The following is a 55,675-nucleotide window of genomic DNA, read 5'->3' on the forward strand; positions in this document are numbered from 1 at the left end:
TATTTATATACGGAGGAGAAACAGAGAGAGCTCGAATTAAGCTTTCTCACGTCGCTTCCCGTTCTCGGGGAAGACAGAGCCTGGTATCAGGTAGACACGCCGTTGGGGGCAAGGCTGCTGAGGAAAAAGGACGCCGGCACCCTATCCTGTGAAAAAGGCTCGGGAAAAGACATCGTTCAAACGGGAGAAGCTTTTTTGCACCTGCCTTATCTGTGGGGCGGAATGAGCGGATTTGGCTATGACTGTTCAGGTTTTGCGTTTTCGATGCTGAAGGCAAACGGCTGCTTTGCACCCCGGGATGCCGGTGATCAGGCAAAGGGCGGCAGAGAAGTTCCGTTTAGCCGGCCGGAGCCGGGAGATCTGTTGTTTTTTGCATATGCAGAAGGGCAAGGCCGGGTGCATCATGTCGGCATTTATTACGGAAACGGAAAGATGCTTCATTCTCCGAAGACGGGCAAAACGATCGAAATCATATCCATCGAAGACACGGTATATGAAAAGGAACTATGCGCGATTCGGCGCTATTTTTCACCAGAAACGGGGGGAACGGCATGAAACAGGATACATTGCTGAACGTCAGCCGTCTGAAAATGCATTTTGACGCCGGGAAAGGCAAAACGGTCAAAGCGGTCGACGGTATTTCATTTGAAATTAAAGAAGGGGAGACATTCGGGCTCGTCGGTGAATCAGGCTGCGGCAAATCGACGACGGGCAGGGTGCTGATGCGCCTTTACGAACCTACCGGAGGCGAGGTTCGATACCGGGGGAAAAACATCCATGCATTAGACGAATCCGAATCGTTTCAATACAACCGCAAAATCCAAATGATCTTTCAGGACCCATATGCTTCATTAAACCCGCGGCTGACGGTCAGAGACATTATGCTCGAGCCGATGGAAATTCACGGCCTGTACGAAGGGCGGAAAGGGCGACTTGAAAAAGCGGACGAGCTCCTGGAATCGGTCGGCCTGCACCGAGGCTTTGCCAACCGTTATCCCCACGAATTCAGCGGCGGCCAGAGACAGAGAATCGGGATTGCAAGGGCGCTCGCCCTGGAGCCGGAGTTCATCGTTGCGGACGAACCGATCTCCGCACTCGACGTTTCCGTACAGGCGCAGGTGGTCAATCTGCTGAAAAAACTGCAAAAAGAAAAAGGGCTGACCTACCTGTTCATCGCGCATGATCTCTCGATGGTCAAGCATATCAGCGACCGGATCGGCGTCATGTATCTCGGCCACATGGTTGAAATCACGGCAAGCGCCCGATTGTATAAAGAACCGCTTCATCCGTATACACAGGCGCTTTTGTCCGCCATTCCGATTCCCGACCCGGATATTGAAGACAAACGGAAGCGTATTATTTTAAAAGGCGAGCTTCCAAGCCCGATCGACCCCCCGACAGGGTGCGTATTCAGGACAAGGTGCCCCGCTGCGATGGACATTTGCGCCGCAGAAAAGCCCGTTTTGAAGGAAGCTGAGGAAGGGCACTTTGTCGCCTGCCATTTGTATGACGGGAATATGAAAAAGGAGGCTGATGGCGTGAAGGTGACGGTACAGACCAGTTAGGGATCAGTGTTTTCTAACAGCATAAATCATGTTCTCCGAAAGAATAATAAAATGAATATTTTTGAATAAGGAGACTTGATGATGCTCGAAGAAAGGAAAGGTAAACTCGGTTTGGCTCTTTCTGGCGGAGGATTTCGCGCCGCATTCTTTCATATCGGCGTTCTTACAAGAATGGCCGACATGGGACTGCTTCGCCATGTAGAAGTAATCTCTACCGTATCGGGAGGATCAATTATTGGTGCGCTATATTACCTTCGCCTCAAGAACATGCTCGAGGAAAAACAGGGCTCTGAAATTAAAGATGAAGACTATCAAGACATGATGGAAACGATTCAAAATGAGTTTCTCCTCGCAGTTCAACGCAACATACGGCTGCGTACTTTTCTCAATCCATTGAAAAATTTAAGAATGTGTTTACCCGATTATTCACGAAGCGATTATATCGGAGAGCTTCTTGAAAAATTTCTGTTTGGCCCGGTTAACAATTGCTTAAACATGAAACAGCTATCCATTAAGTCCGGTGTAAAAAATGCGAAAATCCCGATACTTATGATGAACGCCACCGTTTTAAATAGCGGTCATAAATGGGTATTTACCGTTTCGGGAATGGGGGAAACGAAGAGAGACAAAAGCATGCTGCTCGTAGACGGGAATTTCAAACTGGAAAAAGTAAAGTCTTATGAAGACCTATGCGAAGGATCACGCAGGTGCGAGTGCGACCCTAAACCGAAGCACGGTCCGTGCAGGCATAAGTTTTTTAGGCTGGGTCACGCTGTTGCCGCTTCTGCAAGTGTTCCGGGTGTCTTTGTGCCTCTTGCGATCAGCGGTCTTTATGACAAAGGAGTCCGTGTGCAGCTTGTCGATGGAGGAGTTCATGATAATCAAGGAATCGGCACATTGTTACAAGAAGAACCTGAATGTACTCACTTTATCATCAGCGATGCATCAAAACAATTGGAAAATCAAAAAGAGCCTCCCACGCATTTTCCCGGAGTGATGGGACGAAGCACCAGTATTCTTGCTGATCTTGTCCGCGAAAAACAACTCTCAAGCCATTTGAGCAAACACTACCGGACAACTGCATTGATGCATCTTAAAAGACGGCTGCCAATTGAATCAATCCCTATTCAGAAACAGGATAAACAGGATTGCCGCATTAAAGGACCTTATCAAGCGTACGGTGTCAATGAAGAAGTTCAAACGCTTCTTTCACGTATACGTACAGACCTTGACTCTTTTTCTGATGCAGAAGCCTATTCGCTCATGCTGGACGGCTATAAAATGAGCGGATACGAAATCAATCGCTCAAAGGTTAAAGATTTTGCAGCGAAGCACGCTATTCCAAAAAGAGACTACCGCTTTTTTGAAATTGAAGAATGGCTTACTTCACGGAACATTGACCCTTACTATAAACGGCTGTTAGAGGCTGCAAGCAAAACTTTGTTTAAAGCTTTTCGAATAAACATTTTTTTGAAAATTGCCGGTTTCGCAATTATGGCATTTTTAAGCATCATGTTTTTTATAAAGCTGCCTCCAAATGTTCACGTTCCAAAGGCGCTGCTGACTCTGGCCATCTTTTTCCTTTTTCTTTTAAAGGCAATGTATGCAGACTTACTGAGAGCACCTGCTGTAAGGATCATGTTGAAAATTGCACCTGCTGTATTCATAGCTTTTACAGGGGGTGTTTTAATCGGTCTTTATCTTATTACGATTGATAAGCTCTATTTATATTTGGGAAGCATGAAGAGGTTAAAAAGAAAGGCAGAAAAAAAGGAGCCGCTTTAATCGGCTTCCTTACGTACAGCTCCGCTCAAGCGGCATCGTACAACATCTGAAAGAACCGCCTGACTTGATAATCTCCGACAGATCGACTTCAATAACCGTATAACCGCGCGCCCTTAGCTGTCTGTTGACCGCCTGATTGTGCGGAAGGCTGATCACGGTTTGATTTCCGATGGAAAGCACGTTTGTTCCCAGTCTGAACTGTTCATGCTCAGGTATTTCGATCATATCGTAGCGCTCTTTAAGCACCTTGTATTCGCGCTTTCCTAGCGCTTTTGGATAGACGAGCGCTTCGTGCGGAGAAATAATGTTAAAGACGCAATCAAGATGAAGGAAGGTTTCTTCAAATGGAACGGGAATCACTTCGTGTGTTGGAAGCAGCCGTTTAAGCTCCTGAACGGCTGAAAGCGATGTCCGTTCGCTGATGCCGGCATACACGGTATGCTGATCGATGAGAATGTCGCCTCCCTCTATTTTGTAGCCTTTGTTTAACGAACGGTAAGCGATGTTTTCTTTTGAAAGCCATTCCTGAAGCACGTTTTCCTCACCCTGGCGGATATCGGCTGAAAGTCGGGAGGTAAAAACAGTCTCCCCGATCGTAAATCCGATATCTCTTGTGAAAACCTGCTCGGGAAATTGGCTTAAAGCAGGCAGCAGCACCACTTCGATGCCGCGTTTTTCCAGTTCCTTGACAAATGCTTCATGCTGGCGGACGGCAATCGTTATATCGATATTTTCTTCATGGAAGTGTTTTTGCGTTTCATTGATGACATCCTTAATCGTCATATATTCCGGCCGGCACAGCACAACTTTTTTCAAAATGTCGTATTCGCTGGTACAGTTTGCATTATCATTTTTTTTCGGCACTGCTGAATCCATGTGCTCTCCCCCGTCTCGTGATCATACTTCCATTATTCCCTTCCCGGCGCAGGAAATAAACGCTTTCGAAAGAAAACCTTACAAATCATCCGGATAAAAAACTTTAGACAAATGAATTCTAATAGTGTTTAATAAAGAAAATTCCACATCACAAACACATTTAAGACATCAAAGGAGTAATGGAACATGAATCGACCGGAGAAAAAATACTGCAAGGAATCGAAAGTTGTCAAAACGAGCCGGGTTTTTCCGCTTGATACGAACAACCACAACACGCTGTTCGGAGGGAAGCTGATGAGCTATATTGACGACATCGCCTCGATTTCTGCAGCAAGGCATTCCAGGTGCGGGACGGTGACCGCATCGATGGATTCTGTCGATTTTCTCGAACCGATCGGCCAGGAGGATTCGGTTTGTCTCGAATCTTACGTAACATGGGTGGGAAGAACGTCTATGGAGGTATTTGTCAAAGTGATTAAAGAGCATTTGCTCACAGGGGAACGCAAGCTTGCGGCCACCTCCTTTTTAACGTTTGTGGCGTTAGACAAGGACGGAAATCCCCAGCCCGTTCCGCAAGTCGTACCTGAGACTGAAGAAGAAATCATGCTCCACCAAACGGCCAAACAGCGGGCCGAAGAACGAAAAAGTCACAGGAAGCACAGCAAAGCGCTCGCCGAAGCCCTTGCGGTGGACAAGCCGTGGTAAGCCGGCCAACCCCGTCTCTGATCAAAAAGAGACGGGGTTTTTCTTTGTCATGCGGAAGAGCCGACACTTTTTTTGAATAAGAGATTTATAAAAACGAATTATTCTGAAAAAATAACTAGTCGATCCGGTTATCTTGATTTTCTATGTTTTTAGGAAGATTTTTCTCGGATTTCCCGGGAGAATTGTCATAAAAAGAATAAATATGAAAAACTGAAAAATAGGAGGAAAATCTGTTGTTGTTTGTATTCCTGTAAAATATATTAGTTTTTGTGAAGTTTTTGTGAAAAAATTTAGATGAGGTGTATGAGATGAAAAAAGGTTTTGGTTTAATCGCGCTTGCTATGCTGGCGCTCAGTTCTTCCCTGCCCGTTCAAGCGGCAGACCACGGGCGTGAAGTGCTCGGAGCGAGTGACGGCTGGGGAGCTTACGGCGAAGGTACGACCGGAGGTGCTGAGGCTTCCTCTGATCATGTATATACGGTGGAAAACCGGAAGGAGCTTGTGGATGCGTTAGGCGGAAAAAACAGTGCCAACGGCCTGAACGATACGCCGAAAATCATTTATATCAAGGGAACGATTGATCTGAATGTCGATGATGAAAATAAATCTTTAGGCTATGACGATTATCGGGACCCCGAATACAGCCTTGAGAAGTATTTAAAAGAGTATGATCCTGATAAGTGGGGGAAAAAGGAGCCGTCAGGAGAGCTTGAGGAAGCAAGAGTCCGCTCTGAAAAAAATCAAAAAGAGCGGGTCGTCCTCAATGTCGGATCCAATACGACGATCATCGGATTAGGGGATGACGCGAGAATCGTCGGCGGAGGTTTTCAAATCAAACAAGCGGAAAATGTCATCGTCCGCAATATCGAATTCCAAAATGCATATGATTATTTCCCGGGTTGGGATCCGACGGACGGAAGCGACGGAAATTGGAACTCTGAATTTGATAATCTTTTAATCGATCAATCCGAACATATTTGGGTGGACCATTGCTCTTTCAATGACGGAAACAAACCTGACGACCTGAATGGAACGTATTTCGGACGCGAATTTCAGCATCACGACGGACTGCTTGACATCAAAAAACAATCGGATTTCGTCACCGTGTCCTATAATGTATTCTCAGATCATGATAAAAACACGATTGTCGGATCTAGTGACAGCTATTCTGCCGACGACGGCCATTTGAGAGTGACATTCCATCATAACATGTATGAAAACATCAGGGAGCGCGCACCGCGCATCCGCTACGGAAAAGTGCACATTTACAATAACTATTTTAAAAACACGGATAATAACTACGATTACTTATGGGGCGTAGGATATTCTTCAAAAATTTACGCCGAGGACAACTACTTTGAGCTGCCTGAGGGAACGAAGCCTCAGAAGTTGATGAAAGCCTTTAAAGGGGATGCTTTATACGAAGAAGGTACGCTCTTAAATGACCAAGAAAGCGTCTCGAAAATCGATGTTGTCAGCACTTATAATAAGGCGAAAAGCGCATCGATCAAAGAATCGGTAGGCTGGAAGCCTGAGCTTTACGGGAAAATCGACGCTGCCAGTGACGTGCCTGAAATCGTCGAACAGCAGGCCGGCGCGGGAAAACTGGAGTAAGCTGAAAAAAGCGGACAACATGAATGTCCGCTTTTTTAAAAAGTTTACAATCTGAACGTCCGGGTGCTAAGATTTTCCCATGATAGCGCTTTTTGATAGAGGAGTGAAGGGGATGGGGTTTGTCAAAGATTTGCATACTGACGAAAAGATGGCACCGGCCGTGGGGGTTCTGTTTTCGGCCGTCAGCGAAAACGTCGGGCGGCTGAAATCGATCGTCTCCGGAATCAACCGGGAGCTTCTTGAGTATAAAGGAGAACACGGCGATCAAAACAGCATCGCCCAGCTGATCAGCCATTTAATCAATGTCGACACCCGCTGGGTGTACAGACTGAGGGAGGAGAACCTGCCGCGGGAATTGGAAGAAGCGATCGGTCCGATGACCGATGAAAACGGCCTTCTGCCTGAGGTGAAAGGCGTTCCGCTGTCCGTGTTATTGTCACGGTACGACAAAGTGCTTGAAGCGTTGAAAAACACCGCCGAACAACTGACGGAAGAAGATTTACTGAAGACGGTCCCGTACGAAGGAGGTCTTGCCACGATCCGCTGGGGGATCTGGCATATGTCGGATCATAACCGCTATCATCAGGCGCATATTCAAGCGTTGATTAAAGCGTTTCGCAAGCGCGAAGGTTGATTTTGTTCCAAAAGGCTGGTAGTCTATACGGTACATGAAGAATACAGCGTTAAAGTTTTCTAGGGTTCCGCACGTCTTTTGATGTGGTCTGGTCCGAGAGAAAACACATATGAAGCTTCATATGCACACGGAGGGATAAAAGCCCGGGAGTATCGTTTTCCATCGATAAACCCGGGTTTTTCTTTGCGCTGATAAACGAAATGGAGGGAATGAATATGAAATGGGGGAGCGTCGTACTGGCAGCCTTATTTGAAATTGTTTGGGTGACCGGACTGAAACACGCAGATACGGCCATTGAATGGATCGGCACGGCATTTGGCGTCGCCGCCAGCTTTTATCTATTGGTGAAAGCGGGGGAGAAGCTGCCGGTCGGAACCGTTTATGCCGTATTTACAGGTCTTGGCACAGCGGGCACTGTGCTGTGTGAGATCATCCTGTTTCACGAACCGGCCGACATCGTCAAGCTCGCCTTGATTGGCGTTTTGCTGTGCGGTGTGATCGGGCTGAAACTGGTGACACAAGAAGAGAAAGGGGAAGGGGCGTAATGGAATGGATCTATTTAATTGCCGCCGGATTGCTCGAAATGCTCGGCGTAACAATGATGAACCAATTTCATAAGGATAAGCGCATAAGATGGATTTTTCTGTTGATCATCGGTTTTGCCGCTTCGTTTTTCCTGCTTTCGCTCGCGATGAACGCATTGCCGATGGGCACGGCATACGCAGTTTGGACGGGAATCGGCACCGTAGGCGGAGCGCTCGTCGGCATTCTCTTTTACGATGAACCGAAGGATGCAAGACGCATCTTTTTCATCGCGCTTATTTTGGCATCTGCCGTCGGGTTGAAGCTTGTCAGCTGATCTTTGGCAAAATAGGCCTTCGTAAATTGATTTTTCAATAAACTCCAGTATAATGAAAAGATAGTTTATGATTACGAAAAAGAGGGTTCAACAAAACATGAAATCATATATGAAACAGCAGTTAAAGCAATATCAGGAAATCAATCGTGAAAAAGCGCGCCTGCTCGTAAGCTGTCCGGATCAGCCGGGAATCGTTGCGGCGGTTTCTTCGTTTTTATTTGAAAACGGCGCAAATATTATCGAATCCAGCCAATATACGACAGATCCCGAGGGCGGCCGCTTTTTCTTGAGAATCGAATTTGAAGCGCCGGGAATCCGCGAAAAGATCGGCCACATGAAAGACATGTTCGCTTCTGTGGCTGAGGCTTTTCAAATGACATGGAGCATCGCCCCGGCAAGCGAATTAAAGCGGGTCGTCATCTTTGTTTCAAAAGAGCTGCATTGTCTGAATGAGCTGTTGTGGGAGTGGCAGAGCGGCAATTTGATGGCGGAGATTGCTGCAGTCATCAGCAACCATGAGGATGCTAGGGAAACCGTTGAATCGCTCAACATTCCGTTTCTTTATATGAAAGCGAATAAAGACATCCGCAAAGAAGTCGAAGCGCAGCAGCTCAAATGGCTTGAAGAATACCGCGCGGACGTTATCGTCCTTGCCCGCTACATGCAGATTCTGACGCCGGACTTCGTCTCGGCGCATCCGAACAAAATCATCAATATCCATCATTCTTTCCTGCCCGCTTTTATCGGGGCCAATCCGTATAAACGCGCATACGAAAGAGGCGTCAAATTAATCGGTGCCACATCCCATTATGTGACAAACGAATTGGATGAAGGTCCGATCATTGAGCAGGATATAAAACGAGTCGATCACAGAGACAATGCGGAGGCGCTGAAAAACATCGGCCGCACGATTGAACGAAGCGTTCTCGCAAGAGCGGTCAAATGGCATTTGGAAGACCGGATCATCGTGCACGGCAATAAGACGATCGTCTTCAACTAAAAGTCTTGACAGCTTCCGTTTTCCTCGGCATAATAATAAAAAATCAGCGAGCGTTGAAGAGGACCAGTAAGCAGTTTTTTTCTGTGAAAGAGAGTGAAATGATATGCTGAAACATTTCACCACATGAAACCTGCCGAACCTGCCTCAAGAGCCCTGGAGGGAAAACCCAGGCGCATCCCGGCGTTAAAGGGGAAAGCGGAATGCCGTTTTGCGCATTCAATGAAGGTGGTACCGCGGAAAGCTCTTTTCGTCCTTTTTTACAGGATGAAAAGGGCTTTTTTTATTGGCTTTAAGCCTTGATCATTTCGGAGGGAAAAAACGTGAAAAAACAACGGATTGTCATTAAAATCGGAAGCAGTTCTTTAACGGATGCAAAGGGCGGGATTGACGAAGCAAAGGTCAGCGACCACGTCCGGGCGATCGCCGCTCTGAAAAAAGAAGGCCATGATGTGATTTTTATTTCTTCAGGCGCTGTAGCGGCCGGCTTTTCCCGGCTCGGGTATCCGGCAAGACCCGTCACTTTAAAGGGAAAGCAAGCCGCTGCTGCTGTCGGACAAAGCCTTTTGATGCAGCAATATATCCAGCACTTTGCCGAACACGGTTTGATGCCCGCGCAGATCTTATTGACGAGAAATGATTTTGCCAAGAGAGAGCGGTATCGAAACGCGTATGCGACCATCACGGAGCTGATCGAAAGAGGGCTTGTGCCCATCATTAATGAAAACGATTCGGTGTCTGTCGAAGAGCTGACATTTGGGGATAATGATATGCTGTCAGCGCTTGTGAGCGGATTGGTCCATGCTGACAAACTGATCATTCTGACGGATATCAACGGCCTCTATGACTCGAATCCGGCTGAAAACCCCGGCGCCAAGCGCTTCGATTTTATCGCCGGCATCACTGACGATCTATTAAGCTATGCCGGCTCGATCGGTTCAAAAGTCGGAACGGGCGGCATGAGGTCGAAGCTGTTGGCATCAAAAACAGCCCTTTCTCTCGGAGTCAATGTATTCATCGGCACGGGGACGGGAGAAGACAAATTGATTCAGATTTTAGAAGGGAGAGGGGACGGAACGTACATCGGGCAGTCTGATCTGTCTTCTGTGAACAATCACAGGCAGTGGATTGCGTTTCATTCTCCGGTATCAGGAAAAATCACCGTTGATGAAGGAGCCGAACTGGCCTTGACCGAAAACGGAAGCAGCCTGCTGCCGGCGGGTGTGACGGATGTATGCGGAGAATTTGCCAAAGGCGCGGTCGTCGAGGTCTATGGACCGAACGGCTTGGCGGGAAAAGGTCAGACGCTGTATTCGGCGGAAGAGCTTCTTCAAGTAAAGGGAAAACGAAGCGACGAATTCGAGCACGAAAAAGGGATAGAAGTCATCCATCGAGATGATTGGATTAGCATAAACGAATAGGGGGCTGATTTAGATGAGTGAAGTGATCGAAAAAGCGAAAAAAGCGAAAATCGCAAAAGACGAGCTTGTTCATCAGACGACGGAAAGCAAAAACGAAGCGCTTCGTCTAATTGCTGAAGCGCTTCGGATAAAACAGGACGACATTTTGGAGGCGAACGGAAAAGACATTGCCGCAGGCAAGGAAAAGGGGCTTTCACCTTCGCTGCTGGACCGTCTCGCTTTAAGTCCGAAACGGCTGAACGATATCGCGGATGCCGTCCTTCTTCTTGCAGATCTTGATGATCCCGTAGGGGAAAGCCTTGAAACCATTAAGAAAGAAAACGGGCTTCTTATCGAGAAAGTCCGGGTCCCGCTCGGCGTTGTCGGCATGATCTATGAAGCCCGTCCGAATGTGACGGTTGACGCGGCGACCCTTTGCTTGAAAACGGGAAACGCCTGCATACTCCGCGGCAGTTCGTCAGCGATCAACAGCAACAAGGCGCTTGTCGGCGTCATACAGGAAGCGCTCGGCGCATCGAAGCTTCCAAAGGATGCCGTCCAGCTGATCGAAGATACGAGCAAAGAAACCGCAAAACAGCTGTTTACGTTAAATGGTTACTTGGATGTATTGATTCCAAGGGGCGGAAAAAATCTCATCGACATGGTCGTGCGCGAATCGACGGTTCCAGTGCTTGAGACCGGGGCGGGAAACTGCCATATGTTCATTGACGAATCGGCAGAGAGCGAGATGGCTGAGCAAGTTGTCATCAATGCCAAAACGCAAAGGCCTTCGGTCTGCAATGCGATCGAAACGGTGCTGATCCATGAAAACTGGCCGAAGCGTTACGCAAAAGAACTGCTTCAAAAGCTCGAAAAAGAAGGCGTCCAAATCAAGGGAGACGAGGCGGTTTGCGAGCTGCTTCCTTCGGCGGTTCCGGCCGAAGAGCCCGATTGGGAGACGGAATTTTTAGCGCCGGTCGTCAGCGTCAAAAACGTCCGTGATCTGGATGAAGCGATCCGCCATATTCACAAGTACGGAACGCGGCATTCAGAAGCAATTTTGACCGAAAATGAAGGAAACGCCCGCTTTTTCCTAACGTCAGTAGATGCAGCGGCGGTTTATCACAATGCTTCAACCCGCTTTACCGACGGGTTTGAATTCGGATACGGCGCAGAAATCGGCATCAGTACGCAGAAGCTTCACGCAAGAGGTCCGATGGGTCTTAAAGCGCTGACTTCTTCTAAATATATCATTAAAGGAAACGGACAAATTCGTATATAACAGACTCACATTCTGCCTGAAACTTAGGCAGAATGTTTTTTTATTGCATCTCCAATTTATATGTTGTAAAATTCAATTGTGCACAATATAAAATAAAGGAGAAGTATCATGACAAAACCATTATTTACATCCCGAGCCACTGCTAAAGGAGGAAGAGACGGAAAAGTCACCTCTTCTGACGGAGTGCTCGCGTTGGAGCTTGCCATGCCGGGAACACCTAAAGCAAAGGAGAGGGGAGACGCCACCAATCCTGAACAGCTGTTTGCCGCAGGATATGCGGCTTGCTTTGACAGCGCATTGCAGCTTACCGCCGGAAAAGCGCGGATGCAGATTGAGACTGAAGTGACCGCCGATGTCAGCCTGCTCAAGGATGAAGCGGACGGGGGATATAAGCTTGGCGTCAAACTGCAAGTGAAAGGAACAAATATTGAACCGGCAGAGCTTGAAAGCCTTGTTCATCAAGCACACAAAGTCTGTCCGTATTCAAAAGCGATTTCTGAACATGTCGACGTCATACTTGAAATTCTGGAATAAAAAGGGGCGCCTTCCAATTGAAGGCGCCTTTACTTTCTGTTTTTTTTCGTCATTGAAGCAAGAAGCGAACCGAGCACGTGTGTTAACCGCTCGAGCTCTTCAGCGGGCAGGTTCGTCTGCGCCAGCATAGTTTGCGGGATGCAGCTTGCTCTTTCTTTCATCTCTGCACCGGAGGAAGTCAGCTTGACGATCACAGACCGTTCATCTTCAGGCGACCGTTCTCTCGTGATCAACCCGCGCTGCTCCATTCTTTTCAGCATCGGTGTCAGAGTCCCTGAGTCCAAGTAAAGAAGCTCCCCCATCTTTTTCACACTCAAGATTTCATGCTCCCACAATAAAAGAAGCGCCAAGTATTGCGGATAGGTAATGTTCAGTTCATCGAGAAGCGGCTTGTACAGCTTCGTCATCTCGCGCGAACTGGCATAAAGCAGAAAACACAGCTGCCTGTCAAGCTTCATATGTTCAAATTCGTTTGTCATCGATTCACCAACTTTTATTTTGTTCCATTTTTATTGTATAAGATTTTTCGTCTTTTTCCTATTCTTTCACAAGTATCATGTTTAAAAAGCGCGTTTTGTGAAATATAAGAAGTAAGGACAAAAACTTTAGGGGAGGAAGTTGAGATGACTGCATTATTCACAGCAAAAGCAACGGCAAAAGGCGGAAGATCCGGACACGTCACTTCAGATGACGGAATCCTGGATTACGATCTTGTCATGCCGAATGAAAAAAAGGAAGGCGAGACAGGGACAAATCCTGAACAGCTGTTTGCCGCAGGGTATGCAGCATGCTTCGGCGGCGCATTGGAACTCGTCGCCAAAAAGCAGGGCATTGATCTTGAATCTGAGGTAGAAGGCCGCGTGAGTTTAATAAAGGATGAAAGTGACGGCGGATTTAAGATAGGCGTTCAGCTCGTTGTCTCCGCAAGCGGATTGGAAAAAGAAAAGGCGGAGGAGCTTGTGAAGGCCGCGCACGAATTTTGCCCTTACTCGAAGGCGACGAGGGGAAACATCGATGTTGATCTGCAGGTAAAATAGCCTTTTAAGCGAGAAAGCAAACAGGAGGTTGTTTGCTTTCTTTTTTAGAATCCATCACTCGAAAGGAGCACCACATGAAGTATATGAAATGGACGATAATGATGACCGTTCTTCTTGTGTTCGCCATGTTTGCAGGCTGTACCGGCGGCGCGCAGGAAAACGACCGACAGCAGCCGGCTGATCAAGCCGCCCGGAAAAAAAGCGATTTAAGAAAATACTCTCATGATAAAGACAAGCAAACAGAAGACGACTTTGATCTTATCGGGAAGTATGTACAAGCTGAGGACGACCAGATGACGATCAAGATTAAGGATCGGGATGTTATTATCCCAAAAAGCAAACGCTTTAAGAACAATGAAGATTATGTAGACCTTATGGGAAAGCTTGTAAAAGTGGAGGTTGACGGAAAAAGCCAGGAAGCAGAAGAGATTGAGCTGATGCCGCAGTCGAAAGCCGATGAAAACGGCGTATATGAACAGGAAAAGGACGGAAGCCGAAAAATCGTCGCAACGCTTGTTGATGAAACCGATAAACGGATCACAGTAAAGACAAAAGCCGGAAACAAAACGTATCAGAAAACGGCTGATTTTGAGCGGGATATAGCCGAAAGTCCGGATAAGCTGAAGGGGAAAACGGTAAGGCTCAGCATTCAGAAGGACGGTAAAGCGGAAAGCCTGGACTTTGAAGCGGAAGATCAGCACCTTGACTGGTATAAACAATAGGGAGCCTTCAAGGCTCCCTAATATTCTATTTTATCGCCCGTATGCTTCCATGTGAGGAAAGGTTCGAGCTTATCCCGAAGCTCGATATGATAAAAAGGAATCGTTCGTTCGCTCTGTTTTTTTCTGAATTCCTCATAAATAAACGAGTCGTCAAAACCGGCTGATGCGGCATCGGAATCCTTTGCCGCAAAGTACACTTCCTTTGGCCTCGCCCAGTAAATCGCCCCCAGGCACATCGGACAAGGCTCACAGCTTGTATAAATAATGCAGTCGTTCAGCTGAAAATCGCCAAGTTCTTCACAGGCAAGCCGAATGGCCGTTACTTCGGCATGTGCGGTCGGATCATTGCTCGTCGTTACATTGTTTTTCCCTTCGGCAATGATCCGGCCGTCTTTGACAATCACGCAGCCGAATGGGCCGCCTGTCCCGTCCTTTACGCTTTCGACCGCAAGTTCGATCGCACGCTGCAAAAATGCTTCATGATTCATCTTTTGTATCCTCCTTGGTTGTCCTCATGATGATTATAGCTGATCGACAAAGAAAAATGAATTTCGTTCAGAATATTCTTTATTTTTGATTTCATATTTGGCATCACATAAAATAGACGTACATAGAAATGGACGGGAGAGGATTTTTTGCTTACTTTGTATATTGCCAGACACGGACAGACCGAATGGAATATTGAAAAGAGAATGCAAGGCTGGGAGGATTCAAAATTAACGACTTTAGGTTTGGCAAACGCCGAAGCGCTCGGCGAAAAGCTGAGGGACATCCCATTTCAGGCTGCATATGTCAGCACAAGCGGCCGTGCCGTAGACTCCGCTATGGCGATCCTCAAAAATCGTTCGATACCTATCATCAAAGACGATATATTTAAAGAAATTTCTCTGGGTTCTTGGGAAGGCAAGACGTTTGACGACATCAAACGAAACGATCCTGAGATGCTTGACGCTTACTTTCAGGCGCCTGAACGGTATATTCCGAATGAAGGGGGGGAAAGCTTTCGCCAATTTGAAGAGCGGGTCAGACGGGCGCTCGGACAAATCGCCCGAAAGCACCGGGAAGGAAACATTCTGCTTGTTACCCATTCCGTCTTCATCCTTATGCTGCTGAATATTTTCAAAAAACGGCCGATTGATGACTTATGGAATTCGAGTTATGTCCATGATACGGCGCTGGCTGTTGCCGCAATCAAGGAAAACGGAGACGCAGTCATTTTAAAGGAAGGGGATGGAGAGCACCGGATGAAACAGGCCGGTGCCGCATGGTAACGATTAAAAAAGAAGCCTTTAAGGCTTCTTTTTTATCAGATCACCAATCGCGTTCGCTTTCTCGCTCGGGACCGCCAAGTTTCGCGGCGGAGTCGGGATGGCGAACCGTTTTGATATCGGATATGCCAGCTTTCGTTTTGACGTTTGCGAATGTGAAAACCGTGCGGGAAAGGGGGGATCCGGCAATTTGTCCGTATGCGATAAGGCACAGATTCCCCGTAACTTTCCGGCTTAGCAGGCGTCGCACAGACCAAAGCTGTTTTTTTCCTTGTTCATCAAACTGAAAATATGGAGTGCTGCGGTCTTTGAAGAACAGGCCGGACAGGCCGTTTTCTTTCAATTGCTTCATCAAAACAAGCGGCTCTGATAAAAGCGACGCTGTCAGTCTGAAGCTTCCGGACGGGCGCACTGATGCCAATAAGCTTATAATGGGCGGATAGCCGGTTAAGTGTCCGCCGCTTTGAAATAGCCGCGCCGCAAGCATTTGATCCGTTTTGATCATCCGGGCTTCAGTGTGTGAAAGCAAATGCTCCAGGTCATCGAGCGTATGCAGGTATCCTTTGATTTCATGTTCCATGTCGGTTTGCGCCTGATCGATGGCGCTTGTTTTTGCCGCTGTCACGCTTGACAGCAGAACCTGCAGATGGCGGTTCAAACAGTGCATCAGGTCGCTGATCTGTTGATGGGAATGACGAAATTGGCGGGCTAGGGCGTGTAAATCATGTACATTCAGGCGAATGGTCATTTAAAGCTCCCCGGCTTCCAGCTGAAGCCTTTCAATCTCCTCGGCGACACGCTGTTTCACGGTTCTCAGTCTGTCATACACGCGAAATTCCACGCGGTCGAGATCATCCAAAAGGGCGTCATACATTTCCCGCGCCTGGCCCCGCCATCCGTTCATATGCATTTGATGAGCCTTTAAAATGCACGAACTTTCATGTCTCAGCTCCGTTATAACAGAATTCAAATCTTTTACATAAAGTTTGAGAGAGTGAATGTCTTCATCATACGCTTTTCTGTTTAATTCTCTTTCTAAGGATTTTCCATCGTCTATCACTACATATTTTCCTTCCCTTCCATCATCTACTATCAATATGTTAAAAGAAAAGAATCTGGAAAGAAATCGTACGAATGAATCAAAAGTCATAATAAAAATTTGCCAATTAGACCATTATCGTTAGTTCTTTTGGGCTATAACAAAAAAGAACCATCCGTACGGACGGTTCTTTTTGATATCAAACGGTTTGAGCGAGTTGGTCTCTCGCTTGTTTTGCAGCTTCAACCATATTTTTCAACGCGGCGATCGTTTCTTCAGGCTGTCTCGTTTTTAAGCCGCAGTCCGGATTGACCCAAAAGCGGTCGGCAGGACAAACGTTCAGGGCATCCTGAATGATCGAGAGCATTTCTTCTGTCGGAGGGACGCGCGGGCTGTGAATGTCGTACACCCCAAGGCCGAGCCCCTTTAAATACGGATGCTTTGCAAGATAATCGAGGAATCCGCCGTGGCTTCTGCTGTGTTCGATCGTGATGACGTCTGCGTCAAGGTCCTCAATCGTGTCAACGATGTCCTCAAAGTTGCTGTAGCACATGTGCGTATGGATTTGCGTCGTATCCTTGACAGATGATGTGGACAATCTGAAAGCTTCAGCCGCCCATGAGAGGTACTCATCCCAGTCGCGTTCTTTCAGCGGAAGTCCTTCTCTTAAGGCCGGTTCGTCAACCTGTATGATTTGAATTCCGGCTTTTTCAAGCGCTTCGACCTCTTTTCTGAGGGCGTGCGCGATTTGAAATGCGATTTCTTTTCTCGGAAGATCGTAGCGGGCGAACGACCAGTTTAAAATCGTGACAGGCCCTGTCAGCATTCCTTTTACATGTTTAGAGGTCAGGGATTGGGCGTACACCGTTTCTTTGACCGTCATCGGCTCTTTGAATTCGACATCCCCGTAGATCACCGGCGGACGGACGCAGCGGGAGCCGTACGACTGCACCCAGGCATACTTGGTAAATGCGAACCCGCCCAGTTTTTCGCCGAAATATTCGACCATGTCCGTCCGTTCGAATTCTCCGTGAACGAGAACGTCAAGTCCGATCTCTTCCTGAATATCAATCCATTTTTTCGTCTCGGTTTTAATAAATGACTCGTACTGCTCATCTGACCATTCTTTTTTCCGCCATTTTTGCCGTGCGCTGCGCACTTCGGCGGTTTGCGGGAAGCTTCCGATCGTTGTCGTCGGCAAAATCGGCAGGCCGAGCGATTCGTTTTGAATGCGGAGCCGCTCTTCAAAAGGTGTCACCCGCTTAAAGTCTTCTTCAGTCAGCCTGTTTCTTTCTTCTGCGAACGCCGTGTTCGCGGCGGTTCCAAATTGTTTAAGGGCCTCCAGATGCCCGTTTGCTGCATCGATTTGCTCCTTGACGGCCGCTTTCCCGGATACCAATCCTTCCTTCAGCAGGCTGAGTTCTGAAAGCTTTTCTTTTGCAAAAGACAGGCCGTTCAGCAAATCGCCGGCCAGCTGTTCATCAGGGTGCTTGGCGACAGGAACGTGAAGCAGGCTGTTTGAAGGCTGAATCCACACCTCTCTCACACCGAGTTCGCCGATCAGCTCCGTAATCCAGTCGAGCCGTTCTCCAAGGTTGGCTTTCCAAATGTTTCGCCCGTCGAGAATTCCGGCGGCAAGCACTTTATCTTTAGGGAAGCCGTGCGCTTTTACCTGTTCGAGGTTTTTTCCTTTGTCATGGACGAAGTCCAGGCCGATTCCTTCAACCGGAAAGGAGATCAGCTCCTCGTAAGCATCAACTGAATCAAAATACGTTTGCAGGAGGATATTCAGCCCGGATACTTCGGCTGTAATCGCCTGGTAGATATCTTTCGCGGCGGCGACTTCGCCAGGGGAAGCCGTGACAAGCGCAGGTTCGTCAATTTGCACCCATTTTACGCCTTCTTCTTCAAGTTCCTTCAGAAGCTGGATGTAAAGAGGGATCAAGCTTTCGTATATGCCTTTGATGTCCTGTTTTTCGTAGCCCTTGGCCAGCGCTACAAACGTGTAAAGGCCGAGGATCACGGGTTTCGTTTCGATGCCCAATGCCTCTTTCGCCCGGCGGTAATCTTCAAGCGGCTTATTTTTTGTGAGGCGGTATTGTGCGTTCTTTTCATATTCAGGAACGATATAGTGGTAGTTTGTGTTAAACCATTTTGTCATTTCGCAAGATACGGCTTCTTTCGTGCCTCTCGCCATTGCAAAATAAGTGTCCAAAGGATCGTTAATATGTTTGAACCTCTCCGGGATCCAGTTGAACATCACCGCCGCGTCCAGAACGTGGTCATAGAACGTAAAGTCGGAAACCGGTACGATGTCGATTTGCTGGTCAACCTGCGTTTTAAGAGCTGCAACGAATTGTTTGTCCATTTCGTTCAGGAATGTCTCACGTTCCTTGTTTCCTTTCCAATAGGCCTCAAGCGATTTTTTCCATTCCCTGTTCAAGCCGATTCTTGGAAATCCCAAGCTGCTTGTTTTCACATTTGTCATGCTAGGTCTCCTCCTTTTAATGTTCAATAAAAAAAGACACTCACTCTCCGGATAGGTTGAAGGTGAATGCCTGATTCAGCATTTTTGTGAACGAGAAATAAACGTAGCCTTTTGTTACGTCAACTCGAACACCTCCTATCGACCGTAGGTATATGGTGTGTCAGAACAGGCAGGTCTCCTGGCTCATGAATCAGCGGTTATTTCACCCTTCCCATATCGAAACAGTGGGTTTTCTCTGAAATAACCTTCTCAATTACAGTGGCGGGACCGCGTTGGATTTTCACCAATCTTCCCTTTTAAAATCTAACGTCACGCTAGATTACCGTGCTCCCGGTATGAAATTGTTTAGTAGATTATATACCGTGACGATCTTTTAGTCAAAATAATTTTTGAATTCTTACAATTAAAAAGATTCTGCGTCATAAAAAGGCTGCCGACAATGTCGGCAGCCCCCGGTTTCTTTTACAAGGAAAGAAGTTTTTTCTCGCCGGCCCTTTCAGCCAATATTTCAGGTGCGGATAAATATAAAAAGCCGTTTCCGATCAGCGCTTTTGAGTAATCGAGAGGAAGGGTTCTGCGGATTAATTGGGCGTATAGTTCAGGCTCCGTCAGCTCCCGCTTGAATGCGTCTTCTTCGAAGGATTTGATCAAGGCGAGCGCGCCGCTTACGTGCGGAGTAGCCATAGACGTTCCGGTCAGCTTGCCGTATTGCCCATCCGGCAACGTCGACAAAATTTCTTCGCCGGGCGCAACCAGATCAATCTCTTTGTTGGCGTTTGAAAATTCCGACGATTCTCTCGCCAAAGACACAGATCCGACAGCGATCACTTCGTTGTATGCAGCAGGGTATGAATATTCCTCTGTTCGGTCGTTTCCATCGCCCTCGTTTCCGGCGGCGCAGACGACAAGAACTCCGCTTTTGACGGCGTTTTCGATCGCTTCTTTTAATTCCGGTTCATCAGACGGACCGCCGAGCGACATTGAAATGATATCCGCTTTTTGCTCGACCGCGTAGTTGATCCCGTTGATGATCCATTCGTACTGGCCACTTCCGTCTTCACCGCCGAGAACCTTTACGATTAAAAGGTTTGCCTCTGGCGCAACTCCGGAAATACCGCCGTTTTTATCATTGGCGGCAATCGTGCCCGCCACATGTGTGCCATGTCCATTATAGTCGCTGATTTGATCTTCTTGTCCATCGTCATCGTCGGTGAAGTTTTTGCCTCCGATGATTCTGTCCGCTAAATCGGGATGATTGACGTCACAGCCCGTATCAAGCACCGCGACGGTGACATCTTTTCCTTTAAAACCTTGTGACCACAGCTCCGGCGCCTTAATCGCATCGATTCCTTCCGGCAGTTCATTAACGTCCATAAACTTTTCGTCCGTCACATAAGGAATTAATCGCATTTGCATTTAAAAGCCCTCCCTGTTTTGTGCTACTTAAGATGGGTTACAAGGTTGCATGATACTATTGTAAAACATATATTTTGTTAAAAAAAGGTTCATTTGTATGAATTTTATGAAAAATCAAAAAATATAGATAAAAGAGAAAAGAAGTCGAATAATTGGGGAGTTTGCTGATTCCATGAACGAAAAGACCTATCTCGTCTCATATTAAGGCGGGCAAAAGGACATCCTATAATGAAAAAAGGGGGTGTTTTATATGAAGGAAAAAGCAGACCGCGAGCGGAATGTGCTGTCGATCAACGAAGCCGAATTTGTGCCGCATCCAAAGTTTGACGGGGAATATACGCTTTTGCTGCACGAAAACTATCATTTTCTTTCACAGGAAGATATTCCGGACGGCAGTGGAAAATAGCGGGCTTGGACGGCACACCTAACGATATTTTTGGCGAAAAAGGGAACTAACACATATAGATAAGAGATAAAGCCGTTTTAGTTATTGACAGGCACTCTTTTTTTCTGTAATCTCATTGTGTCCGGTAAATACAGCTCTTCGTTAGGTGAGGCTCCTGTATGGAGATACGCTGCTGCCCAAAAATGTCCAAAGACGCCAATGGGTCAACAAGAATCATCGACATAAGGTGATTTTTAACGCAGCTGGCATGTTTGCCTATGCCATACAGTGCTAAAGCTCTACGATTGAAGGCGTTAGGGTTTTATTATGTATGGCTTTTAACACCTTCATGCTCATGAAATAGGTGTTTTTTTATTTTTTGAGGAAAGTAAAGAGCGTATTTTCCAATACAAAACCAACAGGAGGTGTGAGTATGGATTCTCCCCATTCGAGGCGGTCTAAACATACGAGAAACATCATCAATCACAAATCACTGATTCAATTTGAGGAGATCCTGATACCGCCGCACCTTCCGCTATGGCGATTACGGATCTCCTAAGAAGGAGGTACAGATTGCCATGGTACAGAACATGACATATGATGAACTGATTTTACGAATTATCATTTTGCTGAGAGACGGGAAACGCAAAGAGTTTCAAAACGTGTTAGAAGAACTCCAGCCTTACGATATGGCGATTTTATTTAAAGAAATGCCTGAAAAGCACCGCGGACGGTATCTGTCTTTTTTAACGGTTGAAGACATTACCGATCTGATGGGCGAGCTCGAAAAAGAAGAACAGCTCATAGTGTTGAACAAAGTCGGTAAAGAAAAAGCGGCCCATGTCATGAACAAAATGGACAATGACGACCTCGCCGCGCTCCTGGAGGAAATGGAGCCGAAGCTTAAAGAACAGCTTCTGTTAAGCATGGAAGAAGAGGAGTCTGAAGCGGTCAAGGTGCTGATGAACTATCCGCCTGAAACAGCGGGAAGAATCATGACGAACCGCTTTGTATGGATTCCGCAGCACTATACGGTGCAAGAAGCCGTCGTAAAGCTGAAAAGCTTTGCGGAGATCGCAGAATCGATCAACTATTTATACGTCATTAATGAAGCAAAGCAGCTCGTCGGTGTATTATCGTACCGCGACCTGATTTTGGCCGAACCGGGTGAAAAGGTTCAGGATTTGATGTTTACGAGGGTCATCTCTGCCGAAGCCCTTCAAGATCAGGAAGAGGTTGCAAGGCTGATTGAACGCTACGACTTCCTTGCGATACCGGTTGTGGAAAAGGATCAGAAGCTCGTCGGGATCGTGACGGTCGACGACATTATCGACATCGTCATCCAGGAAGCGAATGAAGACTACGAAAAATTCGCCGCTTCGGGTAAAGCGATCACGTTTGATACGAAATCGTACGTCGCGGCATACCGCCGCTTGCCGTGGCTGATTCTGCTCTTGTTCATCGGTTTGATCTCCGGAAGCATTATGAGCTATTTTGAAGATACGCTTCAGCGGGTGGTCGCATTGGCATTTTTCATGCCGATGATCGCCGGGATGACCGGAAATACGGGCACTCAGTCATTGGCTGTTGTCATCAGAGGCCTTTCTAAAGAAGAACTCAACAAGAAAACGATTTTCCGCTTAATTTTTCGCGAGCTGAGAACCGGGATCATCATCGGTTTAGTGTGCGCCGTTTTCATTACGGGAATCGCGATTGTCTGGCAAGGCAATTTGCTGCTCGGATTTGTCGTAGGAACATCGCTGTTTGCAACGCTTATCATCGGAACGATGGCGGGAACGGTCGTGCCGATCATTCTGCACAAATGCAAAGTCGACCCTGCGATCGCATCAGGTCCGCTGATCACAACGCTGAATGACATTTTGTCACTTTTGATTTACTTTGGCATTGCCACTGCTTTTATTCATGCTTTATAACCTGTAAGCCCTCCTTTAAAGGAGGGTTTTTTGCTTGCCAGGCGTTAAGAACATTTTATATATTTAGGCTTAGAGAAGGGGGATTGGGGCATGCAAAAAATCGTCGCGGTTATGTTGTTCATGGCTTTTGCCATCATCTCCGGCTGCCAGGGTCAGAATGAAGATGAGGGGAAAGACCGGCGGCTTGCCGCCGCTGAAGACATGCTTGAGGCCATCATAGAAGACGATCTGCCGAAAATGAAACAGCTTTATGTCGAAGGTGCGGTTCCTTCGCCTGAAGAAGTTCTTAAAGCAAAAAGGAATTGGGGAATTTCCGGGCTTGATAAGGATGACTTTCAAATGTCTGAAGCAAGCATCCATGTGTTTCACGCTTCATATAAGGCGACAAACGGAGAGCCCGGAAAAATCGCGTTTCGCATCCGCAATGATCCAGACAAGGGCGTCATGATAGACTACGTCGGGCATATAGCCGGCGAGCAGTAAGGACGAATCGTGTGACGAACTAACGGTTTCTGTATTTAAAATGGGCGTTAAGCTGCCCCTCGAGCATTTTTTTCCTCAGCTGCTGGTCGGTTTTTAAGCTCTGCTCTTTTTTGCGCATATCCTTGAGGATCTCCGCCGTCTGGACGCCGTCCTCGCGTTTGTTCGCAATATCCATCAGCCGTTCCACATCTGTAAAAGAATATTTTCTCGTACCCCTTGATGAGCGGTGCGGATAGATCAGTTTCCGTTCTTCGTAATAGCGGATCTGCCGCACAGATAAGCCCGTCAGCTCGCTAACGATGCCGATGGAAATCACTTTTTTATCCTTATAAGAAAGATCTTCGACTGCCATTTTCTCACCCCTAAGATGACTTTTTTTGTATTATATAAGAAAATGCGATAAAAAAACTGCCATTTGTCAGAAAATCTAACACAGATTAAGGAATTTTTTAAAAACCACGGAAGAAAAGTTTACAGAAAGGATGCAGCCCGAAGATCACTCCTATATGCTTTAGCTATAGTGCTGATTAGGAGGAATATATTCATGAAGGAACACAAAGCCGTCTCACTCGCTAAAGAAATCGTCGCATTGGACATCAAAAGGGATGAGCTGCTCGAGACTTTAATGAAGCTCGCCGGAAACGATGCATTTCCGCTTCTCAGGGCGGTGCAGAACAGTCTTTACAGGAAATCCTCTTAAACCCCTAAAGGAGGTGGGGGGCAATTTTAACACGATCTTCATATTGCCTTAACAAACAATGGGTATTCTTGACTTAAAGGATACACCAAAATGAAAGGAGAAGTCATGAGTAAATTATTGAAACTTGCATTGGAAAAAGAACGGAACCACTATTCGGAAAAATTGATGTCAATTGGTGTATATAATCGGGATCATGTACAGAGAATGACGATTTCGGAGCTCCGAAACGAATATTTTTATTTTTTTCGCAAAAATAAAGCCCCCTTTCAAAATAAGACGTTTTGAAAAATGCGGGCTTCTTTTTAATATGTTAAAAAAAATAAGAAGGAGTTTTCTTTCGTATAACGAAAATATAATACATATTGAATAGAGGAAAGTACCGCTCTTTTTCCGGCTATATTTGTAAGGGTTTTCATTTTCCTGTATTCATTTAAGAAAATTGTATAAGAGGTAGATGATATGAGACTTTCGTTTAATGAGGAAGAAGTTCACCGCGCTATGTCATTGTACAAGGTTTTTGCCAGGGCTTTTAAAAGCATTTCGGAGCATAGTATACGGGACAGCAAAGAACATGGCTTTAACCCTACGGAATTTGCTGTATTGGAGCTTTTGTATACAAGGGGTGCCCAAAAGCTGCAGCAAATCGGTTCCAGGCTGCTCCTTGTAAGCGGGAACGTAACGTATGTGATCGACAAACTGGAGAAAAACGGTTTCATCAAACGAGAGCAGGATCCGAAGGATAAACGATCCGTTTACGCCAGCTTGACGGAAAAGGGCAAAACTTATCTTGACGAGATTTATCCGATCCACTCCTTGAGAATCGCGCGGGCGTTTTCGGGTCTGACAAAAGAAGAGCAGGAACAGCTGATGGCTTTGCTCAAAAAAGCCGGAATTCACAGCCAGCACCTTTTGTTTCGCTGACCGTCAGCTTTCCGCCCGCCCGGTTTCTTTCAAGTGATCGAGAATCGCTTTGATCTGTTTATCCTGGGGCTGTCTGAAAAAATGTTCGAAAGGGCATCCTATTTCTTTTGTCCGTTTTACGACAGCCTCCATTGTAAAATCGGCGGGAGTCAGCTTTTCGCCGACTTCCTCCCAATAAAGCGGAGCTGCGACCGTGCCGAGCTCATTTCCCCTTGCGGAATACGGGCAGATGATCGTTTTGCCCGGCGCGTGCTGTACATAGTCGATATAAAGCTTTCCGCCCCTGTTTTTTATCAGCCGTTCTGTTGTAAACAGATCGGGAAAAAGCGATACGCAGTATGATGCGGCAAAGCTTGTGAATATGCGGGTGTCTTCATACGTAAACGCGTTTTTTGAAATCGGTATATAAATTTGTATCCCTTTGTTGCCGGACAGCTTCGGAAAAGAAACGAGGCCGAGCTGTTCAAATAAACGGCGAAGCTCTTCCGCGGCGCGTACAGCCAGCGGAAATTCCGATTTCGACGGCGGATCAAGGTCGAATACGATTTCGGTCGGATTTTCGGAATCGACCGTTTGAAAAGGGATGTGAAATTCGAGCGCAAGCTGATTGGCAAGCCAATACAAAACAGAATAATCTCGGCAAACGATGTGTTCGTGCTCATCATCTTTGACGGATGTCACAAACTCCGGGGCGTAATCAGGCTTATTTTTTTGAAAAAAAGATTCTCCTCCCGCCCCGTGCGGATAGCGGATCACAGTAAGTGCGCGGTTTTCCAAAAAAGGGAGCAAAACATCGCCGATTTCGGTTATATAGCCGACATAATCGGCTTTCGTTTTGTTGCTTTCCGGAAAAATCACCTTGTCAAGGCTTGTCAGCTGCAATGACGGGTGCACATTTTTTGAATGAATCAGAAGCCGTGTATACGTACATTCCTCCCACGTCATATCAAATTCAAAAGAGACAAACGATACCTCGCGAAGGGTACCGAAATGAATCGTTAAATAATGCACAGTCAAACAAATGGAAGGATCGATGACGTATTCTCCCGGTTTTGTTTCGGTTCCGTGTTCGGTTACGATGGCGAGGACGGCATTCCTTTCCTGTTCTCCGAGCCCGTGGGATACAGAACCCATTTCCCTGATGTGTCCGCAGTCGGAAACAGCGATCGACATATAACCGTTTGCCTTGTTATACCCCGTCATAAAAACGGAGGCTCTTTTATAGTTTTTAAGTTTAAGCCACTCGGCCGTCTTTTTATTTTCGAGCCACCGGCTGTCTTTTTTCTTCGCAACAATTCCTTCACCGTCAAACCTTTTGACCGAGCTCCAAAGCGAATCAAAATCCGGCGTCTCCGGGATCAATTGAATCCGTTCATTTGAACGGGGATCGGGGGCCATCGGAAGTCCAAGGTTTTTAAGGAGGTCGGATAGCTTCTGCTTTCGCTCTGTATAGGGAAGGGATGTCATCGCTTTTCCTTTGCACGCGAGCAGATCAAAGGCGAGAAAATGGCACGGTTTTTTTTCGGCCGCTTTTTCGATCAGTTCCTGATTTTTCATCATGCCCCTTTTTTGCACGTACTCAAAGTTAGAACGAAAGGGGTTTGCTAAAGAGACGATTTCGCCGTCGAGTGTAAAAGGAAGGTGATCGTGAAGAGAGGTCAGCTTTCTTTTGGCAAATATCGCAATTTCCGGGAAAAGACCGTTCAGAGGCTGGCCGTTTCTGCTGATCAGGAAGACATCTGTCTTTGAAACCGTCAACAGCGCCCGGTAGCCGTCGTACTTTGTTTCATACCGCCACATTTCACCCGAAGGAGGCACGGACGTGAGAACGGGCTGCATTGTAATGGCCATCTGTTATTTCGCTTCGGAGGCTTTTTTGCGCGAGGTTTTTCGTTTTTTGTCCTCCGCTCCTTTCGGTTTTGCAGCTTCTTGTTTTTTCGGAGTTTTCGTCCGTTCGATGCTTGCCTGAAGGGCGCTGACGAGATCGATGACATCCTCCCGCGGAGCGGCGGCCGCACTTGGCGTGACGCCTTCGTTCTGATCGATTTTTTCTTTGATTTTGTCCATGACCGCGATTCTGTAAGTGTCTTCGTATTGTTCAGGCGCAAATGAGGTCGTGAGCTCATCGATGAGCGAAATCGCCGTTTGCAGCTCTTTTTGGTTGACATCCGTTTCTTCGGGAACGCCGGGAACGTGGGCAGAGTTCCGTACTTCATCAGGATAGTGGATCGATTCCATTAAAATGCAGTTTTCGTATACGCGAAGGATGGCAAGCTGTTTCTTTGAGCGGATGGTGATGTGGGCGATTCCGATTTTTTCCGTTTTTCTCAGCGCTTCCCGAAGAAGGGTATACGCTTTTGTGCCGTTGTCTCCCGGTCCGACGAAATATGAACGGTTAAAGTAGATCGGATCGATTTCTTTTAATTGTACAAAGTCGACGATTTCCACCGATTTTTCTTCCTGTTCTTCTTTAAGCTGTTTCAGTTCTACATCCGTTAATACGACATATTTGCCTTTTACATATTCGTATCCCTTGACGATATCCTCAGGGGCCACTTCTTCATGGCAGTTTGTGCATTTTTTTTCGTATTTGATCGGGGCGCGGCATTCTTTATGAAGCGAGCGCAATTTCACGTCTTTATCTTCGGTCGCTGCAAACAGTTTCACCGGGATGTTGACAAGACCAAAGCTGATCGAGCCTTTCCACATCGTATGCATCGGTCCCACTCCTTTTTTCCTTAGTGATTCCTCGGAGAAGATTGTTTCATGAATAGTAACTTATGGATTCAAAACAAAAAAGCATTCAGGTTTAAACCCGAATGCTGATGCCCTCTGGGTGGCGGATCGCTGCGACTGGTGCAATGAGACAGCCCTCCGCCACTTTTTGTGTGGAAACACTGAATTGAGAACATACATAAGGACAAACGATTTTCCTTCATGACTTACTGCTTTTTGATCGATGGAGAGAAGTATTGATACCTGCTTTTATTCTTTTCTTTTACGGAATACATGGCCATATCAGCTTTTTTCATCAGCTCCTCACCGTCCGTTCCGTCGAGCGGAGAGATCGCAATACCGATGCTGACAGACGTTTTCAGCCCGTATTCTTTAATATGAAAAGCCGTTTCAAATTGCCGGATCAATTTTTGTGCCAGCCTGTCCAATGTTTTCGCGTGGATCTGCAGGGATAATGATAATGAATTCATCTCCGCCCAATCGCGCAATAAACCCTTGTTCAGGCACACAGGCCGCCAAGCGCTTTGAAGCCTCGACCAAAAGCAGGTCTCCGATGTCGTGGCCAAGGGTGTCATTAAATTCTTTAAAGCGGTTTAAGTCCAAAAATAAAACGGCTGTGCTTCCGCTGTGCTGATGGAGGACTTTTTCCAAATGGATACATGCGTATCTTCTGTTCGGCAAGTCCGTTAAAGCGTCATAATGGGCCATTCGGTGAATGTTTCGTTCGGCTTCGCGCTGCTTCGTCATATCTTTGCAGATGAGATACATGCTGTCAAGCTTCTGTCTGACATAAACGGGAATCAGCGTCAGATTTAAGTCGAACTGTTTGCCGTACAGCGTGATTTGCGTATCGCGGTTGAGCGCTTGCTTTTCACTTTTCACTTGATGAAACCAGCCGAGAAGCCTCTCGCGCTCTTCATGCGGAAAAGCAGACGAGCGCATGGCGGGGGTTTCTATCCCCATCTTTTTCAGAAGCCTGCATCCGGACGAATTGGCGAAAAGCATGCGCCCTTCGAGCGAAAAGACATAGATCGGATCAATATTGTAGTTGATTAAAGATTGAAACCGTTCTTCGTTGTCCCGGATTTTTTCGGCTTGTATCAGCAGGCGCTTATCGTGAAACGCGCCAAAAATCAAAAGAGCCTGAAGCAAAAGGGTGAAGATAACGATCGCAATCCCTAATTGGACCGTATCCATTTCCCTGTGTCCGTGGCTGATTCCTTGTTGCATGTAAAGTGTTGCCGCCGCCATACCGGTATAGTGCATCCCTGAAATCGCGCCGCCCATTAAAATCGCGCTTGCGACTTTAATAAACTGAGTCCGGAAAGAATCTTTTTTTTTCGCGAAAACACGCGATAGCTTCAAGGCGGCGAAAGAGGCTGTAATGGCGATCGCAAAAGATGCCGTATAAAGAACGGGTTGATAGACGATCTTTATGTGTTCCATCGACTCCATCCCGATAAAGTGCATCGATGCAATGGCGACACCCATTGCAAAACTGGCAGCCCCAAGCCTTAAACCCGGCATGTCCTTTCCGTTTATCACGTAAAATGATACGAGAGAACCGCTGAGGGCGACAACAATCGACAGCATGACAAGCCAAAAATCGTACGTCATGGCAGCCTCGGTATGAAACGAGATCATGCCGATAAAGTGCATGGACCAGATGCCAAGCCCCATCGTCAAGGAGCCGGCCAAAAGCCACCCTTTGCTTTTCCAGCCTTTCGTATGTACGACCCGTTCGGATAAATCAAGGGCTGTATAGGCTGCCAAAACCGCCGTGATGTATGATAAAACGATCAGCCATCCATTATAATCACCTGAAACTTGTGTCACTTTTTTCTCCGCCTTTTTCTGAAGATGTAGAGTAGAAACCGAATGCTTGCCGTGTAAAGGCTGCCGGGGAAAGCGGCATTCGCTATAATTTGTGAATTATACTATATATGATGATATTCGCCAATGGACGATCATATCCTCCCGGCCTCATAAAGCCATTTTCCCAATTATGCTGAATGTGTTAAAATCATTTTGTGCGTTCATTAGAACTTGAAATTATCAATCGTTTAAAGGTTGTGATCGATATCGAAGAATTGATTCTATCAATGGCAGAAGCATTTAAAAGTCTATCGTATTTCGGGATTTTTTTGGCGCTGTGCATCGAATTCGTGCCTGCCGAAATCGTCCTTCCCCTTGCCGGGTATTGGGTCTATCAAGGGGACATGTCTATGTGGGGCGTCGTTCTTGCAGGATCGCTCGGCGGTGTCGTCGGACCGCTGACTCTTTACTGGCTCGGCAGATACGGAGGGCGTCCATTTTTAGAGCGATACGGCAAATACTTTTTCATCAAGCCTGAGGCACTTGTTAAGGCCGACCGCTTTTTTGAGAAGCACGGCGGTTTTGTCGCTTTCAGCGGCCGGTTTATTCCGGGGATCAGAACGTTAATTTCGATTCCGTGCGGACTTGCAAAAATGAATGTATGGGCCTTTTGCATATATACATTCTTCGCGATTACGCCGATTACGTTCGTATATGTTTATTTAGGCTTTTATCTCGGCGAAAACTGGAAAAATGTCGGCAGCCTCCTCGACGGGTACCTTCTTCCGATCGGTATCGCTATTGTCGTTTTGTTTATTTTGTATCTTTTTTGGAAAAACAGGAGAAACAAAATCAAAGCAGCTCCGCCTTTTCTAGATAAAAATAGGGATTGACAGCAGAACGTTCGGAGGTTACTATTATCTTATAATTCAATATTTTTTCTTTTTTCCCAAAGGGGAGTAGCGTCCGGATGTAAACCGGAAACAAAGTCGTCAGTTCATGGATGTGCATCCATCGGCTTTGTTGGCATGTTTTAATCAATGACCATGTCTAGCAAGACCTTTGCCTAATGTTGGCAGAGGTCTTTTTTGTTTGCCGAAATACCCTGCCGCATTAGCGGGAATAAGAGAAAGAGACAATCACTTAGGAGGAGATATTAAATGGATGCAGCATTGTTACTGGAATACGGTTGGGTTCTTCTCATTTTAGTCGGGCTGGAAGGGATATTGGCGGCAGATAACGCACTCGTCATGGCGGTCATGGTTAAACACTTGCCGGAAAAAGAAAGAAAAAAAGCGCTTTTTTACGGGCTGGCCGGCGCGTTTGTGATGAGATTCGGCGCACTGTTCGCCATCTCTTTCCTTGTAAACGTTTGGCAGGTTCAAGCGATCGGAGCGGTCTATCTGTTGTACATTTCGATCCATCATATTGTAAAAACCCATGTTCTGAAAAAAGAAGAAAAAGCGAAGGAAACGAAAAAAGGCGGTTTTTGGCCGACTGTTATAAAAGTCGAACTGGCGGATATCGCCTTTGCAGTAGACTCCATTTTAGCCGCGGTGGCGCTCGCTGTTACGCTGCCTGTGTCCAACCTTCCGCAAATCGGCGGACTTGACGGCGGACAATTTATCGTCATCTTGGCCGGAGGTATCATAGGACTTGTCATCATGCGTTTTGCTGCAAGCGCATTTGTCAATGTATTAAAGAAACGTCCGAGCCTGGAAACAGCGGCTTTCCTGATTGTCGGCTGGGTCGGCGTCAAACTGGCGCTCTACACGCTTGCACATCCGCAAATCCATATCGTATCCGAGCATTTCATCCATTCAGGCACATGGAAACTCATCTTCTGGGCCGTGCTGATCGCCATCGCTCTTGGAGGATGGTTCATGACAAACCCGAAAAAACAAGAAAAACGGGCTGTGCAAGAATAACACAAAAGCTGCCGGCAATAACGCCGGCGGCTTTTTTATGGCGAATATTGACGGATTTCCTCGAAATATCATTTCATTTTATTAACAGAGATGTTACAAAAACAAAAGAAAAACCCCCCCTAATCCTCAAAGACATATCGAATTGATCTATAAGATCATGCAATCCGCTGTCACATTTGAAAAAATAGAAATGAATTCCACCTTTTCTCCTTTGCGATTCCCTATCAAATTAGCTATCATAAATGAGTAGTATAGGGAGGAACTGAGGTGAAACCAGTGCTTAGCCTTTTGTTTAAGACAGGGAAGAAGAAACCGACATTAGAAGAGTCTGTGATAAGCATACAAAAAGGAAATCAGCAGTTGCAAAACGAGCTTATCGAGCAATACAAGCCTTTTGTGGCTAAAACGGTTTCATCCGTGTGCAAACGATATATAGATGAAAAAGATGATGAATTCAGCATTGGCTTAATCGCTTTTAATGAAGCCATTGAAAAATATTCGTCCGAAAAGGGGAATTCCCTGCTCGCATTCGCCGAACTCATTATTAAGCGAAAAGTCATTGACTATATAAGAAAAGAAGCCAGAAACGCACAAAATATAAACATGGATTTACAAGAAGGAGAAGAGCAGGAATCGTCTCAAAGCGTGATTGAAGCCGAGCTTTCCATAAACGAATTCAACCGCCAGCTCGAACAGGAACAAAGGCGGGAGGAAATTCTGCATTTTAAAGGCAGGCTGAAGAGCTTCGGACTATCTTTTTCAGATTTGCTGGAGAATTCTCCGAAGCATACGGATGCAAGGCAAAATGCCATCAGAGTGGCGCTGACGCTAGTCGAGCATGAAGACTTGCTGGACATTTTGTTTCAAAAAAAGCAGCTGCCCGTTAAACAGCTTGAAAAGCTGGTGGCTGTAAGCAGAAAAACAGTTGAAAGAAACCGTAAGTATATCATCGCCATGGTCATCATTATAACCGGCGATTATATTTACCTTAAAGATTATCTAAAAGGGGTGCTCAACTCATGAGAAGAGGGATTATTGTAGAAAAAAATAAAAAATTCGTCACATTGCTAACCCCTGACGGACAATTTTTAAAAGCAAAAAAGACGGAGGAAGATTATGAAATCGGTCAGGAGATTACGTTTCCCGCGGAGACCAGAATGTCAAGGAGGCGCGCTGGTTTTTTTGATCTGCTTGCCCTTCGGCCGTTAAAAGCCGGCGTTTTCTCAATCGCGGCGATCATGCTGCTCGCTTTTATGATCATTCCCGATGCTTTGAACAACAAAGCGTACGCTTATATGACGATCGACATTAATCCCAGCTTTGAATTGACCCTTAATAAAAACTGCGAAGTCGTCGACTTGGTCCCGCTCAATCAGGATGGAAAGGATTTGCTGGACAGTATAAAAAATTGGGAAAATTCAGATTTTAAAGAGATCGTCAGCGAAATCGTAGAGGATAGCGATAAACAAGGATATGTCAAAGAATCAAAAGAAGTGTTGATCACAACAGTTTATGAAAATAATGAAGATGATACATATAAAGCTACGGTTAAAAGCGAGATCGACGATGTCGCAAAAAAGTATGAGGAACAGAACTATAAAATGGAAGCCGTAGAATCTGATCTTGATACACGCGCAAAAGCGAAAAAGGAGGGCGTTTCCACCGGACGTTACATCCGCACTCATAAAAAGGAATCGCAAGATCCAAAACCGGAAGCCGAACAGGAAGAAGCCGAAAAGGACGGCCAAAATCAGGAGGATGCCGAAAAAACTGAAAAAGATAAAGCTGTAAAAGAAGAAGATCAAACAGAGCAAAATACGGATGATGAAGATTCCGATACGGAAGATCAGCCGAATGCCGATAAATCTTCAGGTCAGGATCAAAACGAATCTGATCATGATACAAAGAAAGAAGAGGAGACAAATACCCCAAAAAATCAAAACCCTCAAGAAAAATACCATAATGACAAAAACGGTCAGCAGCCGGAGAAAGGAAATTCGAAAAATGGCTCCGGCAGAGAGAGCCAACAAAACAAGCCTCCGATGCAAAAGGAGAAAAAGCCCTCTGATCAACGGAATCAAGAATATCCGCCGAGCAGTCCCGGCGAATAATTCAGGAGGTATTTATTTGTCAGTATTTCCGCTTAGCTGAGCTTGTGCCTGCCGTACAAGACGTTTTGTCATTTCCCCGCCTACAGATCCATTTGAGCGAGCGACTGAATCTGAACCGAGCTGCACGCCGAATTCCTGGGCAATTTCGTTTTTGAATTGGTCCAGTACTTGCTCTGCCCCAGGGACAATCAATTTATTTGTTCTTGCCATGTTTTCAACTCCTTTTTCTTAGTGCACTGCTTGTTTAGTTTGAAATGGACAGGGGCTTTTTATGCTGGCAATTGTTGAAGCCTGCACGAAAAACGCCCGGCTGTCGGCAGCCGGGCGTAACGTAAAACATTATGTTGCGGCGTGTTTGGCAAACACGTCATCGATCACAGCCTGCGCCGTCGCCTGAATATGGGAAGCGATCACGGAAAGCACGGTAACCGCCGTGATGTCCCTCGTTTTCTTCCATTCAGGTTCTGCAAGCTCTTTGTAATAATCCCGCATGCGGTCAGTCTCCTCATAGACGATCGTTTCCATCGTCGCCTCTTTGCGCACAAAATCGTCTCTCTGATGCACAAGATCAAGAACGCGTGCATAGCCTTCATAAAAGCGCAGCGGACTGACGATATCGTCAGACCGGTCGGTAATCGTATTGAAAATCATTTTTAAGATGGGTCTGATCGTTTCAAAGTCATAAACCGATTTTAAATCCCGTACAATAAGAAGGATGACGGCTTGATCGATGGAATACTTTTTACCGAGCTCCGGATGGCCCATCAAATCTTTAATATCGCGCTTGATCCAGTTTTGAATGGCGGTTGATTTTAAAGATGTCAGTTCACACAAATTGCCGAGCTCGACAATTTCGTTTGTGGAAAGCCCGTGTTCGGTTTTTTGCTTTTTGCGTTCGTATCGGACGATGAATTCGGGGATTTTTATATGACGTTCCGCTTCATCGACCGTCATGTCGGCCGATTTCAGCACGATCGCGAGCGGGCTTATATCCAGCTGCCCTTTCAGCGAATACATCAGCTTGGCCATTTCCAGGCGAGTCAGTTTAAAAGGTTCCATGGATCCACCTCATTATGTCATAAAAAATAAAATAGCAAACACCACACATTATCTTACGTCTTATCGCTTGCATTTTCAAATCAATGCCTTATAATTTTATTATACGAGTTCATTTGATCTTATTATAACACGGAGGTAATTATGGGAAAAAGAATTCTTCTCTTTCTTTTATCGAACATTTTGGTCATCACGACAATCGGTATCGTCTTGTCCATCATCGGTTCGCTGACAGGCGTCGGGACGTATTTTACATCAGGCGGAGGCATTGACATCTTGGCGCTCCTCGTCTTCAGCGCCGTCGTCGGTTTTGTCGGATCTTTCATGTCGCTGTTGATGTCGAGATGGATGGCAAAAATGGCAATGGGCGTTCAGGTGTTAAATCCGAAGAAAGATGCGCTCAGCTTTGAGGAACAGCAATTGGTTGACTGCGTTCACAAACTGGCGCGCGCTGCCGGGCTGACGAAAATGCCGGAAGTCGGGATTTACCATTCCCCTGAAGTAAACGCGTTTGCGACAGGACCGTCTAAAAACCGTTCGCTGGTCGCCGTGTCTACAGGACTTCTTCAGGAAATGGACGATGCGGCCGTCGAAGGCGTGCTCGCTCATGAAGTCGCACACATCGCCAACGGCGATATGGTGACGATGACCCTGCTTCAAGGTATCGTCAATACGTTCGTCGTTTTCTTCGCAAGGATTGCCGCATGGGCGGTATCACGGGTTGTCCGTGAAGAGCTTGCGCCGATCGTTCACTTTATCGCGGTCATTGTCTTCCAAATCGCCTTTTCCATCCTTGGAAGCCTTGTCGTTTTCGCATATTCGCGGCACCGTGAATACCATGCAGACAGAGGCGGGGCAGACCTTGCCGGCAAGGATAAGATGATCCACGCGCTTCGCTCTCTTGAGCTTTATACGTCAAGAATCAAAGACGAACAGGCATCTGTTGCAACATTGAAAATCAACGGGAAAAAGCACACATCGCTTTTCTCAACCCATCCTGATTTACATGACAGAATCCGCCGTCTTGAAGCCAAATAAAGCTTTTAAAAATCCCTCCTTGAAAAAGGGGGGATTTTTGCATACAAAAATATAAAAGTGTCTGTACACGACAGAATGTTTCATTTAAAATTGAACACGTTATACAGAAGATGATGCAACAACTAATAAAAAAGAAGGAACGATTATGAAGGTTTTATTAAACAAGCTTTTGCGTGTCCTGTCGCCTGTACAGCTGATCGCGCTCTATTATTTTTTGGCGGTTTCGGTTTCCGTGATATTATTAAGCCTCCCCATTGCGCATCAAGAGGGTGTGAAATGGTCATTTATGGATGCTCTGTTTACCGCGGTAAGCGCCGTAAGCGTAACAGGCTTGACGGTAATTGATACAGCAAATACATTCAGCACGGCGGGGATTTGGATATTGGCGTTTGTACTCCAATTCGGCGGGATCGGCATCATGACGCTCGGTACTTTTGTCTGGCTCATATTCGGAAAACGGATCGGCTTGAAAGAGCGCCGTCTCATCATGACAGACCAGAACCAGTCCAATTTATCAGGGGTTGTCAAGCTGATGAAGCATGTGCTGATTCTGATTGTCGCCATTGAGTTTTTCGGCGGGCTGATCCTCGGCACTTATTTTCTGAAATATTTTGATTCGCCGGGAGAAGCATTTATACACGGTTTTTTCACCAGCATCAGCGCGACGACGAATGCCGGCTTTGACATTACAGGCGATTCGATGATTCCGTATCGCCACGATTATTTTGTTCAGTTCATCGTGATTTTGCTGCTCATTTTTGGAGCGATCGGATTTCCCGTACTAACCGAAGTGAAGGACTTTTTGTTCAGCAGGGAACGGAAATTTACTTTCAGCTTATTTACAAAGCTGACGACAGTCACTTTTTTTCTTCTCGTCTTCGGGGGGGCCATCGGCATTTATGTCATGGAAGCCCGCTTTTCATTTTTAGGGAAATCGTGGCATGAAATATTGTTCTACTCGCTGTTCCAATCTGCGGCGACGCGAAGCGGGGGACTCGCGACAATGGACATCAGCCAATTTACGGATACGACGATATTGTTTATGTGCATCCTGATGTTTATCGGCGCCTCGCCCAGCTCTGTCGGCGGGGGAATCAGAACGACAACGTTCGCTTTAAACCTGCTGGCTTTATTCCATTTTGCCAGAGGAAACAAATCGGTGAAAATTTTCAAAAGGGAGCTGCACCAGTCCGATTTGATGAAATCGCTAGTCGTAACGATGGTGGCCGTGCTCTTGGTGCTTTGTTCGACACTCATCCTGACGGCCACAGAACAACACACTTTATTGGAAATTCTGTTTGAAGTTTGCTCAGCATTCGGTACGACAGGTTTATCACTGGGGATCACGGCCGATCTGAGCACGACGGGCAAAATCGTCATCATGATCCTGATGTTCATCGGCCGGATCGGAATTGTGACATTGCTTTATTTGATCGGAAGAAAAGAAAGCGAAGCTAATTATCATTATCCAAAAGAAAGAGTTATTATCGGTTAAAAAAGACGGCCATGCGGCTGTCTTTTTTATCCACATAAAGTCACCCTTTATATGGTATAATGCTTAAATGGCGGACTTGAAAAAAAGGGGGAAACTTCATGAAAAAGAGAATCATCCATTTGTTTATGGCCGCCGGATTTCTGTTGCTTGCCGGAGCCTGCTCAAACAGCCCGACGGCAAAAGAAAGCATGGATCAATATGTAGACAAATGGAACAAGCAAAATTTTGCAGAAATGTATGACCAGCTGTCGGCTGAAGCGCAAAAATCGATCTCGAAAGACGACTTCATCAAACGAAATAAATCGATTTATGAAGATGTCGGAGTCGCTGACTTAAAAGTGACGACCGGTGATCAGGACGAAAAAGAAAAAGACAAAAAAGATTCGCAGACGGTACCGTACAAAGTCAGCATGAACACATTGGCGGGACCCGTTTCTTTTGAAGGAAAAGCGAAGCTTGTAAAAGAGAAGAAAGACGGCAAAACATCGTGGAACATCAATTGGAATCCGTCCTTTATTTTTTCACAGCTGAAAAAAGGGGAAACGGTCCGGATTACCGCGGAAGAACCTGTCAGGGGCAACATATATGACCGGAACGGCAAGGCGCTCGCAACGAATGCGAAAGTGCCCGAAATCGGCGTCGTCCGCGGGGAACTCGGTGATCATAAAGATGCGGTCTTGAAAAAGCTTGCCGGTCTCCTGGATATGGAAAAGGGAGATATCGAAAAACAGCTGTCGGCTTCATGGGTGCAAAATGACTCCTTTGTCCCTCTTAAAAAAGTAAAGCCTGACGAGAAGGAGCTTATTAAAAAAGCGACCTCTTTACCTGGCGTGTTGAAACAGGACACGACATCGAGATATTATCCTTACGGTGAAGCAGCCGCTCATCTTACCGGATACATAAGACCGATTACAGATGAAGAGCTGAAGCAGAATAAAGACAACTACAGCCAGCATTCAATGCTCGGCATCGTCGGCCTTGAACATATTTACGAAAAGCAGCTCAGAGGCGAAATCGGCTGGTCGATTTCGATTCCGGAATCAGGTGCTACGATCGCATCAAAAGCAGCCAAGGACGGAACCGACATCCACACGACGATTGATGTTAAAAAACAGCAAGAGATCTACAGCCAATTGAAAAACGATTCCGGCGCAGCAGTGGCCCTTCAGCCGCAAACAGGGGAAACATTGGCCCTTGTCAGCGCACCATCGTACGACCCGAACGGATTTTTATTCGGCTGGAAGAAAGGTGAATGGGAAAAGCTGAACAAAGACAGTGCAGCGCCATTTACTGCGAAATTTAACAAAACGTATGCGCCCGGTTCAACGATCAAACCAATCACGGCCGCGATCGGGCTGAACAACGGTGCGATCAAGGCGGATGAAAAGAAACATATCGTCGGAAAAGAATGGCAGAAAGACTCGTCATGGGGCGGATACAAGGTGGCAAGGGTTTCAGAACAGCTGAGCGATGTCGACTTGGAAAATGCGCTCATTACCTCTGACAACATTTACTTTGCCCAGACGGCTATTGATACGGGACGCGACAAATTTGTCGAAGGGCTGAAATCGTTCGGCTTTGAAGAAAAGCTCGGATACGAATTTCCGACGACGGCCTCTTCGATCGCCAACGACGGGATCGACTCAGACATTCTGCTGGGCGATACTGCATATGGCCAAGGACAGATGCTGATGTCCCCGATTCATTTAGCAGCCGCTTATACGCCGTTTATCAATGACGGAAACCTGATCAAACCGCGCCTGATCAAAACGGACGGAGATGAGAAGGAAATCTGGCACAAAAATCTCGTAACCGCAGACGAAGCGGCGGCCATTACAAAAGGGCTGAAAGGCGTTGTAGATGATCCGCGCGGCTCCGCTTACAAGCCGGTCGTCAAGGGTCTCTCGATCGCGGGCAAAACGGGAACTGCCGAACTGAAAAAGAAAAAAGGCGAAAAAGGCAAGGAAAACGGCTGGTTCACAGCATATGACTATAAAAAGAAAGACCTGTTAGTTACGATGATGGTTGAGGATGTATCAAACCGCGGAGGCAGCTCATACGTCGTCAATAAAGTGAAACAATTGTTTAAATAAGCACCGTTTTCCGGTGCTTTTTTTCTTTCCGGAAAATGGATGTGTGGACGGCTCTTTTCAGGAAAAGATATGGATAAACAAAACGAAAGGAATGTCGTGTATGAAACGAAAAGTTGCCAGAAATGAAGCCGCCCTGAACAATAAGACGCCGGCTGAAAGCATGCATGATCACCAATATATCACACAGTTTGATGCGGAAAACGGAGACAGGGGCGCAAACCGCAATTCCAAACAAGGAAAACAGGGAGATTAATGGAACAGTGGAGAAAAATCAAAAAAGCAAGGATATACAAAATCATAAAAAGCCGATGAACAAAAAAGTGCTTCAGGAGGAATTTTCGGGCGAACTCGGCGATGTCAACGCCTTTAAGTTTATCGATATCATCGAACAGAATAAGAAAAAGAAAAAAGATGAAAAGGATAAGCAGAAAGATTGAAAAAGGACCAAATCAAATGCGATTTGGTCCTTTTTTCTTATTTACACGTTATACCGTGCCTGCTTTTTCAGCCACCTCAGCAAATTCGTCATTTTCAGTTCGATGAACGGCTGTGCCACCGTTTTAACGAATCCGCTTGACAGGAAGAAGGTCAAGACGGCGGTTGCGATGATCAGCACGGTCAGGCTCTGATAGTCAGCGAGCCATTCTTCCGCACCGGTTTTTCTGAATGACTTAATAATAAAGCCGTGCAGCAAATACACATAAAACGTCCTTGTTCCCCAAAGGGTAAAGAAATACCGTTTTTCAGGCACAAGCGCCATAAACCCGAAGGTTGAGGCAAACGTCAGCACAAGGAGTGCGACGCGATTCAGGGCGCTTTTCATTCCGACGGCTCCAAATTCAGAATAAGGCTTTGAACCGAACAGCCACGAATAATCGAAATCTACGAAGAAATAAAAAACGAACGTTGCCGCCAATACGGCTAAAGCTGCCTGTTTTCCTTTCCAGGCTTTCAGCTTTTTGAAGTGTTCTCTTTTTAGATAAAAGCCCGCTAAAAAGACCGGGAAGAAAACGAATGTCCTCGATAGGCTGAGCGTATCGCTGACGGCGTCGATATAACCGACAAGAACGGCGATCGCAAGGCTTGCGGCAAACGACCATGCTGCAGGCAGTTTTGTAAATGGAAACAAAAAAAGGTTCCAAAAAAACAGGCTGAGCAGAAACCAAAGCGACCACTGCGGTTCAAACGGATTGAAGGCAGTCACGCTTTGATCATCTATAAACGAATAAAATACCGTGTATATCCCCTGGAAAATCAAGTAGGGAACGATCAGCTTCACAGCGATTTTTTTCACATATCCGGGACGGTTGAATCCTTTTGCAAAATAGCCTGATATGAGAATAAAAGCCGGCATATGAAACGTGTAGATGAATTTGTATATATGAAGCAGCACATCATTGTCATTGATATATGACCGGATGATGTGGCCGAATACGACAAGAAAAATTAACAGAAACTTGGCGTTGTCAAAATAGCTGTCACGTGAATTCGTCATAACATCACCCTTTTTTTATCAGTTTGCAGCAGTCAGGCACTTGTTTCTGTTGAATGGTGCTTCGTTGATCATTTTAAAATAAAAGCCGTGTCTTTTCCTATGAATGAAGGCCCATTGTTAGGGAGGTGTAACGGAATCGTAATGAACGATTATAGCGTCATTGTTCTGTAAAACGGGTGGAAATCTTGTAAAAGTTTGAAACAAATGAAGGAAGATCAGACGGTTTGTAGAATTATTGGAGGATAGGTTTTGAAGAAGGAGTGTAACAAATGGCGGATACTCTTGATTTGAACGAATCTTTATATCTGCAAAACCAGCTGAAAAAATTGAAGCTGGAAAACGAAAAGCTAAAGGCGGATTTGTATCAGTATGAACTGCTGTTCAACGGAACGCTGGACGCTATTTTTATTTTGGATCAACGAATGAACATTGTTCAGGCGAACGATGCCGCCTGCAAAATCTTGCAAAGCCAAAAAAAGAACGTGCTGAACCGTTCGGCGCTCGATTTTTTGCACGCTGTCCCGCCTGAAGAATTAGAGCAAAACGTCGAGCGGTTTTTGGAGCGGGGATATACGAAAAAAGAAGCCGCGATCAGATTGGATAACGGCTCAGTCAAATATATCGAGTTTACGGCGAACAAAGGAATAAGGGATGATTGCTTTTTTGTCGTGATGAGGGATATTTCATCAAAAAAAATATTGGAGCGCGAACGCACGATCAATGAAAAGCTATTTAAGGATTTGTTTCACAGGGCTGTTGAAGGCATCGTGATTTTTGACAATCAGGGCCGTTTTATCGATGCTAACCAATCGTTTTGCCAAAGCTTCGAAATCGAAAAAGACGAGCTGTCCAAATTGAAGCTTTCTCAGTTCGTTTCCGCCGCAAACGCCGGAAAGCTCGACAAAATTTGGAGCGCTTTGTTCAGGAAGGGAAAGGCTAAAGGCGAACTGCCCGTGCGGCTGAGGTCCGGGAAAGACAGGCTGTTTGAGCTGACGATTACATCGAATATTTTAAACGGCTTTTATATGTCGATCATGAGGGACATCACCGAAAAACGGTCGATGGAAAAACAGCTGTTTAAAAGCGAAGAGCGGTTTCGGGAAGTGTTCGAAAATGCGATGGACGCGATCATCATTTTGAACAATAACGGCCGGATCGTAAAGGCCAATCAGTCGGCCTGCAAAATTTTCGAACTGCCGATGGGCGAGCTTTTACATAAAAGGATCGAGGATTTTATCGATAAATCCGATGAGCGGTATTTTTTCATTCAAGAGCAATATGATGAAAAAGGGGAAATCAGGGCAGAGCTGCTGTTCCGCATGGCGAACGGGCAATATAAAGAACTTGAGTTCACGTCGAAGCGCATCATGTTCGGCAGCCAGGGCTTAATGATTTTGCGAAATGTGAGCGACCGGAAGCGGATGGAAAAAGAGCTGCGGGAAAGCGAGCTGAAATTCAGGAAAGTCTTCAACGGATCAATGGACGGGATCGTTCTCTTCGACAACCGGTACGACATTATCGATGCGAATCCGCAAGCCGGAAACATTCTCAGCATTCCCCTTGAACGGCTAAAAACTGCAAATCTCCTTGACGCCATCTCCGGATATCAAATAGAAAATGCAGCCTCTCCGGCAAAAACCATTTCTTTGGAGGAAATGGACAATGACATTCCATTTCTGTTAACCGATCAAAAACGAATCTTAGAATTTTCATTTAAGCGAAATATCATCCAAAATATGAATCTGGCGATGCTCAGGGATGTGACGGAACGAAAGGAGCTGGAAGAACGGCTCCGCAAATCTGACACGCTTCATGTCGTCGGGGAGCTTGCGGCGGGAATCGCCCATGAAATCCGAAACCCGATGACCGCTTTAAAAGGATTTATCCAGCTGTTAGAAGGAAGCATTCAAGAGGAACACTCCCTATACTTTAATGTGATCACATCTGAATTAAAACGGATTGAATCGATTATTACCGAGTTTCTCATTCTCGCAAAGCCGCAGGCAATCATGTACGAAAAGAAGGATATTGTGAAAATCATGCAGGATACGATGGATCTTCTGCATGCACAGGCAAACCTTGACAACGTTCAGATGCACCTTGATTCTAATGGACAAATACCCCTCATCTATTGCGAGCCGAATCAGCTCAAGCAGGTGTTCATCAACATTTTGAAAAATGCCATCGAAGTCATGCCTGACGGCGGCAATGTCTACGTGTCAATCAGGCCGAAAGACGAAGATCATATCGTCGTATCGCTCACAGATGAAGGGATCGGGATGACGGAGGATAAATTGAAGCGGCTCGGGGAGCCTTTTTATACGACAAAAGAACGGGGGACTGGACTTGGGCTTATGGTCAGCTATAAAATAATCGAAGAACACAATGGAAAAATTGAGGTCGAGAGCGAAGAGGGGAAAGGCACGACATTTCACCTGACCCTCCCGATCCGGCAGCAGCATGAAGAGGAGGTTTTATAGCGTTATGGGCTTTTACAGCGAGGTCAGCTCGCCTTTTGGACAGGCATACATTGTCGAGCAAAACGAACATATTACACACTTGCTGTTTGAAAAAGAAGAATTGGACAGCATGAAAGCGCAAGATCCTGATCTTGCACATCAGGAAACGGCGTTATTGCAGCTTGCAAAGTGCCAGCTGACGGAATACTTCAGAGGGAAGCGGAAAGCGTTCGCCCTTCCGATGCATCAGGAGGGGACGGTTTTCCAGAAAAAAGTGTGGGAAGCCCTGCTTTCCATTCCGTACGGGGAATCGCGGAGCTATTCCGACATTGCCGAGGCAATCGGCCATCCGAAAGCGGTCCGTGCAATCGGCCAGGCGAATAAAAAGAACGCGCTGCCGATTTTCATTCCCTGTCACCGCGTGATCGGAAAAAACAACACGCTGACCGGCTATGCCGGCAATGAAACAGACAAAAAAGCGATTCTGCTTGAGATCGAAAATATTCCGTATAAAGGAAAATAATCGGCGCATGCCGTTTCTTTTTTTCACTTGCGACATATCATTTTATTAAGCTAAAAATGTTGGCCGCGGTGAAAAGGAGGACGAATAGATGAAACTCATCCGCCCGCAAAAAGTTGCAGGCTACGCTGAATTGTTCGTCAAACTGCATGTCCTTACGAAAGAACAAAAAGACGATATTATTCAATCGATAAAAAACCGCTAAAGCAGCCTGATCAAAGGACTTTAGCGGTTTTAGCCGAAGAAAACAGCGCGTCGATTTCCTCTTCGAACCTGTCGGTGATGATCCCCTTTTCCGTGATGATCCCGGAAATGAGATGATGCGGTGTGACATCAAACGCCGGATTGAATACGGGCACCTCTTTCGGAGCGATTTGCGTACCGGCGATTTGTCTGACTTCATCGGGATCGCGTTCTTCAATCGGAATGTCGTCGCCGGTTGAAATCGATGGATCGAAGGTTGACAGAGGAGCGGCGACGAAAAACGGAATTTGAAAGGCTTTGGCTAAGATCGCCAAACCGTACGTCCCGATTTTGTTCGCCGTGTCTCCGTTTTTGGCGATCCTGTCGGCTCCGACGATGACCGCCGAAATGTTTTTTTCTTTCATTGTGTGGGCGGCCATGCTGTCGGTGATGAGCGTGACGTCTATTCCGCCCTGCATCAGCTCCCATGCCGTCAGGCGCGCGCCCTGCAAAACGGGACGCGTTTCGCATGCGTAAATGTGGAGCTCGAGGTCTTTTGTTTTCGCCAGATAAAATGGAGAAAGCGCTGTTCCGTATCTGCTTGTCGCGATCGAACCCGCATTGCAGATCGTCATGATGTTATCGCCCGATTTAAACAGCTGAAGTGCATTTTGTCCGATTTGACGGCACGTTTCTTCATCTTCAATCTGGATCTGAATCGCCTCATGAACGAGGTCGGTTTTTGCTTCATTGACCGATTTCGCCCCTTCCGCGCTTTTTACAAGCCGCTTGAGCGCCCATGACAAATTGACGGCCGTCGGCCTTGCCTCGTTCAATTCGTCTTTTATGTTTCTGACTTCGCGAAGGAATTCGGATACATCCTCTGTTTCGATGCTTTGGGCAGAGAGAGCCAGACCGAAAGCGGCAGTGATTCCGATCGCAGGCGCGCCGCGGACTTTCAAGGTTTTGATCGCATCATAAATATCTTCCTTTGTGGTTAAGTGAAGATATTCCGTCTTTTCTGGCAGCTTTTGCTGATTTAAGATTTTGACTGATGTATCTTCCCACTCCACAGAGCGGGGCACAGCGAATTGCTCTGACATGTCATTCACTCCTAAAAAGCTTGTTCTAAAAACGCGTCGATCAAGTCCTTCGGCGTACGGTATTCTTTGCGTTTTTTGATGAATGCTGAACCGATTTCCAAGGCGAGCCTTTTTTGACTGATCCGCCTGCTGAATGGAACGATTGTTTCAAGATCAGCCACATGAGCCAGACCGATCGTCCGGCGGATCATTTCGCATCCGGCGAATCCCGCGGCGTCTTCAAACGCTTTTTTCAGCGTGTCTTCAAGGTATTCCGGTGCATTCCGGTACGGGGTGAGGGCGTCTTTTTCCCACGCCTCGCTGAACGTTCTGCTGAACGTCTCCCATACGGTTTCCACATGGGCGAATAAAGGGGCGCGTTCCGCTTCTTCACGGGCGAGTGCATTTAGCAACAGGTTGGCGATAAATTGTCCGATGTCAAAACCGATCGGTCCGAAACAGGCAAATTCGGGATCGATTACCTTTGTTTCCGCATCTCCGGAGAAGATGCTGCCCGTGTGCAAGTCGCCGTGAATGAGCGTTTCGTGAGAGGTGATGAAACGTTTTTTTAATGCCGCGGCTTCGAGTCTCAGCGCATCATCGGCCCATATCTTTTCCGCATCATCGCGAAGCTCCTCTTCAAAATCGTTTGTCTCATGATCCAAGAAAGGGTCTGTGAACACGAGGCTTTCCGTGATATCGCATAAATCCGGATTTTCAAATTGCTTGACAAGCCGTTTTTTGACTTCCGGATCGAGCGCATAATCTGAGGAATAAAACAAGGTTTTTCCCAGAAATTCTCCGATATCCCGCGACAGATTGGGGTAGTTCTTGCCTTCGATCAGACCTTTTCTTGCAATTTTCAAGCTTGAAAGGTCTTCTAGCACGGTTACGGCGAGCTCCGTGTCCGAATAATAAACCTGGGGCACAAGATGCGGAGCGTGTGCAGCCTGCCTGATCAGCGCGCTGCTCTCAATCCTTGCCCTGTCGAGCGACAGCGGCCAGCTTTCGCCGACGACCTTTGCATATGGCACAGCCTGCTTGATGATCAGCCCTTTTTTCTGCTCTTTATCGTACACATGGAAGACAAGATTCAGGTTTCCGTCCCCGATTTCCCGGCACGTCAATGTGCTTTTGCTTGAAAACAGTCCGAGGCGGACGGCAAGAGCAGCCGCGGAGCTTTCTGTCAATGTTTCGTATACAGCGGTTTTCGTTACGGTCATATTCGTTCCCTCCAAAAAATAAAAAGCCTCTTTCTCAGAGAGAGAAAGAGGCTTTATCGTCGTGTCTGCCTCTCTTATCTCTCAGAATGTAAATCTGATGGAATTAGCACCGTGCCCTAGCGGCGCAAAAATTGCGCCCCATTTCACAATGGTATTACGGTCGGTTGCTGTTGGGGTCATTAGGCCAGTCCTTCACCCAACTCTCGATAAGAGAAATCGATATAAAATTTTAAAATTTCAGTCGGTCAGTTGCTGAAAATGTTACCAGCATCGCGGTTTCTTTGTCAATACTTTTTAATATAAATCTTTGCGGATGTCTTCGAAAACCGGAATGTGCCCTCTCGTTTTTTCAATGTCATCAAGATCAATTTCCGCTCTGATCACCGTGTCTTCACGTCCGGCTTCTGAGAGTACGTGTCCGAGCGGGTCGATGATCATGCTGTGGCCCGCAAATTCGTTTGCCGGGTCTTTTCCGGAGCGATTGCAGGCTGCGACAAAGCACTGGTTTTCGATCGCTCTCGCCGCCAAAAGGGTGCGCCAATGATCGAGGCGGGCCAGCGGCCATTCAGCTGAGACAAAGACGATGCCGGCTCCTTTTGAGGTGTGCTTCCTGACCCATTCCGGAAAGCGGATGTCGTAGCAGATGAAACCCGCTGCTTTTACGCCTTCAAGTTCAAAACTCCCGTCAGCTGATCCGGAAGATAAATAAAGGTGCTCATCCATGAGCTGAAAAAGGTGTGCTTTGCTGTATTCTTTGACGAGCTGTCCGTGTTTGTCCGCGATGTACATCGTATTGTACACGCCGCTTTTTTTCTTAACGGCGACAGAGCCGCACACGATGTGGACATCGTTCGCTTTTGCCGTTTGCTGAAGCCACTTTTTCGTCTGCTCTCCTTCATCGTCTCCGATTTCGTCGAGACGCATTAAATCATATCCCGTCGTCCAAAGCTCGGGAAGGATTACGATATCCGAGCGCCGGCTTTCAGCTTCGATCAGCCGGCTCGCTTTTTTGAAATTTTCGGAAGGATTTCCGTACGATATATTGAATTGCAGGCAGGAGATCGTCCACTTCAATTTGAGCCACCTCATTTTTTTACTTTACATTTTACTTTTAACAATATATGATGATGGACTATCATTTCAAGAATTTTTCAAAGCGGGTGAAAAAAATGAAATTTGAGTTTTCTGATGTACTGAAGCAGCTTCCGGAGCAGTTTTTTGCTTCTTTGGTTAAAAAGGTGAATGAAAAAATTGCGGCCGGGTGCGATGTAATCAATCTCGGCCAGGGAAATCCGGATCAGCCGACACCGGGTCATATTGTAGATGCCATGACGAAAGCGGTCCGAAATCCCGAAAATCACAAATATTCGTCGTTTCGGGGCAGCCGTTCACTAAAAGAGGCGGCAGCCGAATTTTACAAAAAGGAATACGGTGTTACCCTTGATCCTGAAAAAGAAATCGCTGTATTGTTCGGGGGAAAAGCCGGGCTTGTCGAGCTGCCGCAATGCCTGCTGAATCCGGGGGATACGGTGCTTGTTCCCGATCCGGGATATCCGGATTATTGGTCAGGCGTTGAGCTCGCGAAAGCGAAGATGGAAACGATGCCGCTTTTGGAAGAAAATCGGTTTTTGCCTGATTACGGCCGAATTCCGTCAATCGTGAAGGAAAAAGCGAAGCTGATGTATTTGAACTATCCGAACAATCCGACAGGAGCCCAGGCGACACCGGCGTTTTTTGCAGAAACGGTCAAGTTCGCCAAAGCGCACGGAATTTGCGTTGTTCACGATTTCGCCTACGGGGCGATCGGCTATGACGGAAAAAGGCCGGTCAGCTTCCTTCAAACCGACGGGGCAAAAGACGTCGGGATCGAAATTTATACGCTTTCCAAAACGTACAATATGGCGGGATGGAGAGTCGGGTTTGCCGCCGGGAACGCCTCTGTAATCGAAGCGCTGAACCTCTATCAGGACCACATGTACGTGAGCCTCTTTAAAGCGGTTCAGGATGCCGCGGCCACAGCGCTTCTTTCGGATCAGAGCTGTGTGCGGGAACTAAACGAACGATACGAAAAAAGGCGGAACGTCTGGATAAAAGCCGTCCGCGGCATCGGCTGGGAGGCGGCGGCGCCCGAAGGATCTTTTTTTGCATGGATGCCTGTTCCGAAGGGCTTTACGTCTGAGGAGTTTTCCGATTTGCTTCTGGAAAAAGCCAATGTTGTTACAGCGCCCGGCATCGGCTTTGGAACGTATGGCGAAGGATATGTGAGAGTCGGACTTCTGACAAGCGAGGAACGCCTGCGGGAAGCCGCATGCCGGATCGCGGAGCTGAATATTTTCAAAAAATCGGGAGTCTCTCATTGACAAGTACATGAAACGATGGGATAATTCAAAATAATTTATAAAAATCAATATTCTTATCAAGAGCAGGTGGAGGGACGAGCCCGATGAAGCCCGGCAACCGACTTTTTAAAAGCACGGTGCTAATTCTTGCAGCTGCCGCTGAGAGATAAGGATTCGACACGCAGAAAACGAAACCTCTTTAAAGCGAAAAGCAGCCGCATTAAAGAGGTTTTTTATATGCATAAAAGGCAGGAAGGAGCTAAAGAATGAGCGAACTTTTGGCAACATATGTCCTGACAGATCCCGGAAGCGACCCGGAAAAAAAGGCCGAACAAATTGCAATCGGCCTGACCGTGGGATCATGGACGGATTTGCCGCAATTAGAAAAAGAACAGTTAAAAAGGCATAAGGGACGGGTCGTCCGGGTCGAGAAAACGGAGGGGGATAAGGGAGAGCAACAGGCCCGGGTTACCATCGCTTATCCGGAAATCAATGTTACGCACGATATCCCGGCCGTCCTCACGACCGTTTTTGGGAAGCTGTCCCTTGACGGAAAAGTGAAATTGGCGGATCTCGAATTTTCAGAAGGCTTTAAACAAACGCTGCCGGGCCCGAGGTTCGGGGTCTACGGAATCCGCAAGAAGATAGGCGAATTTGAAAGGCCGCTTCTGATGAGCATTTTCAAGGGCGTGATCGGCCGCAGCATGGAAGACATAAAGGAGCAGCTGAGACAGCAGGCGCTCGGCGGGGTCGACTTGATCAAGGATGATGAAATTTTCTTTGAAACCGGTGAAGCTTCGTTTGAAAAGCGGATTACAGAAGGAAAAAAAGTGCTTCAGGAAACCTATGAAGAAACAGGCCGTAAAACGCTCTACGCCGTCAATTTGACGGGGAGGACGATGGAACTGAAAGCAAAAGCGAGAAAAGCGGCCGAGCTTGGCGCTGATATCTTGCTGTTTAACGTGTTTGCCTACGGGCTGGACGTGCTGCAAAGCCTCGCGGAGGATGATGACAATCCGCTGCCGATCATGGCGCATCCGGCGATAAGCGGAGCGTTTACATCATCGCCGTATTACGGTTTTTCCCATTCGCTTCTCCTCGGCAAGCTCAACCGCTATGCGGGGGCTGATTTCAGCCTGTTTCCTTCACCGTACGGAAGCGTTGCGCTTCCAAAGCGCGAAGCCCTTGCCATTCATGAGGAATGTACGAAAGAGGACGTCTTTAAACCTTCCTTTGCCGTCCCGTCTGCCGGTATACACCCGGGGATGGTGCCGCTTTTGATGAAGGATTTCGGCATTGACCACATCATAAACGCGGGAGGCGGCATTCACGGTCATCCGAACGGAGCAAGCGGCGGGGGAAGGGCGTTTAGAGCGGCCATTGAAGCTGTTCTTGAAGCCGAGCCTATCGAAGAAAAGGCAAAACGTTCTCCCGATTTAAGGATCGCCCTTGAAAAATGGGGGACAGTCGAGGTATCTGCATGAGACGGCCGCTGATCATTTGCGACTTTGACGGAACGATTACGAATAATGACAATATCATCAGCATTATGAAGGCATTTGCTCCTGAGGAATGGCATGCCTTAAAAGACGGGGTTCTTTCAAAGGAGATGTCGATCAAAGACGGAGTCGGGAGCATGTTTCAGCTTTTGCCAAGCGCGCTGAAGGAAGAGATTACGGCATATATCCTCGAGCTGGCGGCGATTCGTCCGGGATTTGAAGAGTTTGTTTCATTCCTTGCCGAATGCGATCTCCCCTTTTATGTCGTCAGCGGAGGCATGGATTTTTTCGTCTATCCGCTGCTTGAAGGCATCGTGGGAAAGGAGCGGATCTACTGCAATCAGGCTGATTTCGGAGGCCGCTATATATCGGTGAAATGGCCGCATCCGTGTGATGCTGAATGCGGCAACGATTGCGGCTGCTGCAAGCCTTCGATCATCCGCAGGCTAAAAAGAGCAGACGATTTTATTATAATGATCGGGGATTCGGTTACAGATGTAGAAGCTGCAAAACGCTCCGATTTGTGCATCGCGAGGGATTATCTGCTCAAGGAATGTGAAGAGCTGCATTTGAATCATGCCGCATTTACGGATTTTTATGATGTGAAGCGGGCGCTTCTGGGCGCAAGGGAGGTGGAGGAATGGATCAAGTGCAAAAACGCTGGCAGGAGCTTGCCGAAGTAAAACGGGAGCTTGCCGAAAGAGACTGGTTCCCGGCAACGAGCGGCAACCTTTCAATCAAGGTGTCGGACGAACCGCTCCGCTTTCTGATTACAGCGAGCGGAAAGGATAAACGAAAAGAAACCGACGAGGATTTTCTGCTGGCAAATGAAGAAGGAAAACCGGCAGTAAGCGGCCATACGCTTAAACCGTCGGCAGAAACGCTCCTGCATACGCACGTCTACAACAAAACGAATGCAGGCTGCTGTCTTCACGTCCATACGATCGACAACAACGTGATTTCAGAGATTTATAGAGAGCAAAAAGAGGTCAGCTTTAAAGGGCAGGAAATCATTAAAGCCCTCGGATACTGGGAGGAAAATGCGGAGGTCAACGTCCCGATTATCGAAAACACCGCCCATATCCCGGATCTGGCGGCTGACTTTGCCGCGCATCTTTCAAAAGACGCGGGCGCCGTTCTGATCCGCAGCCACGGCATTACCGTCTGGGGAAAAACGGCGTTTGAAGCAAAACGCATGCTTGAAGCGTACGAATTTTTATTCAGCTGGCACTTAAAATTAAAAATATTTCAGGCGCAATATGCATAGTGCGCCAAAGGGGGAGAAAAAGCATGGCAACGATCCGCATCCATGATGAACAAAACACAACAATCGAAAATCAAAAAGAAGTAGAACAATTTCTGCAGGAGCAGGAAGTCATTTACGAAAAATGGGATATCACAAAGCTTCCTGAAGGTTTAAGAGAAAAATACGATTTGACCGATGAGGAAAAGCAGCAGATGTTAGACACGTTTGCAGCCGAGATTTCAGACATATCAGAGCGCCGCGGCTACAAAGCCCAGGATGTCATCTCGCTCTCCGATCAAAATCCGAAGCTTGATGAGCTGCTCAAAAACTTTAAGCAGGAGCATCACCATACAGATGACGAGGTGAGATTCATCGTCAGCGGCCATGGAATTTTTGCGATCGAAGGCAAGGACGGCACGTTTTTCGACGTTCTGTTAAATCCGGGCGATTTGATTTCCGTACCGGAAAATACACGGCACTATTTTACGCTTCAGGAAGACAGGAAAGTCGTTGCCGTCAGAATTTTCGTCACCACTGAAGGATGGGTGCCGATTTATGAAAAAGAGCGGCTGAAGCAGTCATAAAACAAGCGTCCCGGCAAACCGGGGCGCTTGTTTACTTGTTTTTTTCATACAGTTCCCGAATGTTGGCTTCGTGAAAGGAAAGGTGGGGCTTTTCTTTTTGATAGTATGCAAGTCTGTCGAGCAAGGTTCCGGTGTGGAGCTCGAATTTATGGCCGTCAGGATCGGAAAAATAAATCGAATCTTTATCGCCTTCATGGCGTTTCCTTCCTTTTAACACATTGACGCCCAAGCCATGCAATTTCATTTCCCAATAAGGCAAATCCTCCTGTTTGATCGAAAAGGCGATATGCGTGTACGAATCGTGTATTTCCGTCCTCTTAATATCTTTTTCCTCGTTCAGCGCGAGCCAGATGCCATTTAGATCAAAATAAGCGGTTTTCTCCGCTTTTACAAGCCATTTGGCATCAAACACCTTCTCGTAAAAGCTGATGGAAGCCGAAAGGTCAGAAACAGAAAACAGCAGGTGGTTAAGGCCTTGAATCGTTTTACCTTCCATTTGCGATCGGTCCCGCTTCAAAATCTTCCAGCTCTTTTGCGATGAGTCTGAATAAAAAGGCGAGAACCGCCGCATCATCAATCCATCCCGCACCCGCGAGAATATCCGGAATCAGGTCAACGGGAGACAGCAAATAAACGAGGGCGATAGCGGCAAGCCAAATCGTTTTTTTGGGAAAAAGGGGATATTCGCCTTTTCTCCAAGCCCTGAATGCCCTGAAAAACAACGGGATCCCCGATAAAGCTTCCTTAGCGGCAAAAAGCGCCTTTAGTTTTCTAAACAGCATAAAAAAGACCTCCTGTATATGAAAAAATCCTTGTCGGCGTTTATCTGTTTTCAATATTGGGTATAGCATCCTTAATCCAACAAATCTATTATACTCGATTCCGAAACTTTTTTTCAAAAAATAGCTTTACAAAATAAGTATAATCTGTAATAATGCTCAAGTACGCAAATATGAAAGGTTTTCGAAACTTTAAAGCGGTAAGGGGTGAAGCGTATGCAAAGCTATTCACAGAAAGAAGAACTGCTTGATTCCATCAACGAAAAGCGGCAGATGATGGTAAAAGCTGCCGAGATCTATGGATATACAGGGGATGAAACGATTAAGCGCAGCCAGGAGCTGGATCAGCTAATCTATCAATATCAAAAGATGACAATGAATGAAACGCATGCATCAGACAAGCCATTGCCCGTTTTTTTAGATACGCTCATTCTGGAAAAGTATACGGCATAAACGGCCAGAGATCGAAAAAAGAGCTGCCGCGGGAAGAAAAGGACAGCTCTTCTAAAGAGGGACGGGCAAAGCCTGAACGTTTCAGCCGTGCTGCTCGTTTGAAATCGGCAGCGTGATGGTTACGGTTGTTCCTTTAAGCCGTTCACTGTCAATCTGAATGGTGCCCCCGTACATGGAGATGATTCGTTTGCACACGACCAGGCCGAGACCGGTTCCTTTTTCTTTTGAAGTGACAAAAGGCTGAAAGATCTTTTCCATCATTTCTTTTGGAATTCCTTCCCCGTTATCCTTCACGATAATTTCCGCTGTTTGTTCATCATGTTCAATTTTAATCAGCAATTTTCCGCCGTTTTTCATCGATTCCAGCGAGTTTTTTGCGACGTTTAACACGACTTGTTTTATGTGGTCCTTTTTGCAATAGACGTATGCCGGATTCTCCGCATGATCGCAGAATGAGACTTCGACATTGTATAAATTCGCTTCAGAATGAATAATCGGCATAATTTCATCGATCATTTCGTTCATTGAGTTCAGCTTCCATTGTTCAGCCGTCGGTTTTCCAAGCACGAGGAACTCGCTGACAATCTGGTTGATCCGCTTGATTTCCTGTTCGATTACAGAAAAATACATTTGGTCTTCTTCAGATTTGTATTTTTTTTGAAGAAGCTGGATGAATCCGCTGATTCCGGTCAGCGGGTTTCTGATTTCATGAGCTGTGCTGGCCGCGAGGGTGCCGATCAGCTCAAGTTTTTGCGCTTCATTTTGGGCGCGTTCCTGCTTGGTCCTCCTCTTTAACAGCACATACTGAATCAAAAGGAACAATATGTTAAGCAAAATAAAGATGCTTAAGAAGGAAAGCAGGAGGCTGTGGACCAGTTCGTCAAGCTGAACCGGCTCGGGATATACTTCAAGTTTCCAGTCGATCTGATCCAAAAAGGCATCGACGGTCTGACCGGTTTCATTCTCAGACGGCGCATGTCCGGCCGTAAGGACAATCTGATCTTTCTGATTGAGAATTTTGATGTAAAGCTCAGGGCTCAGCACGTTCATGATATTTTTTAAATAATCGATCCGGATCGATGCCAGCAAAAAGTTTGTCACATGGCCTTCGGGATCAAAGACGGGGGTGAAAATGCTCAGCTCGCGGCTGTGCGACGTGCTGCCGACGTCATCTGTGATGACCGATTTTTTTGAACTTTCCGCTTTTCGCAGAATGCCTTTGTAGGGGAGATGCTTTTTTTCTTTGACAGGCAGCGTGCTGACCGTGATATCGCCGTTTTTATCGAGCAGATACAAAGCCGAAAAACGCGGCTCTTTTTTGTACGTTTCCGTCAAAATCCGCTTCATTTGCTTCTGATCGATAGGATGGTTAAGGGCCGTTGCCATGGAGCTCATCCGGGCCTCTGTTTCGCCGATCAGATAATTGATCTGGTTGCGGTGGATATTCAGCATGAGAGTCGCCGTCTGCCGGTGCTTCTCGGTAATATTTTCGCGTTCTTGTTCGTATACAAAGAAGCTTATAATGAAAGCCGGGATCATTACCAGAATCAAATAAAGCCTCAAGTTCTTCCATATATTTTTCATATTGCTCATTTTTTCACTCTCTCCCAATCAATACAGAGATAGAGGTATTATATCACTAGTAGGAGCCGATTTATAGAAAAGATAACCAATACCTTGAAAATAGGACACAATACCGGGGAATTCCAGTAAATAAGGATATGGTTCCTATGGCCTATTATCTTTTGAAGGGGGTGAATGTTAACAGTTGACATTTTCCTCATAGTTTATTAATGTTTTCCTGTAGTTGTTTCTTTGGAGATGAGAGATATGAATAACCGAGAACAGGAACAGTCATTAAAATTATTTATCGTACTATCACGAGCGTACAGATCAATCAACGATCACATGAATAAACATATTCATAAACATGGTCTGAACCCGACCGAATTTGCCGTTTTGGAGCTTCTCTATCACAAAGGGGACCAGCCCCTTCAGCAAATAGGGGACAAGATTCTTCTGGCGAGCGGAAGCATTACATATGTCGTTGATAAGCTGGAACAGAAAGAGCTGATCATGAGAAGGGCTTGCACAACCGATCGACGGGTGACATATGCCCAAATTACGGACAACGGAGTCAGGCTCCTGGAGCAGATTTTCCCGGGTCACGCGCAGGAGATTCATGAAATGATCAGCGTGCTGAGCAGCGAGGAGAAAGAGGCCTGCATCGAGATGCTGAAAAGGGTAGGCTTGAATGCAAAACATTTTTATAAGGATAAAGAAAAAGGAAGCCGCTAAATGCAGCTTCCTATTCTTTTTCATTCAGATTTTCTTTGCCCATCGGCAGGATGAGGATTTCAACCCGCCTGTTTTTTCTTCTTCCTTCCTCCGTACGGTTGGAAGCGATCGGCTTATATTCCCCGTAGCCTTTCGCGCTGAACGTTTTTGCGTCAAGCTTTGGATTTTCGATCAAGAGGCTCATGAAGTTAACGGCTCTCATGACGCTTAAATGCCAGTTTGATTTAAATTGCGAGTTTTTGATCGGCACATTATCGGTATGTCCGCTGATCACGATATTCCGCGGCGGATTTAAAACGAGCAGATCAGAAATCTCTTTTGCGAGCGAAACGTCCTGCTGGCGAATCACCGCTTTTCCCGAATCAAAAAAGATATTGTCTTCAATCGAAAGAAGCAGTCCTTCGTCTGTGAGCTTCGTATTGACCTGCTTTTCAAGCTTCTTATCTTTAATGAACTGGTTGACCTGCTCCTGAATTTTCTTCAGGGCCTCCTGGTCTTTTTGCTTTGAATCAGCTTTTGGTTCATCCGGTTTTTTTCCGTCCTCTTGAGTAGGCGATTTCGGCTCGACGAAGCTGGAATAATCCATCATGCCTGTGCCGC

General features: G+C 46.5%; 60 protein-coding genes, 1 pseudogene, 6 riboswitches and 1 other annotated feature (2 of these 68 only partly in view). Of the genes and pseudogenes, 40 read left to right on the forward strand and 21 right to left on the reverse strand.

The genetic code is table 11. The annotated features are described in order from the left end of the window. The 3 genes from AB447_RS18680 to AB447_RS18690 all read left to right on the forward strand — a co-directional run. On the forward strand, positions 1–555 hold the 3' portion of the coding sequence (locus AB447_RS18680) for a C40 family peptidase (RefSeq protein WP_048407100.1). Its footprint begins 357 nt before the window's first position; only the last 555 of its 912 coding nucleotides appear in the window; the start codon falls outside the window, past its left edge; its stop codon occupies positions 553–555. Continuing rightward, a complete protein-coding gene (locus AB447_RS18685; RefSeq protein ID WP_057957694.1) occupies positions 552–1,565 on the forward strand; it encodes an ABC transporter ATP-binding protein in 1,014 nt (337 codons plus the stop codon). The genes AB447_RS18680 and AB447_RS18685 overlap by 4 nt, the downstream gene beginning before the upstream one ends. Positions 1,566–1,646: 81 nt before the next feature. Further along, positions 1,647–3,350: a patatin-like phospholipase family protein gene (locus AB447_RS18690; protein WP_057957695.1), complete on the forward strand. Its 1,704-nt coding sequence runs from the start codon at positions 1,647–1,649 to the stop codon at positions 3,348–3,350. 9 nt (positions 3,351–3,359) lie between these two features. Here the strand turns inward: AB447_RS18690 and AB447_RS18695 are convergent, their stop codons facing one another. Beyond that, the gene (locus AB447_RS18695) at positions 3,360–4,226 is read right to left on the reverse strand and encodes a dimethylarginine dimethylaminohydrolase family protein (protein ID WP_048354410.1); all 867 of its coding nucleotides are present in this window, start codon (positions 4,224–4,226) and stop codon (positions 3,360–3,362) included. A gap of 186 nt (positions 4,227–4,412) precedes the next feature. Here AB447_RS18695 and AB447_RS18700 point away from each other — a divergent pair, with 186 nt between their 5' ends. From AB447_RS18700 to AB447_RS18740, 9 genes are all read left to right on the forward strand, one after another. Then, positions 4,413–4,931, forward strand: a complete 519-nt coding sequence (locus AB447_RS18700) for an acyl-CoA thioesterase (RefSeq protein ID WP_048354409.1) — start codon at positions 4,413–4,415, stop codon at positions 4,929–4,931. Between the two features lie 308 nt (positions 4,932–5,239). Then, complete coding sequence (locus AB447_RS18705) at positions 5,240–6,544, forward strand: pectate lyase family protein (RefSeq protein WP_048354408.1); 1,305 nt, start codon at positions 5,240–5,242, stop codon at positions 6,542–6,544. A gap of 112 nt (positions 6,545–6,656) precedes the next feature. Next, positions 6,657–7,178, forward strand: coding sequence for a DinB family protein (locus AB447_RS18710; protein WP_048354407.1), 522 nt, complete (start codon positions 6,657–6,659; stop codon positions 7,176–7,178). 48 nt (positions 7,179–7,226) lie between these two features. Next, positions 7,227–7,330, forward strand: a riboswitch (guanidine-I (ykkC/yxkD leader). Between the two features lie 63 nt (positions 7,331–7,393). Continuing rightward, on the forward strand, positions 7,394–7,723 hold the full coding sequence (locus AB447_RS18715) for a DMT family transporter (RefSeq protein WP_048354406.1): 330 nt from the start codon (positions 7,394–7,396) through the stop codon (positions 7,721–7,723). Further along, positions 7,723–8,037 carry a DMT family transporter gene (locus AB447_RS18720; protein ID WP_048354405.1) on the forward strand — a complete coding sequence of 105 codons (315 nt, stop codon included), beginning with the start codon at positions 7,723–7,725 and terminating at the stop codon, positions 8,035–8,037. Before AB447_RS18715 ends, AB447_RS18720 begins: the two co-directional genes overlap by 1 nt. 97 nt (positions 8,038–8,134) lie before the next feature. Continuing rightward, complete coding sequence (gene purU, locus AB447_RS18725; RefSeq protein WP_048354404.1) at positions 8,135–9,037, forward strand: formyltetrahydrofolate deformylase; 903 nt, start codon at positions 8,135–8,137, stop codon at positions 9,035–9,037. Between the two features lie 44 nt (positions 9,038–9,081). After that, positions 9,082–9,295, forward strand: a binding site (T-box leader). Positions 9,296–9,357: 62 nt separating this feature from the next. Continuing rightward, the gene (gene proB, locus AB447_RS18730; RefSeq protein WP_048354402.1) at positions 9,358–10,455 is read left to right on the forward strand and encodes a glutamate 5-kinase; all 1,098 of its coding nucleotides are present in this window, start codon (positions 9,358–9,360) and stop codon (positions 10,453–10,455) included. A 13-nt stretch (positions 10,456–10,468) separates the two neighbouring features. Continuing rightward, complete coding sequence (locus AB447_RS18735) at positions 10,469–11,716, forward strand: glutamate-5-semialdehyde dehydrogenase (RefSeq protein ID WP_057957696.1); 1,248 nt, start codon at positions 10,469–10,471, stop codon at positions 11,714–11,716. Between the two features lie 108 nt (positions 11,717–11,824). Then, complete coding sequence (locus AB447_RS18740; protein WP_048354401.1) at positions 11,825–12,250, forward strand: organic hydroperoxide resistance protein; 426 nt, start codon at positions 11,825–11,827, stop codon at positions 12,248–12,250. Between the two features lie 29 nt (positions 12,251–12,279). Here the strand turns inward: AB447_RS18740 and AB447_RS18745 are convergent, their stop codons facing one another. Further along, positions 12,280–12,729 carry a MarR family winged helix-turn-helix transcriptional regulator gene (locus tag AB447_RS18745; RefSeq protein WP_048354400.1) on the reverse strand — a complete coding sequence of 150 codons (450 nt, stop codon included), beginning with the start codon at positions 12,727–12,729 and terminating at the stop codon, positions 12,280–12,282. Between the two features lie 144 nt (positions 12,730–12,873). Between AB447_RS18745 and ohrB the strand changes: the two genes are divergently transcribed. Next, on the forward strand, positions 12,874–13,287 hold the full coding sequence (gene ohrB / locus AB447_RS18750; RefSeq protein ID WP_048354399.1) for an organic hydroperoxide resistance protein OhrB: 414 nt from the start codon (positions 12,874–12,876) through the stop codon (positions 13,285–13,287). A gap of 74 nt (positions 13,288–13,361) precedes the next feature. Next, the gene (locus AB447_RS18755) at positions 13,362–14,009 is read left to right on the forward strand and encodes a hypothetical protein (RefSeq protein ID WP_048354398.1); all 648 of its coding nucleotides are present in this window, start codon (positions 13,362–13,364) and stop codon (positions 14,007–14,009) included. A gap of 17 nt (positions 14,010–14,026) precedes the next feature. Here AB447_RS18755 and AB447_RS18760 read toward each other — a convergent pair whose 3' ends face one another. Then, complete coding sequence (locus tag AB447_RS18760; RefSeq protein WP_048354397.1) at positions 14,027–14,497, reverse strand: nucleoside deaminase; 471 nt, start codon at positions 14,495–14,497, stop codon at positions 14,027–14,029. A 147-nt stretch (positions 14,498–14,644) separates the two neighbouring features. On the opposite strand from AB447_RS18760, the gene AB447_RS18765 reads away from it, so the two are divergent. Further along, positions 14,645–15,280, forward strand: coding sequence for a histidine phosphatase family protein (locus tag AB447_RS18765; protein ID WP_057957697.1), 636 nt, complete (start codon positions 14,645–14,647; stop codon positions 15,278–15,280). Positions 15,281–15,320: 40 nt separating this feature from the next. Here AB447_RS18765 and AB447_RS18770 read toward each other — a convergent pair whose 3' ends face one another. The 4 genes from AB447_RS18770 to AB447_RS18785 all read right to left on the reverse strand — a co-directional run bounded on the left by AB447_RS18770 (position 15,321) and on the right by AB447_RS18785 (position 20,220). Continuing rightward, positions 15,321–16,025 carry a WXG100 family type VII secretion target gene (locus AB447_RS18770; RefSeq protein ID WP_193787112.1) on the reverse strand — a complete coding sequence of 235 codons (705 nt, stop codon included), beginning with the start codon at positions 16,023–16,025 and terminating at the stop codon, positions 15,321–15,323. Continuing rightward, entirely contained in the window at positions 16,026–16,337 is a 312-nt protein-coding gene (locus AB447_RS18775; protein ID WP_048354396.1) for a DUF5082 domain-containing protein, read from the reverse strand. It abuts the gene before it with no gap. A 178-nt stretch (positions 16,338–16,515) separates the two neighbouring features. Continuing rightward, the gene (gene metE, locus AB447_RS18780; RefSeq protein ID WP_048354395.1) at positions 16,516–18,804 is read right to left on the reverse strand and encodes a 5-methyltetrahydropteroyltriglutamate--homocysteine S-methyltransferase; all 2,289 of its coding nucleotides are present in this window, start codon (positions 18,802–18,804) and stop codon (positions 16,516–16,518) included. A gap of 151 nt (positions 18,805–18,955) precedes the next feature. Continuing rightward, positions 18,956–19,147: riboswitch (cobalamin riboswitch) on the reverse strand. Between the two features lie 119 nt (positions 19,148–19,266). Beyond that, a complete protein-coding gene (locus AB447_RS18785; RefSeq protein WP_048354394.1) occupies positions 19,267–20,220 on the reverse strand; it encodes a S8 family peptidase in 954 nt (317 codons plus the stop codon). 250 nt (positions 20,221–20,470) lie between these two features. On the opposite strand from AB447_RS18785, the gene AB447_RS25935 reads away from it, so the two are divergent. The 3 genes from AB447_RS25935 (at position 20,471) to AB447_RS18795 (ending at position 23,022) form a co-directional block, all read left to right on the forward strand. Further along, complete coding sequence (locus AB447_RS25935) at positions 20,471–20,626, forward strand: transcriptional regulator SplA domain-containing protein (protein ID WP_156183631.1); 156 nt, start codon at positions 20,471–20,473, stop codon at positions 20,624–20,626. 130 nt (positions 20,627–20,756) lie between these two features. Beyond that, positions 20,757–20,922, forward strand: a riboswitch (M-box (ykoK) riboswitch). A 261-nt stretch (positions 20,923–21,183) separates the two neighbouring features. Then, positions 21,184–22,539 carry a magnesium transporter gene (mgtE, locus tag AB447_RS18790; protein WP_048354393.1) on the forward strand — a complete coding sequence of 452 codons (1,356 nt, stop codon included), beginning with the start codon at positions 21,184–21,186 and terminating at the stop codon, positions 22,537–22,539. Between the two features lie 90 nt (positions 22,540–22,629). Next, positions 22,630–23,022, forward strand: coding sequence for a hypothetical protein (locus AB447_RS18795; protein WP_048354392.1), 393 nt, complete (start codon positions 22,630–22,632; stop codon positions 23,020–23,022). A gap of 19 nt (positions 23,023–23,041) precedes the next feature. On the opposite strand, the gene AB447_RS18800 is transcribed toward AB447_RS18795, so the two are convergent. Beyond that, on the reverse strand, positions 23,042–23,374 hold the full coding sequence (locus tag AB447_RS18800) for a MerR family transcriptional regulator (protein WP_048354391.1): 333 nt from the start codon (positions 23,372–23,374) through the stop codon (positions 23,042–23,044). 192 nt (positions 23,375–23,566) lie between these two features. Here AB447_RS18800 and AB447_RS26360 point away from each other — a divergent pair, with 192 nt between their 5' ends. From AB447_RS26360 to AB447_RS18810, 3 genes are all read left to right on the forward strand, one after another. After that, positions 23,567–23,722, forward strand: coding sequence for a hypothetical protein (locus AB447_RS26360; RefSeq protein WP_096892108.1), 156 nt, complete (start codon positions 23,567–23,569; stop codon positions 23,720–23,722). Positions 23,723–23,827: 105 nt separating this feature from the next. Beyond that, the gene (locus AB447_RS18805) at positions 23,828–24,007 is read left to right on the forward strand and encodes a hypothetical protein (RefSeq protein WP_048354426.1); all 180 of its coding nucleotides are present in this window, start codon (positions 23,828–23,830) and stop codon (positions 24,005–24,007) included. A gap of 174 nt (positions 24,008–24,181) precedes the next feature. Beyond that, positions 24,182–24,643: a MarR family winged helix-turn-helix transcriptional regulator gene (locus AB447_RS18810; protein WP_048354390.1), complete on the forward strand. Its 462-nt coding sequence runs from the start codon at positions 24,182–24,184 to the stop codon at positions 24,641–24,643. Positions 24,644–24,646: 3 nt separating this feature from the next. Here AB447_RS18810 and AB447_RS18815 read toward each other — a convergent pair whose 3' ends face one another. The 3 genes and pseudogenes from AB447_RS18815 to AB447_RS18825 form a co-directional block, all read right to left on the reverse strand. Continuing rightward, entirely contained in the window at positions 24,647–26,494 is a 1,848-nt protein-coding gene (locus AB447_RS18815) for a DNA ligase D (protein WP_048354389.1), read from the reverse strand. A gap of 3 nt (positions 26,495–26,497) precedes the next feature. Continuing rightward, positions 26,498–27,361: a non-homologous end joining protein Ku gene (ku, locus tag AB447_RS18820; RefSeq protein ID WP_048354388.1), complete on the reverse strand. Its 864-nt coding sequence runs from the start codon at positions 27,359–27,361 to the stop codon at positions 26,498–26,500. A 224-nt stretch (positions 27,362–27,585) separates the two neighbouring features. Next, positions 27,586–29,059: pseudogene (locus AB447_RS18825) on the reverse strand (diguanylate cyclase domain-containing protein). A 422-nt stretch (positions 29,060–29,481) separates the two neighbouring features. Between AB447_RS18825 and AB447_RS18830 the strand changes: the two are divergent. From AB447_RS18830 to AB447_RS18845, 4 genes are all read left to right on the forward strand, one after another. After that, a complete protein-coding gene (locus tag AB447_RS18830; RefSeq protein ID WP_411801451.1) occupies positions 29,482–30,087 on the forward strand; it encodes a DedA family protein in 606 nt (201 codons plus the stop codon). 49 nt (positions 30,088–30,136) lie between these two features. Next, positions 30,137–30,304: riboswitch (yybP-ykoY riboswitch) on the forward strand. Between the two features lie 50 nt (positions 30,305–30,354). Further along, on the forward strand, positions 30,355–31,122 hold the full coding sequence (locus AB447_RS18835; RefSeq protein ID WP_048354387.1) for a TerC family protein: 768 nt from the start codon (positions 30,355–30,357) through the stop codon (positions 31,120–31,122). A 267-nt stretch (positions 31,123–31,389) separates the two neighbouring features. Next, positions 31,390–32,145, forward strand: a complete 756-nt coding sequence (gene sigI, locus AB447_RS18840) for an RNA polymerase sigma factor SigI (RefSeq protein WP_048354386.1) — start codon at positions 31,390–31,392, stop codon at positions 32,143–32,145. Further along, a complete protein-coding gene (locus AB447_RS18845) occupies positions 32,142–33,233 on the forward strand; it encodes an anti-sigma factor domain-containing protein (protein WP_048354385.1) in 1,092 nt (363 codons plus the stop codon). Before sigI ends, AB447_RS18845 begins: the two co-directional genes overlap by 4 nt. A 12-nt stretch (positions 33,234–33,245) precedes the next feature. On the opposite strand, the gene AB447_RS18850 is transcribed toward AB447_RS18845, so the two are convergent. Both AB447_RS18850 and AB447_RS18855 read right to left on the reverse strand, forming a co-directional pair. After that, positions 33,246–33,443 carry an alpha/beta-type small acid-soluble spore protein gene (locus tag AB447_RS18850; RefSeq protein ID WP_046132453.1) on the reverse strand — a complete coding sequence of 66 codons (198 nt, stop codon included), beginning with the start codon at positions 33,441–33,443 and terminating at the stop codon, positions 33,246–33,248. Positions 33,444–33,572: 129 nt separating this feature from the next. After that, the gene (locus tag AB447_RS18855; protein ID WP_048354384.1) at positions 33,573–34,292 is read right to left on the reverse strand and encodes a DUF1836 domain-containing protein; all 720 of its coding nucleotides are present in this window, start codon (positions 34,290–34,292) and stop codon (positions 33,573–33,575) included. 141 nt (positions 34,293–34,433) lie between these two features. Between AB447_RS18855 and htpX the strand changes: the two genes are divergently transcribed. The 5 genes from htpX (at position 34,434) to AB447_RS26370 (ending at position 39,352) form a co-directional block, all read left to right on the forward strand. Next, on the forward strand, positions 34,434–35,327 hold the full coding sequence (htpX, locus tag AB447_RS18860) for a protease HtpX (RefSeq protein WP_048354383.1): 894 nt from the start codon (positions 34,434–34,436) through the stop codon (positions 35,325–35,327). A 145-nt stretch (positions 35,328–35,472) separates the two neighbouring features. After that, entirely contained in the window at positions 35,473–36,822 is a 1,350-nt protein-coding gene (locus tag AB447_RS18865) for a TrkH family potassium uptake protein (RefSeq protein ID WP_048354382.1), read from the forward strand. A gap of 98 nt (positions 36,823–36,920) precedes the next feature. Further along, positions 36,921–38,915 (forward strand): penicillin-binding transpeptidase domain-containing protein, encoded by a 1,995-nt coding sequence (locus AB447_RS18870; protein WP_057957698.1) that lies wholly within the window; start codon positions 36,921–36,923, stop codon positions 38,913–38,915. Between the two features lie 100 nt (positions 38,916–39,015). Next, the gene (locus tag AB447_RS26365) at positions 39,016–39,168 is read left to right on the forward strand and encodes a hypothetical protein (RefSeq protein WP_164918148.1); all 153 of its coding nucleotides are present in this window, start codon (positions 39,016–39,018) and stop codon (positions 39,166–39,168) included. A 7-nt stretch (positions 39,169–39,175) separates the two neighbouring features. Further along, positions 39,176–39,352, forward strand: coding sequence for a hypothetical protein (locus tag AB447_RS26370; protein WP_096892110.1), 177 nt, complete (start codon positions 39,176–39,178; stop codon positions 39,350–39,352). A gap of 41 nt (positions 39,353–39,393) precedes the next feature. Here the strand turns inward: AB447_RS26370 and AB447_RS18880 are convergent, their stop codons facing one another. Further along, complete coding sequence (locus AB447_RS18880; protein ID WP_048355805.1) at positions 39,394–40,410, reverse strand: acyltransferase family protein; 1,017 nt, start codon at positions 40,408–40,410, stop codon at positions 39,394–39,396. A gap of 269 nt (positions 40,411–40,679) precedes the next feature. On the opposite strand from AB447_RS18880, the gene AB447_RS18885 reads away from it, so the two are divergent. From AB447_RS18885 to AB447_RS27020, 3 genes are all read left to right on the forward strand, one after another. Further along, positions 40,680–42,890, forward strand: coding sequence for a PAS domain-containing sensor histidine kinase (locus AB447_RS18885; RefSeq protein WP_048355804.1), 2,211 nt, complete (start codon positions 40,680–40,682; stop codon positions 42,888–42,890). Between the two features lie 4 nt (positions 42,891–42,894). Next, positions 42,895–43,392, forward strand: coding sequence for a methylated-DNA--[protein]-cysteine S-methyltransferase (locus AB447_RS18890; protein ID WP_048355803.1), 498 nt, complete (start codon positions 42,895–42,897; stop codon positions 43,390–43,392). An 88-nt stretch (positions 43,393–43,480) separates the two neighbouring features. Then, the gene (locus AB447_RS27020; protein WP_232517654.1) at positions 43,481–43,594 is read left to right on the forward strand and encodes a hypothetical protein; all 114 of its coding nucleotides are present in this window, start codon (positions 43,481–43,483) and stop codon (positions 43,592–43,594) included. Positions 43,595–43,604: 10 nt separating this feature from the next. On the opposite strand, the gene mtnA is transcribed toward AB447_RS27020, so the two are convergent. From mtnA to AB447_RS18905, 3 genes are all read right to left on the reverse strand, one after another. Continuing rightward, the gene (gene mtnA, locus AB447_RS18895; RefSeq protein WP_048355802.1) at positions 43,605–44,675 is read right to left on the reverse strand and encodes an S-methyl-5-thioribose-1-phosphate isomerase; all 1,071 of its coding nucleotides are present in this window, start codon (positions 44,673–44,675) and stop codon (positions 43,605–43,607) included. Positions 44,676–44,686: 11 nt separating this feature from the next. Then, positions 44,687–45,877: an S-methyl-5-thioribose kinase gene (gene mtnK, locus AB447_RS18900; RefSeq protein WP_048355801.1), complete on the reverse strand. Its 1,191-nt coding sequence runs from the start codon at positions 45,875–45,877 to the stop codon at positions 44,687–44,689. A gap of 71 nt (positions 45,878–45,948) precedes the next feature. After that, a riboswitch (SAM riboswitch) is annotated at positions 45,949–46,090 on the reverse strand. A gap of 81 nt (positions 46,091–46,171) precedes the next feature. Next, the gene (locus AB447_RS18905) at positions 46,172–46,951 is read right to left on the reverse strand and encodes a carbon-nitrogen family hydrolase (protein WP_048355800.1); all 780 of its coding nucleotides are present in this window, start codon (positions 46,949–46,951) and stop codon (positions 46,172–46,174) included. Positions 46,952–47,046: 95 nt separating this feature from the next. Between AB447_RS18905 and AB447_RS18910 the strand changes: the two genes are divergently transcribed. The 5 genes from AB447_RS18910 (at position 47,047) to AB447_RS18930 (ending at position 51,545) form a co-directional block, all read left to right on the forward strand. Next, complete coding sequence (locus tag AB447_RS18910; protein WP_048355799.1) at positions 47,047–48,237, forward strand: pyridoxal phosphate-dependent aminotransferase; 1,191 nt, start codon at positions 47,047–47,049, stop codon at positions 48,235–48,237. A 50-nt stretch (positions 48,238–48,287) separates the two neighbouring features. After that, positions 48,288–48,389, forward strand: a riboswitch (SAM riboswitch). Positions 48,390–48,482: 93 nt separating this feature from the next. Then, a complete protein-coding gene (mtnW, locus tag AB447_RS18915) occupies positions 48,483–49,700 on the forward strand; it encodes a 2,3-diketo-5-methylthiopentyl-1-phosphate enolase (protein WP_048355798.1) in 1,218 nt (405 codons plus the stop codon). Continuing rightward, positions 49,691–50,398 carry a 2-hydroxy-3-keto-5-methylthiopentenyl-1-phosphate phosphatase gene (gene mtnX / locus AB447_RS27025; protein WP_269430272.1) on the forward strand — a complete coding sequence of 236 codons (708 nt, stop codon included), beginning with the start codon at positions 49,691–49,693 and terminating at the stop codon, positions 50,396–50,398. The genes mtnW and mtnX overlap by 10 nt, the downstream gene beginning before the upstream one ends. Continuing rightward, complete coding sequence (locus AB447_RS27030; RefSeq protein ID WP_048355796.1) at positions 50,356–50,982, forward strand: methylthioribulose 1-phosphate dehydratase; 627 nt, start codon at positions 50,356–50,358, stop codon at positions 50,980–50,982. The genes mtnX and AB447_RS27030 overlap by 43 nt, the downstream gene beginning before the upstream one ends. Positions 50,983–51,005: 23 nt before the next feature. After that, positions 51,006–51,545: a 1,2-dihydroxy-3-keto-5-methylthiopentene dioxygenase gene (locus AB447_RS18930; protein WP_048355795.1), complete on the forward strand. Its 540-nt coding sequence runs from the start codon at positions 51,006–51,008 to the stop codon at positions 51,543–51,545. A gap of 31 nt (positions 51,546–51,576) precedes the next feature. On the opposite strand, the gene fosB is transcribed toward AB447_RS18930, so the two are convergent. Together fosB and AB447_RS18940 are read right to left on the reverse strand one after the other, a co-directional pair. Then, positions 51,577–52,041 carry a metallothiol transferase FosB gene (gene fosB, locus AB447_RS18935; protein ID WP_048355794.1) on the reverse strand — a complete coding sequence of 155 codons (465 nt, stop codon included), beginning with the start codon at positions 52,039–52,041 and terminating at the stop codon, positions 51,577–51,579. After that, positions 52,031–52,327: a YkvA family protein gene (locus AB447_RS18940; protein WP_048406681.1), complete on the reverse strand. Its 297-nt coding sequence runs from the start codon at positions 52,325–52,327 to the stop codon at positions 52,031–52,033. The genes fosB and AB447_RS18940 overlap by 11 nt, the downstream gene beginning before the upstream one ends. 213 nt (positions 52,328–52,540) lie before the next feature. Here AB447_RS18940 and AB447_RS18945 point away from each other — a divergent pair, with 213 nt between their 5' ends. Further along, complete coding sequence (locus AB447_RS18945) at positions 52,541–52,777, forward strand: aspartyl-phosphate phosphatase Spo0E family protein (RefSeq protein ID WP_046132298.1); 237 nt, start codon at positions 52,541–52,543, stop codon at positions 52,775–52,777. Positions 52,778–52,858: 81 nt separating this feature from the next. Here the strand turns inward: AB447_RS18945 and AB447_RS18950 are convergent, their stop codons facing one another. Beyond that, the gene (locus AB447_RS18950) at positions 52,859–54,370 is read right to left on the reverse strand and encodes a PAS domain-containing sensor histidine kinase (protein WP_057957699.1); all 1,512 of its coding nucleotides are present in this window, start codon (positions 54,368–54,370) and stop codon (positions 52,859–52,861) included. Between the two features lie 237 nt (positions 54,371–54,607). On the opposite strand from AB447_RS18950, the gene mhqR reads away from it, so the two are divergent. Next, positions 54,608–55,075 carry a MarR family transcriptional regulator MhqR gene (gene mhqR, locus AB447_RS18955; RefSeq protein WP_048354926.1) on the forward strand — a complete coding sequence of 156 codons (468 nt, stop codon included), beginning with the start codon at positions 54,608–54,610 and terminating at the stop codon, positions 55,073–55,075. A 10-nt stretch (positions 55,076–55,085) separates the two neighbouring features. Here mhqR and motB read toward each other — a convergent pair whose 3' ends face one another. Continuing rightward, positions 55,086–55,675, reverse strand: the 3' portion of a protein-coding gene (gene motB, locus AB447_RS18960) for a flagellar motor protein MotB (protein WP_411801450.1). The gene runs 184 nt beyond the window's last position; 590 of the gene's 774 nt are visible here — the last part of the coding sequence; the start codon falls outside the window, past its right edge; its stop codon occupies positions 55,086–55,088.

The sequence above is a fragment of the Bacillus glycinifermentans genome (genome assembly GCF_001042475.2).
GTDB lineage: Bacteria > Bacillota > Bacilli > Bacillales > Bacillaceae > Bacillus > Bacillus glycinifermentans.

Coding starts and splice junctions, on each gene's coding strand:
- AB447_RS18795 (WP_048354392.1), top strand. CDS start 22,630: ATGCAAAAAATCGTCGCGGTTATGTTGTTCATGGCTTTTGCCATCATC.
- mhqR (WP_048354926.1), top strand. CDS start 54,608: ATGAATAACCGAGAACAGGAACAGTCATTAAAATTATTTATCGTACTA.
- AB447_RS18930 (WP_048355795.1), top strand. CDS start 51,006: ATGGCAACGATCCGCATCCATGATGAACAAAACACAACAATCGAAAAT.
- AB447_RS18910 (WP_048355799.1), top strand. CDS start 47,047: ATGAAATTTGAGTTTTCTGATGTACTGAAGCAGCTTCCGGAGCAGTTT.
- AB447_RS25935 (WP_156183631.1), top strand. CDS start 20,471: ATGAAGGAAAAAGCAGACCGCGAGCGGAATGTGCTGTCGATCAACGAA.
- AB447_RS18720 (WP_048354405.1), top strand. CDS start 7,723: ATGGAATGGATCTATTTAATTGCCGCCGGATTGCTCGAAATGCTCGGC.
- AB447_RS18685 (WP_057957694.1), top strand. CDS start 552: ATGAAACAGGATACATTGCTGAACGTCAGCCGTCTGAAAATGCATTTT.
- AB447_RS26365 (WP_164918148.1), top strand. CDS start 39,016: ATGAAACGAAAAGTTGCCAGAAATGAAGCCGCCCTGAACAATAAGACG.
- AB447_RS18805 (WP_048354426.1), top strand. CDS start 23,828: ATGAGTAAATTATTGAAACTTGCATTGGAAAAAGAACGGAACCACTAT.
- mtnK (WP_048355801.1), bottom strand. CDS start 45,877: ATGACCGTAACGAAAACCGCTGTATACGAAACATTGACAGAAAGCTCC.
- fosB (WP_048355794.1), bottom strand. CDS start 52,041: ATGGAAGGTAAAACGATTCAAGGCCTTAACCACCTGCTGTTTTCTGTT.
- AB447_RS18695 (WP_048354410.1), bottom strand. CDS start 4,226: ATGGATTCAGCAGTGCCGAAAAAAAATGATAATGCAAACTGTACCAGC.
- AB447_RS18855 (WP_048354384.1), bottom strand. CDS start 34,292: ATGGAACCTTTTAAACTGACTCGCCTGGAAATGGCCAAGCTGATGTAT.
- AB447_RS18710 (WP_048354407.1), top strand. CDS start 6,657: ATGGGGTTTGTCAAAGATTTGCATACTGACGAAAAGATGGCACCGGCC.
- AB447_RS18770 (WP_193787112.1), bottom strand. CDS start 16,025: ATGACCATTCGCCTGAATGTACATGATTTACACGCCCTAGCCCGCCAA.
- AB447_RS18865 (WP_048354382.1), top strand. CDS start 35,473: ATGAAGGTTTTATTAAACAAGCTTTTGCGTGTCCTGTCGCCTGTACAG.
- ku (WP_048354388.1), bottom strand. CDS start 27,361: ATGCATACGATGTGGAAAGGCTCGATCAGCTTTGGTCTTGTCAACATC.
- AB447_RS27030 (WP_048355796.1), top strand. CDS start 50,356: ATGGATCAAGTGCAAAAACGCTGGCAGGAGCTTGCCGAAGTAAAACGG.
- metE (WP_048354395.1), bottom strand. CDS start 18,804: ATGACAAATGTGAAAACAAGCAGCTTGGGATTTCCAAGAATCGGCTTG.
- htpX (WP_048354383.1), top strand. CDS start 34,434: ATGGGAAAAAGAATTCTTCTCTTTCTTTTATCGAACATTTTGGTCATC.
- AB447_RS18950 (WP_057957699.1), bottom strand. CDS start 54,370: ATGAGCAATATGAAAAATATATGGAAGAACTTGAGGCTTTATTTGATT.
- AB447_RS18745 (WP_048354400.1), bottom strand. CDS start 12,729: ATGACAAACGAATTTGAACATATGAAGCTTGACAGGCAGCTGTGTTTT.
- AB447_RS18785 (WP_048354394.1), bottom strand. CDS start 20,220: ATGCAAATGCGATTAATTCCTTATGTGACGGACGAAAAGTTTATGGAC.
- AB447_RS18845 (WP_048354385.1), top strand. CDS start 32,142: ATGAGAAGAGGGATTATTGTAGAAAAAAATAAAAAATTCGTCACATTG.
- AB447_RS18940 (WP_048406681.1), bottom strand. CDS start 52,327: ATGCTGTTTAGAAAACTAAAGGCGCTTTTTGCCGCTAAGGAAGCTTTA.
- mgtE (WP_048354393.1), top strand. CDS start 21,184: ATGGTACAGAACATGACATATGATGAACTGATTTTACGAATTATCATT.
- AB447_RS18890 (WP_048355803.1), top strand. CDS start 42,895: ATGGGCTTTTACAGCGAGGTCAGCTCGCCTTTTGGACAGGCATACATT.
- ohrB (WP_048354399.1), top strand. CDS start 12,874: ATGACTGCATTATTCACAGCAAAAGCAACGGCAAAAGGCGGAAGATCC.
- AB447_RS18810 (WP_048354390.1), top strand. CDS start 24,182: ATGAGACTTTCGTTTAATGAGGAAGAAGTTCACCGCGCTATGTCATTG.
- AB447_RS18870 (WP_057957698.1), top strand. CDS start 36,921: ATGAAAAAGAGAATCATCCATTTGTTTATGGCCGCCGGATTTCTGTTG.
- AB447_RS18705 (WP_048354408.1), top strand. CDS start 5,240: ATGAAAAAAGGTTTTGGTTTAATCGCGCTTGCTATGCTGGCGCTCAGT.
- AB447_RS18690 (WP_057957695.1), top strand. CDS start 1,647: ATGCTCGAAGAAAGGAAAGGTAAACTCGGTTTGGCTCTTTCTGGCGGA.
- AB447_RS26360 (WP_096892108.1), top strand. CDS start 23,567: ATGAAGGAACACAAAGCCGTCTCACTCGCTAAAGAAATCGTCGCATTG.
- AB447_RS18735 (WP_057957696.1), top strand. CDS start 10,469: ATGAGTGAAGTGATCGAAAAAGCGAAAAAAGCGAAAATCGCAAAAGAC.
- AB447_RS18760 (WP_048354397.1), bottom strand. CDS start 14,497: ATGAATCATGAAGCATTTTTGCAGCGTGCGATCGAACTTGCGGTCGAA.
- AB447_RS18945 (WP_046132298.1), top strand. CDS start 52,541: ATGCAAAGCTATTCACAGAAAGAAGAACTGCTTGATTCCATCAACGAA.
- mtnW (WP_048355798.1), top strand. CDS start 48,483: ATGAGCGAACTTTTGGCAACATATGTCCTGACAGATCCCGGAAGCGAC.
- mtnA (WP_048355802.1), bottom strand. CDS start 44,675: ATGTCAGAGCAATTCGCTGTGCCCCGCTCTGTGGAGTGGGAAGATACA.
- AB447_RS18885 (WP_048355804.1), top strand. CDS start 40,680: ATGGCGGATACTCTTGATTTGAACGAATCTTTATATCTGCAAAACCAG.
- AB447_RS18755 (WP_048354398.1), top strand. CDS start 13,362: ATGAAGTATATGAAATGGACGATAATGATGACCGTTCTTCTTGTGTTC.
- AB447_RS18850 (WP_046132453.1), bottom strand. CDS start 33,443: ATGGCAAGAACAAATAAATTGATTGTCCCTGGGGCAGAGCAAGTACTG.
- AB447_RS18715 (WP_048354406.1), top strand. CDS start 7,394: ATGAAATGGGGGAGCGTCGTACTGGCAGCCTTATTTGAAATTGTTTGG.
- AB447_RS18815 (WP_048354389.1), bottom strand. CDS start 26,494: ATGGCCATTACAATGCAGCCCGTTCTCACGTCCGTGCCTCCTTCGGGT.
- AB447_RS18700 (WP_048354409.1), top strand. CDS start 4,413: ATGAATCGACCGGAGAAAAAATACTGCAAGGAATCGAAAGTTGTCAAA.
- AB447_RS18835 (WP_048354387.1), top strand. CDS start 30,355: ATGGATGCAGCATTGTTACTGGAATACGGTTGGGTTCTTCTCATTTTA.
- purU (WP_048354404.1), top strand. CDS start 8,135: ATGAAATCATATATGAAACAGCAGTTAAAGCAATATCAGGAAATCAAT.
- AB447_RS18800 (WP_048354391.1), bottom strand. CDS start 23,374: ATGGCAGTCGAAGATCTTTCTTATAAGGATAAAAAAGTGATTTCCATC.
- AB447_RS18880 (WP_048355805.1), bottom strand. CDS start 40,410: ATGACGAATTCACGTGACAGCTATTTTGACAACGCCAAGTTTCTGTTA.
- AB447_RS18830 (WP_411801451.1), top strand. CDS start 29,482: ATGGCAGAAGCATTTAAAAGTCTATCGTATTTCGGGATTTTTTTGGCG.
- AB447_RS18740 (WP_048354401.1), top strand. CDS start 11,825: ATGACAAAACCATTATTTACATCCCGAGCCACTGCTAAAGGAGGAAGA.
- AB447_RS27020 (WP_232517654.1), top strand. CDS start 43,481: ATGAAACTCATCCGCCCGCAAAAAGTTGCAGGCTACGCTGAATTGTTC.